The following is a 57,671-nucleotide window of genomic DNA, read 5'->3' as shown; positions in this document are numbered from 1 at the left end:
CCTGGCGATTGCCCCGGTCATTGTCCTGATCGTGCTGGCCTTCAACTGGGCCCAGCCTAGCCTCCCCGAGGCCATCATCAGTCTCGCCGTCATGGTTCTGTTCTTCGCCGCGTCGAATGTGGCCCGCCGGCTGGGCAAGAGGAAGGAGCGGCAGCTGTTCGCGACGACGGGCGGGCGGCCGGAAAACCGCGAACTCAGCCATCTGGACAAGACGCTGGACGATAGGACCAAGGATCGTTACCGCAAATTCCTTGCCCAGCAGCTCGAGCAGCCGGCGCCGACGCGCGATATGGAGGTCGAGGACCCTGACGAAGCGGCCGCGTTCTACGTGCAATGCTACAACTGGCTGCGCGAAAACACGCGCGACACCGAGAAATTCCGGATCCTTTTCAACGAGAACATCGCCTACGGCTATTACCGCAATCTCCTGGCGCTGAAGCCCTACGGGATCATGCTCAATCTGTTGACCATCGCGGCCGCAGCCGCGATCATCTACTACAAGCCCGATTTCGCCGAGCTGACCCACGGCAAGCTCGTCGCGCTCGGCATCCTCGCAGCTGTCCATGCAGGCTACCTGATCTTCGGCGTCACCCGGCGCGCCGTGCTTGACGCTTCCAAGGCATATGCTCGCCAACTCACGCTCAGCTGCGAAGCTTTGATCGTACAGATGAAATCGGCCTGAGCTTCCAGGCTCCCCTGAGAGGCGCGCGAGTGTTGCAAAGCTGTACAGGTTCTGGTTTTTGAGCCAAGCTGGTGCGGATATGAAAGCCTGGCCGTGACAGACCGCGAAATTCACCTCTACCTCGACGACAGCGGCAGCCGCGAGCCAGACCGAGAGCCCAAAGAGAAGCGCCGGGACGAAATGGATTATTTCGCCCTCGGCGGCATCCTCATCAACGAAGAGGACGTCGACGAGCTCTATGCCCGCCACAAGGCCTTCTGCCAGAAGCACGGCATCACCTACCCGCTCCACTCCTGGGCGATCCGGGGCGGCCGTGGCGACTTCGGCTGGCTGAAGAAGCCGGAGTCAGCTTTTGAATTCCTGGGAGACTTGCAGGGAATGCTGCTTGGGCTGCCCGTGATCGGCATCGCCGCAGTCATCGACCGACCGGGCTATGTTGCCCGCTACCGCGACCGGTACCGGGACCAGCTCTGGTTCATGTGCAAGACCGCCTACTGCATCCTGATCGAGCGCGCCGCCAAATATGCCCGCAGCCAGGACCGCAAGCTGCGCGTGTTCTTCGAGCGCGCCGGCAAAGCCGAGGACCGCGACTTGATAGCCTACACGCGGATCCTGAAGACGCAGGGGATGCCGTTCGACGGTGCCAACTCCGCCAGCTACGGGTCGTTAACCGCCGAGGAGTTCAGGGACATCGTGCGCGGGGAGCCGCGCGGCAGAACCAAAGCTACACCGATGTTGCAGATCGCCGATCTCTACCTCTATCCGATGGCCAAGGGCGGCTATGACCCGTCCTACCGGCCCTACAGGGCCCTGATGGACCACAAGCGTCTCATCGACGCGCACCTGCCGCCCGAGGACCTGGCATCCTGCGGCATCAAATACAGCTGCTTTGAACGGATAAAAAACAAAGACCCGGACTAGCCGGGCCTTCGTTTTGAAAAGTTCGGCTGGCGCCTGGCGCCAACCCCGGAGCGATGCTCACGTGCAAAGTATGGGTATTGACGCTCTCTTTGTCAACACCCCGGGTGAACCTCTGGTCGGGGGGTCCCTATCTTATCGCTTGCGTATAGCACGGTTCGTCTGATCGACACTTCATATTATCAAGTCCTCTTCTTTGGGTGCAGCGCGGTTCCCCGGCCCCTGAATCCAGCGACATAGGCCGGGCGAACCTTGAAACACCCTCCCCCTGAATGCAGAACCGTCCCCAATGCCCTTGCGTCATCACGGGAAACCACCATATCTAGGCGCAGTTCATCACAGGGAGCCTCAGATGGCCCAGCCAGAAACCGCCAAGGCAGACGTCGACAAGCTACGCACCAACGAGAAGAAGTGGACCAAGGCACTCATGGCCACGGGCTGGAGCGCTTTCCCCAACATCATCATCGAGAAGCAGCAGGCTCTCGGCCTCGATGCGCTGGACATGAACATCATCATCCACCTGGTCCAGTACTGGTGGCTGCCCGACAACCTCCCCCACCCCTCGGTCGAGACGATCGCCAAGGCAATCGGGGTGACGCCCCGCACCATTCAGAAACGCATCGCCGCCCTCGAGGCCCTTAAACTTCTTGGCCGGGAAGAACGACGCAACACGCCCAATGGCAGCATGACAAACCGCTATCACTTCGACGGGCTGATCGAAGCCGCCAGGCCGTTTGCGCTGGAAAAGGCCGCCGAGATCAAGAAGGCGGCCGCGGAAAGGTCAGACCGGTTGAAGCGCAAGAAGCCGCAACTGGTTGTCGACAACGATGCATAGGCAGATCGTGGCGTAGCTCAGAGGATAGAGCGCCTCGCTTTCGACCTGGGTGGTGCGTGACACCGCTATCTAGGGGCGAGGAGGTCGCAGGTTCAAGTCCTGCCGTCACGCCCATGGTCCACCGGGAGCCGTCCCATGCAGGGAGAATCTCAATCGAACGGCGTCATATCGGTCGGAGGCACTTCGACTTGAGACCCCAGAACACCAAAAGCAACTGGACTGCATGATGATCCCAGAATCGGAAGGAGCCACCCCGTTCGGTATTTTCCTGCTCGCCGACTCCTTTTTGCAAGCCGCGAAGACCGTTGATGCCGGTCGCCGCGGTCTGACGTCGGGACCGACCAGGTTGCTTTGCTACCATGCGTGCGAACTCTTCCTGAAATGCTACCTCCGCAGCGCGGGCCGAGACATTGAGGCTTTGCGGGCCTTAGGGCACAATCTGCACGAGATGGTTGTGGCCGCTCAAGGTTCAGGCCTGGTCCTACCGGCCAGGACTGTCAGCCAAGCCAAAACTCTGGCCGACAAGAACGATTATGTGCGTGTGCGCTACATGGTGGTTGAAAAGCCCGGAGACATCCGACCGGAAGTTCTGCTGGCGATGACTGAAAGCATCCGCGAGAGCGTCAGGCTGGCGCTCGGCATGGATCAGTTCGGCAACCCGCACCCTTAAGCGCGCCGTCAGGCCCTACTTTTTTCGGTGTCTCGGCCACGACGACGCCCGATCGGTCCATGCGAAGGAAGTACGGCGCAAGGGAATACGCCGATTGGCGCCTCCGGGTTGATGAATTCCAGGCCGAACTGCACTGCCGTGGCGTGCCGTTCCGGCCGATCGCCTGGTAACCCGGCGTTTGTCCGCCTCCGTGGCAATCTCTGCTACAGTTCTCCCATGTCCCTGTTCTCCCATCTCGATCCGTATCTGCTCAACCCAGCCAACGATCCACTGGTGTTCGACGCCACGCTGGCAGGCTACGGGAGCTACACGACGGAACATTTCGTCTTGCGCCTCAGTCCCCGCGCCCATGAGCTTGTCGACGCGCTCACCCAGCGCGACACCCAGGGTCATGACGTAGCCGAACTGTACCAAGCCTACTCGACCTATCTGCACGAAACCGTGCATTGGTGGCAGCACATGGGGTCCACTGCGGGACTAATCCTCAGCTTGGCGTACCCGGCGCAAATCTATGGTAGCATGACGTTTCTTCAGACCTTTGCGCGGGGTGCCGGCGTCGTCAAACCTGTAAAGGCTTGGGCGCACAAGGCGATGCTCAACGGGACACACTCTGATCCGGTGCTCGCCGCCGCCAATATTGCCGTCAACAACGCGCTCGACATCAAGTTCTACAAGCAACTTGCCTGGTCGCCGAAGTCGATCCTTTCGCTGGAGCAAACGTCCTATTTTCAGAGCGTCGGGCACAGCTACCTCAAAACCTATGGTGAGGTCGTCCACGCGATCAACGGGTCCTGTGACTTCGCGGAAGGGCAATTTCCCGACCCCAGTCGCTGGGATGCACAATTCCTCAAACTTCAACTCAGCCGGATTGAAGGCTTCCATCGCGGTGCGCGCCCACCTTACGCCGACATTGGCATCCAGCAGATATTCGAAGGCCAGGCGCGCTTTTGCCAAATTCAGTATTTGGCATCGTCAGGCGGTCCCGAGCTGCTTCAGACTTACCGCGAGCAAGGCCACTTTGCGCCCGTCTATGTCGACGCGTTTGAACTGTTCCTGGTGCTTACCTGGACAGAATGGCCCGAACGGTATGACAGCCCGATCGTCGGCCTGTTTCTGCTGATCTGCGACCTGGCAATCAACCCGACGAGGGGGTTTCCGCTCGACATCGAGTTCTTCGAGGACTTTATCCGCGACGTTGATCCTGGCGCGCGCTTCACAAGACTCTGCCTGGCCGCAGCCGAAACCCCCGAGCTCGCCCAGGCGGTGCAAAGTTTCTCCGCTCAGGAGTATGAGCACGTCGCGGCGCAACTGAGCGAGCGATGCGGATACGATGATCCGCGGACGGGACTTGCTGCCGTGGTCGGGCTGCTCGGCGACAAGGGCCCTGTCGCTGCCCTGATGGAGGAGCATCGTACGTTCAACTATGCCGGTGTGAACATGCCTGTCCGGGTCCTGGTCTCGCACTTCATCGCTTTTTGCCGAGACAAGCAGCGCAGTCCCGAATTTTTCTGTTGGCCGGGCATCTGGATGGCGGGAGACAACTTCAACCCTGAAGCCGGGTCGCTGTTCGCCACCCATCTGTCCCTCTTCCAGGACAGAGGTGACACCGAGCAGATCTTTCCTCGCGCCGTGCGCGGCCGGAGCCCCGAAAACATCAAGAAGCTGGTCAACACGTTCTTTGGCGGAATGCTCGTGTTCGATCTCGCCCTGCAATGGGTCCTCGAGCCGGGACCTTTCCGCTACGATTTCAAATGGCTTACCGGGAAATCCGAAAATGCTGCACTGATCGCCTTGGCGAAGCGACAGTTCGCACAGTACTACGGCCCGGATCCTGACACCTGCACTCTCATAGACTCGCCAGTTCCCTGAGGGTCCCGACGAGCGCTAGACACATGCCGGAGGTGCAGGCACCGGCCGGCATGACAGCCGTGGGGGGTGTGTGACACCCCCGTCCTGAGCCAAGCAACGACATGCGAGATGGTGATGCTTGCCTTTCATCGTGTTTTACGTACAATGTCCGTACGACATGGATTCTGTACGGCCTGATTGGAGGTAGAAATGGTGAAAACCGAGCGATTCGAACTCAGGCTCGATGAAAGCACGATTGACCGGATCGATGCTTGGCGGGGAGAGCAGCGTGACCTCCCTTCGCGGGCAGAGGCAATCCGCACCTTGGTGTATACGGGGCTTGAGGCTGGTCGGCGCAAGGCCTTCCGGCCGACCAGCTCTGAAAAACTGATCATGTGGATGCTAGCCGAAGTCCTGCGCCAGCATAATGGCTACGAGGACATGAAGTCAGTCGAGTTGATTCAGAGCGCCATCTACGGAGGCCATTTCTGGGGCCTGGAATGGGAAATGTCGGGCATCTTTCACGATGAGGTCGACGACCCCGAGGCGCTCGATTTCGTGGTCGACACGATGGCGATGTGGCGAGCCATCGAATGGGGATATGAGAAGCTCAGTCCCGAAGACAGGCAGCACGTCGAGGACCAGGTGAAGTACTGGGGGAAAAACCCCAAGTTTGACGGCTTCGACGGGAACGAAGAGGGACGCTACATGTCGATGGCCAAATTCATGGTCGAAAAGCTCGGGCGCTTTGAGGAGTTCAGGGACAGATCCCTGAACGCTCACGCCAACACGGTGTCGACTTATCGCGAGATGCTGCAGAAATATGCCGAGATCGAGGCCCGCCGCGGTTCGCCGGCATACAGGCGTGCCGGCCAGTTGCTCAACGCCAACGAGCTCATCGAGCTCCTCAAGCTCCGGTAGCGAATGGTGCAGAGTCGCTGGCCACGATAAGCCCGGGTCGGCGTGGAATCGTCAGTTTGCGGACCGTTCCAAAACTGCCTTTAGATTATTCAAAATGGCGCGCCGCATCTCCTCGGCGCCTAGGCCCACAACGTCGCCAAGCATGCGAACGGCCTCGTCCACGCCGCCCGGCGCGACGGGGGAACCATCTACCTCCACGAAGGGACCATCCGTCTCCGTGAGCAGCCGGTCGAGCGGCAAGGTCCCGAGGAGAGCCACTGACCGCTCGGACCTGAACATGGCCTGGTTGACGGAAAAATAGCACCCGAGAGCCGCAGCCCGCCGCGCGTCTGCGACCGATCCGCTGAACCAGTGCAGCACCACCTTGCCACTGCCCTTGGGAAGCAACTCCTCGATGTGGTCGAGAACCTTCGACGCCGTGCGGACGCTATGCACGGAGAGGATCTTGTCCCCCGCCATCTGGCAGGAGGTTAGAATACGCCTGAAGACGTCGACTTGACGATCGATCGAGCGGTAGTGTGCGGGGCTCGCATCGAGACCGACTTCGCCGACATACCTCGTCTCGGGCAACAGCGCCTCGAACAGGGGCAGTTCGGTCCAGCGCTGCTCGGCAAGATGCGGGTGAATGCCGAGCCCAATGCGCACAAACTCGGCGCCCTTTGCAAGGTTCATGTTCTGCCTGAACGCCTTCGGCGTCGTCGTCACCGCGAGCGTCGCCACCTTAGCCTCTTCGCAGGCTCTTATAGACGCGGCCGGATCTGGATACAGATCCAGGTGACAGTGGAAATCGACGAGGCGTGGTGCAGACATGCTCAGCTAGGCTTCGCCCTGACGGGTTCGAGGAAATGGGCCACTTCCTGCATCCCTCGCACGAAGACGTCAACATAGTCGTCAATCTCGGACGGCTCGTCGGTCAGCGGACCGGGGATGCGCGCGAGGGCCTTTGCGGCCCGCGGATTCCGCCGTAACCGCTCGGCCATCAGCTGAAACGACCTCACATGTTCGCCCTCGGCCTCGAGCGTATCGAGACGACGGGCCGCCAAATCCTTCACCACATAGGGTGTCGTATCCGACTCGTTCGCGTCCAGGCCGGCTGCCAGGGATGCTCTGCGGATCAGACAGGGGACGCACGTTCCGCAGTGCTGCGGTGGCAGGCCTCTGTAGCGGGCTTTCGCAGGCGAGGAACACGACATCGAGGAGGGAATGGCCCGTCGCAACAGCGCCGGATCCTCGCAATCCCTGACCATCTGACCCTTGGTCACGTGGCGGTAGGGGTTTTCCAGACGCCGGGCGATGCCAAGCCCCCGCATCAACTCGTTGAAGCGCGCCATGTAGAATGGGTGTGTGGTGCGGGTGCTGAGCGAACCGAGGCGGAGCGGGTCGAGGGGTACGTTGAGGCCGATCAGGCCGTTCTCGGGCACGCGGACCGGGGCGTCAGACGTCAGCCCCGAAGCCGCCAAAATGGCCAACGCGAAAAACAGGAAGGATCTCCCCCTCTGGCTGTTTTCCACCTCGCCAGTGTCGACATGGTTGCGGTCGAAGCCGAGGCGCGCCCGCAGGGACAACGGCTCGTTTGTTTTGTAATTCTTGCGCAGCAAGTCCAGCAGCAACGTCTGCGCCTTGCTCGTCTCCGAATCCCAGTAATGGCTCACCAGAAGCGGCTTCCCGCCCCCGGCCAGGAAATCCAACGCCCCGACGAGACTGTCCAGACCGCCAGAGAACAGACACACTTCGTCCGGCTCGGCGAGGCCCAGCGACGGCCGCGCCGTTGCGATCGTCGCAAAGGGTGCGGGCCGTGCCCTGAACACGATACGCCAATGGTCGCCCGTCAAGAACCTGAGAGTGCGGGCGAGCAACGCTCCCTGCACTGCCCACAAGTCAGGCTCACGCACCGGCACCACTAGGTCCAGCTCCCGGGTCCAGCCGTCCTGTGCATTCGCGGAGCGCGAGACGCGGGTGTCGGCCGCGTTGACCATGGCGGCGACGATGACGAGGTCGATCGCGGTTTCCGTCGGTCGGAGACCGAGGTCGGCCAACGTCTGCAGCGCGTTGCCGATGCCGTAATCGAGCCGCTTGTTCGCGGCCACGAACTGGACCGTCACCGGCGTCGCGTCCGGCTGGACGACCGGCACGGCCCCGTTATCCGCCGCACCCAGGCGGCCGACAAACACGAAACGTCTCATGCGCTATCCCCCAGGATGCGGATCAGTTCGAAGGACTGCTCGTAGATGGCCTGGACGAAGGCCTCGACGCCCGTGTAGGGAACTGACGCCAGCGTGCCGCCCGCAGCCGCGAAGCGATCGCGGACTGTGCCCTGGATGAAGTCGTGCAGCGTCCTCTGAATGATCTCGACCACGGCAACGTCGGTCGGGAGCCGTATGGACCTGCCCCCGATCTCGTTGAACAGCTTGGTCTCGATCGAGCGTGCGAGCGCACCGGTGAACACGGCGTCCAGCACGTCGGGCGTGGCGCCATCGAAAGGCAGATCTCCCGCCGCGCCGAGCTCGCCCACGGTCTCGAGCATCGCGTTCCTCGCAATGGCCTCATCAATCGTCCCGCCGTCAGGGCACAGGAGGTCCGTGAGGGCGAGGAAGACGTCGGCTATCGGGGCGCCGACGAGGCTCTGCAGGTTGAAGACCCGCAGAGCCGCAGCCGGGCCGTTCTGCGCCACCTGACCCAACAGCTGTCCCAGGCCAGTCATCACCCTGCGGGACGGCGCCATGGCACGGGCAGCGTTGCGTGCACCGCCCATGGCTCTGACGTACTTGCCGGCGGCGCGCCTCAGGTCCCTGCCGCCACCCCCACGCGAGCGGGCCGCACGGGAGAAATCCGAGCGAGCGGAGCCGAGTGGCTTGCCCGCCGCCGGTGACGCCAGCGGGGCCAGCGGCTGTGGCACGGGAACCGGGTTCGGCGGTGCGCCCGACGGGGCAGGAACCGGAGTTGCTCCGGGCTGCCCCGGCGGGGCGGGCACGGGAAGCGGTGTCGGAAGGGGCGGGCCCGACGGGGTCGACGCGGCGACGTCGTCCACCCAGGTTGGGAGCAGCGCCCGGGGGGAACTGGGCTTGGTGCCGGAGGTTCCCATGTTACTTTCTCTTCGACTTCGGGTTCAGCTGCAGCGACGCGACGACGCTCAGTGGCTTGTTCGAGGTCTGCGTTGCCCACTCTCCCACGAGCTCGGCGAACTCTTGCGCCTGCGGACCCTCAACCGCCACACCCCAGCCGCTAGCCACCCACCCGCCGATCTTGCTCACCGGCAGTCGTCCGAGGAATGCAACCAGCGGTTCGCGCAGTTCCGGCCGGTCTCCGCAGAGGCGCGCCAGACCCTCGGCCGCCGGCGGCCGTTTGCCGAGATCTTCGTTCTGATCAATCTTCGTCACAAGGCCCTGGAACACCCGGTTGGCATCTTCGGGTGTGAGCGCAGCCACCTCGGCCTTCGTCACCTGCGTGATGCCGAGAGTCGACGTCGCCAGCCGCTCGATCATGGCTTCCACGGGGCCGCTGGCGACACCGATGCCGGCGGACGTCCTGCGGTCGCGGCTGACAAACACGTAGGGCCGCAGGTCGATGCCGTTCAGCGGCGGGGTGATCGCCGCCCAGCGCTTGACCCACTCGATGTTGGGCCAGTCGGCCATGGGATCATCATCGGCGTCCTTGCCACCCTTCGAGGTCACCTTCCGCTCGAGGATCGAGATGGTCTTGGAGCCGTCAGCGGACGCGTCGCGGGCGATCGCGTTGAACAGTTCCGGGGCGAATCGCTCCGCCAACATCAGCTTGGCCAAGACGGATTGCTTGATATCGTCCTGGAAGCCGCGCTCGCTGGCGATCTCGACGCGCAGGGCCATGGTGTTGACGAAGCGTTTGATCTGCCGGGGATTGCCGTGGGCGCCCTCGGTCAGGATCGGCGTAATCTCCGCCGCAAGCTGCAGGGCGGCATCCAGATCGGAGGGTATGGACCCCAGCCTCGCCTTGATTTTGTCTCGGTCGAAGCCGGTGCCCAGCCAGGGCCGCTGCAAGGCCTTGCGCGCCACCTCGAGCAGGCTCTTGAACTCCACCGAACTGTCGCTGACGCCGGAGGCCAGATAGAGCAGCAAGGTGAGATAGACCAAGGTTTCCGACGCGCCAAGTGCCGGCATGCGGAACGGAACCTGGATCAGTTTTTCCAAGTAGTTGCGCGCGTAGCTTGTAGGCCCCGCCGCCGCCGGGAGATCGGGAAAGTGGTTGCGCACGGCATATTCAATCATGCCCTCGTCAGCGGCGATGACGAACGCCGCGTTCGGCACGAACAAGAACAGGCGGATAGCCTCCAGCGTGGCGATCGCCGTCTGCGGGAGGCATCGGTCGAGGTCGTCGATCAAGACGATCAGCCGGTCGACCTTGGCGCGCTCCAGCAGCTCCTCGAAGTCTTCGCGAAAAGCGTGCATCCGTTGCGGCGTCGTCTCGGAAGGTGCGGCCTCCTTAAAATGCTCCGCCGCACCGTCCATGACCTTGTTGAACACGTCGCCGGTCAGGTAGGCCTTGGGATCGCTAATCACCTTGCTCGCGATCGAACCAATCCCCTGGATCAAGTCCGGACCGGGGATCCCGGTCGCCATGGTGAACGCCAGGCTGCCTGCGGTGCGGGCGGCCTTCATCCAGTTGACGGCCTTCAGGACGTCCCAGGCCTTGTCCGCCACCTTGGCGATCCCGGACCTCTCCTTGAGGAGGGCTGCGACGATCGTCTCGATCAGCACCGCCTTCGCGTCGTCGTATCCCTCAAACAGCCAGCCGTTGAACCGGACACACAGGGTGTCTGTCTGTCGCTTGAATGCCGACTCGATCATCAGCAGCGTGCTGGATTTGCCCGCTCCCCAGTCGCCGTGCAACCCGATCGTCAACGGTTCCTTCGACTTCTGCCTGATCAGCTTGACGACCGTTTTAGCGACCGTCTCGTAATACAGGTAGTCGATGGCGGTTTCATTATCCGCGATAATCACGAAATCCCCTCCCCCAAACCCTGGGTATCCTTGCCGTTAAAACAGAGTTCAGAATTGCAGTCTGTCTCTCGCAATAATCCCCCAAAGCACTGAGAGACATGCGCAACCCGCTATTTCGGTCGGCTCAGCAATTAGAAGCGCCGTCTCATGATTTGTCTAGGATTTTTCTTGGGATGATTTGCTTATCCGGGGTCCGTCCGGCGGCTTGAATAGCACTCTCGATGGATACAACTTCACACCAGGCAGCGCGCCTGCGAGTGACCCATCATTCACCGCCACCGGCGTTTTTGGCTCTCCAGAACGGCTCGCGCCGATCAGCGGAGCAAAACCCCATCGATGTGGATGTTCCGTACAATCTTGACCCAGCCGGGGTTCATGCGAACACCGCTGCCGAGATGCGAACGTAGGAAATCCGCCACCTCATCCAAACTGGAGAGGTGGGCTGGATGCACGTTAGATCCAAAGTGATGGCAGGCAAAGTAGCCATCAGAGCCGGGCTCGGCCCACGCGGTTGGCAAACCGCCAATGACACGTTCAATACGAGCTACAGGCATATTTCCCCCACCATTTTTCTAGGCAACGCCCCACGCCCGACAGCGTCTTGTTGAGGACGCCGCGAACTGCGGCCACCGGCCAGGCCGCGTATTATTCATCAGTGCCGACGCTAAGCATGCTCTTCCTCGTCGTTGTATAATCCTGGCATGATATCACCTGCGAGTAGCTTCTCCTTCGAGAGCAGTCCAGCGTCCTCGAGGGCTTCGAAATCCGGCAGGTCGCGCAGCGTGTCGAGCCCGAACTCCAGCAAGAATTCTTTTGTCGTCACATAGGTGTAGGGCGCGCCCGGCGTTGGGCTGCGCGGACCGGAAGCGATCAGGCCGGCACCGCGCAGATGACCAATAAAATCGCGGCTGATCTCCTTGCCGAAGAAAGACGACAGTTCGGCGCGGGTGATCGGCTGAAAGTAGCCGATGCACATCAGCACCAGAACCTCAGACTGCGTAAGGTCGGCGGTCTTCCCACTTCCACCTACAGCAGCGCGGATGGCGTCTGCATAGGCAGGCCGGGTCAAATGTTTCCAGCCGCCGGCGACCGAAACTAGATCGTAAGGGCGGCCGCGCAGCTCCTCGCGGATGTCGTCGATGAGAAGATCAATGCTGCAGCTTTTCCCGACGATGCGGGCGAGCATTTCGCGGTCGACCGGCTCGCCAGCGGCGAAGATCGTTGCTTCGACTCGGTGCATCCATTCGCGCCAACGCGCTTCCGGCGGCAGATGATCCAGTTCCCGGTCAAACAGCTGGTCAGCTGATCGACGGTCATCTGGCTGGCTCCCTCCTCGCCTACGTGCACTCTCCGCCATTGTCTTCACAGCCCGTAGATGCGGAAGGTGGCGCGGCCGGACAATTCACGCACGGCACCGAGCTCGACCAGCCGGTCGAACAGGCGGCGCAGGCCGCGATCGCTCATGCCGGCGATTTGTTCCGAGGCGATGATCGCGTCGTCAGAGAGCAGCTTTTCCACGACGACGTCCGCCGCCTTGGCCCTGAGTTTCGGGGCCACGGCAAGCAGCCGGTCCGCGCGGCGCTCGAGCTCAGCGGACAGATCAATCGCACGCAACGCAGCGCGCGCCTGCGCGGCAAGCAGATCTTTCGCACGCTCGGGATCTGTCTCAGTGCCTGTCGCCACCGAGCTGGCTGCCGATCCACGCGAGCGACCGCTTGTTCCCAAGGCCGCTTCGGCGCCCAACAGCGGCACGGCCTGCGTCCAACCCAGCCGTTGCGCCAGCAGGGCGTCCGCGAGCCAACATCCGAAGGCTCGTGCGAAGCCATACCTTTCGGCGGCCGTGAACGCGCTGGTCAGCATGCCGACCATTCCGATGCTCGCGGAAAGCTGTCGAAGATCATCTGCCAGTTCGCCGACTGCGTCGTCGTCGCGGCGGAGACCAAGGTCATCCAGCACCGCGCCGATGCTCGCCTCGGTCAGCAGTTTCTCGGCAGGCGTGCCAGCCAGCCGGCGCCAGGCAAGCAGCATCGATCCGGCGGGACCGACGGACAAAAAATCGCTCGGCCGCGTGAGCAGCACCGCATCGCGCAATGCTGCCTCATCTTCGACGCGGTCCGCCTGCTTTGCCGTTACCGCGGCCGCCGAAAGTGCCAGCCGCTGCCGCCAGGCGCCGGCCCACCGCTCCTGCCGCCGAACCACCGCATCGAGTGCGCCGATGGTGGCGCCTGCGATGAGCGCCACCTCCTCAACATTTTTTCCAGCAAGGCTTTGCGCATCGGGAACCGCCCGACGCAACCAAGCAGGCACGGCGGCTTTCGGCGCAGCGACGCTTGCTTCACCAGTCAGCGTACCGTGGTAGCGCAGGGACAATTTGGGTCGAAGAATCATCCGCGACATGATGAGTCCTGGCGGCGCTTTTAGCAACCCAATTTGCACATAACCGCCGCGCCTGTCGCGGACATTAAACGAATGATAATGTTGCATTATCAGCCGTTTAACCCTACACTTTTCATTGCAACAAGTTAGACGGCTAAGATCGCTGCGGGCAACACCCAGACGACGGTTCGGTGTAGCCACTCACGTCAAATCCGGACAGTTCCGTCTTCTCGTCGCGACTATCGCGGTCCCCGGATGATCACGGCGACCTGCTTCCGAGACACCTTTCGAAGAGGCCGAACTCGGATCACCAACTCTACTCCGCGTCATTAAACCCTCCGTCAACTGTGCAGCGGCCAGAAGCCGCCCCAGGCAAACCGTCACAGCGCCCGCCCAAGAACCTGAATCATACCGGCCGGCGGACTTGCACGGGGTCGGCCAATTTTGCACGCGGCCAGTGGAGCAGGCGATGAAAGAGCACATGAATAGGCATGCCGCCAATATTTTGGCATTGCTTTAATCGATTATAGTTGTGAAGAGCTATTTTCAGCCCGTTTACTTGCGGCTCAAGTCACGCATAAATGAATGTAGCACCGATTCGGTGGCTTATCCCCTGTCTTTCGCGTACCCGCGGTCGTGGCGCCGAGCGGACGATTGAAGACCGCCGGTCTCACTAGCAGTGGGCACAAGGGCTTGGGGGCGGGTTGGCAAGCCACAGGAGTAGGACAACAATGACTAAGGATTCGGGTAAGGGCGATAATCACGGCGGCGGGCCAGGCAAGATCGCGATCACGGTGGTGGTGAACGGCCAGCCCACGCAAGTCGAAGCCAATCCTAGCCAGCCGCTTCACGTCATTCGTACCAAAGCCCTTGAGAACACGCAGAACGTCGCCCAACCGGCCGAGAATTGGGAATTCAAGGACGAGGCCGGCAACTTGCTCGACGTCGAGAAAAAAGTTGGCGATTTCGGTTTCGCGAACATTGTGACCCTATTCCTCAGCCTGAAGGCGGGCGTCGCAGGTGCCTGAAATCCAAACTGTGGACCCTGCGGTCTCGCGAGCGAAGTTCGATCGGCAGCTCGGCTGGTTCCAAACACAGGCAGGTCTTTACCGGGCTCAGGGTTGTTTCCTGATCGAGGCGAGCTTTCCTACGGCCTTCTTCATCTTCGCACCGCCCAAGATAAAGCCACAGATTCTCGGTGCAGCCGTCGAGATCGACTTTTCCAATTACGACCTCCGACCTCCGTCGGTGGTCTTCGTCGACCCCTTTACGCGCCGGCCGATTGCCCGGAAGGATTTACTACTAAGGATGCTCAGACGACCGCATCTACCCGGAACCCCACCGGATATGATTTCGGTCCTCATGCAACAGAACGCTCTGTCGATATCCGACTTCATCCAGGCCAACAGTGCGGAACACACGCCATTCCTGTGCATGGCAGGCGTCCGGGAATACCACGACAATCCAGCCCATTCAGGTGATTCATGGCTTCTGCACCGGGGTTCTGGCGAAGGCTGTTTGGCCTTTATCCTGGACAAGATCATCAAGTACGGGACCGGCCCCGTGGAGCAGCTTCAGTATCAGTTCCAAATCTCTGTGGGAGCCATGGTGATACCCCTACCCGCCATCCCGGAATGAGCGCTTTGACGGATGTAACGACCGTGACTCTCCCGCGCGGCTGCATCTCGACCACGCATGCGCATCTGCGTACAGTTGGTCGCGAGGGTAATGAGGGGATGGCGCTCTGGGTCGGCATTCAGCAAGACCGGCACTTTGCCGTAACAGAGACCGTTATCCCGGCGCAGCATCACGTTCGGACGAGCGATGGCGTTTGCGTGATCGTTCCGGCCGAAGAACTGCACCGGCTCAATGTCTGGCTCTACAAGAGCGGCCTGAAACTCTTGGCCCAGATTCACAGTCATCCGGGCCGCGCCTACCATTCGACGACCGACGACGCTTATGCGGTTGCTACCACGGTTGGGTGTCTGTCCCTGGTAGTGCCGAATTTCGCCAGCGAGCCTTTCGATTTTGCTCGGGTCGCCGCCTATCGGCTTGACGGAAAGGCCAACTGGAATGCGCTCCCTTCCGCGGCACTGTCGCGAATGATCACGATAGCGAGTTGAACGATGGCATTCGCTAACTTCATCGACCGCGCCGCCACGGCGGCATCTCAGGTCCTGGCCGATTTTCATCTGGAGGACTTCAAAGCAGCTCTTGAAAAGCAGGTCGTGGCCGTCGCCTTCGACGATCAGGCCGCTTCCTGCGCCGAAGGCCAGGCGACACTAGATCTTGCGGTGAGGTTGCTCGCCAGGCTCTATCCAGTTCTAACGATACTCCCGCTGGACAGCGCGGCAAGCTCTCAAGCCCAAGCGCTGGAGCGCTTGGCAAAGTCGATCAATCCAAAAGTCGGCATCCGGCGTTCCGGCAAGTCTGCCACCGTCTGCCTAGTCGCAGGGGTAACGCGCCCATCGCTCCGGTGCCCGACCTTTTTCATGGGATCGCACGGATGGGCGGCAAAGCTGTCGCGTACGGACCCGGTGGGCTCTGGCCCAAGTTTGCTGCCCTATGGAGCTGGCGCCGCCAGTTGCTTCGGCGCCGCCAACGTCTTTCGAACCATCTTCGCCGCGCAGCTGACCGGCGCCGAGTTGGACGAAGACATCGACCTCTCGTTATACAGCTACGACAAGACCAAAGCCGGCGAGGCAGGCCTGATCGACTTAGCTGTCGACCTTGGCGAAACGCATCTCGTTGGGCTCGGCGCGATAGGCCATGGCTCGCTTTGGGCCCTAGCGAGGCAACCCGGTCTTTCGGGTCGCCTGCATGTAATCGATCACGAAGCGATCGAACTCTCAAACCTGCAGCGCTACGCATTGGCCGGCCAGGCGGAGATAGGCATGTCCAAGGCGGTCCTTGCAACCACCGCCCTTCGATCGACCGCGCTAGATGTCGAGGCGCACCCGCTGACGTGGGCAGAACATGTTGCGCGCCGGAGCGATTGGGTCTTCGACCAAGTGGGTGTGGCGCTTGACACCGCCGCCGACCGTCTCACTGTCCAAGGTGCACTGCCCCGATGGATCGCGAATGCTTGGACGCAAGAACACGATCTCGGTATCTCGCGGCATGGTTTCGATGACGGCCAGGCTTGCCTTTGTTGCATGTACCTGCCCTCCGGAAAATCCAAGGACGAGCACCAGCTGATTGCCGAGGAACTCGGAATACCGGAAGCACACGAGGAGGTGAAAATGCTCCTGCAGACCAATGCCGGAGTTCCCAACGACTTTGTAGCTCGGGTGGCTACAGCAATGGATGTGCCGTTTGAACCGCTAGCCCCGTTTGTTGGCCAGCCCCTGCGCTCCTTTTATCAGCAGGCTATCTGCGGCGGTCTGGTGTTCCAGCTCAGTGATGGAAGTCGCCTCGTTCGAACCGTGGTTCCGATGGCCTTTCAGTCAGCGCTTGCCGGGATAATGCTTGCCGCGGAGCTGGTCAAACATAGTGCGGGTTTTCCCAGGAGCTCGACGACGAGCACTCGGGTGAATCTTCTGCGCCCCCTTGGCTCTCACTTGCACGATCCGAAGGCCAAAGATTCCAGCGGCCGCTGCATCTGTAGCGACGACGATTTCATTGCCGCTTACAGGCGCAAATACGGCAAGAGCGTTGAACAGCTAAGCGATCTCTCCGCCGCCTAAGCAGATGCGGATGTTTCCGATCCTAGGGGCCGGCAGGCGCCGGTCTCAGCGGCGGCGCTCTCGTCGTCGGGATATAGCCCGCCCCCGTTTTGGGCGGCCCCAAGGGACATTCGACCGTATCTTAAAGGTGAAGGGACAACAGACCAATGCGAAAACTTGTCGCCGGCAAGCTGCACGGCATCCATGTCACCGAAGCGTACCTCAATTACCATGGATCGATAACGCTGGACCCGGACCACTGCGAAGCAGCCGGAATCCTGCCGATGGAGTTCGTGGAGATATGGAACAAGAGTTCCGGTGCGCGGATTTCGACCTATGTCATTCTTGGCGAGCGCGGCTCACGGTGCTGCATCTCAACGGAGCGGCGGCTCGCACTTGCCAGCCAGACGACCAGAGCGTTGTCTGCAACTCCGTCTACCTGGACGAATCGCAGATCACCTCGCTGACGCCGCGGATCGTCTCGACCAGGACAACCGCATACGCGACCGCTTGAGCTACTCGGTCGATCTTGACACGCACGGCCAGTACAGTTTTTCCATCGTTGACGAGGCGAATGGGGCTTTGGCCATTCCGCGCTGGTGTCCGGGGCGTGATTTTGGCCCACGCATGCGCGAACTCCCGCGCGGTTTGATTAACCGCCGGCCGTCACCGCCGGCCCAAGGCGCCCGAACCTGCTTGACAAGATAGCGCAGGCCCGTTCAACCTAGGGCATTCACCAGGGGAGTCCCGGCAAGGGGCTGAGATACTGCTGGCTTTCGCGGCGCAGTGACCCGTTGAACCTGATCCAGTTCATTCTGGCGTAGGGACGGTGCAAGCGGCCGATGCCATCAACGCGCTGACTCGTGATCTGATGCCGATCTGCCGGCTCAACCTGGTCGAGCTGGCTCGATTGACCGGATCGGCACCGATCGCGGACGAAGAAGGGGCTTGTCGTCAGGCCCAAGAGCTATCGAGGACGGTGAGGGCCGCCGTACTCGTCAAGGGCGGCCATGCACAAGGAACGCGTTGCGTCGACGTGCTTGGGCAGCCGAACCAACCTGCAGTTCGGTTCGAGGCGCCCCGCTGGCCGCGTGAGATGCGCGGAACGGGTTGCATGATGGCCAGCGCAGTCGCGGCCTCACTTGCTCTTGGAGCGTCGCTGGAAGCGAGCGTGCGCCAAGCCAAGCAACATGTTTTCGATGCGCTTGCCGGATCGAAGGACTTCGGGGCCGAAAAGCTGATCGTGCCGAACATATCCAACGCTCCGATCAAGTCTGGGAGGCGATCCTGGTCTAGTCCCAGACATGACGCCCTATCCGAGCGGTGACTTGCGAAAAGCTCCCCTATTCCCTGCGTCGTAAGAGTGCTGGTCTGTAGGTCCACAGCTGTGCAGGCGGAACGTTGCGAACGACGAAATCATGGTGAGACACTTTATCGGTCCGGCGTTTTGATCACTGGTGACAAAGGACCGTTAGGTGATTTGCATCACGGGTCTTCCAGCAAGGATGCGGGCCAGCAAATCCTCGAGCAAGGCTCTGCGCTGCTCCATCTGAAAGCTCAGTATTGCCTATGACACAGTCGAACTGCTCCCGCCCTGCTCCGCCAAGACCCCACTCAGCGCGAACGCATCGCCCAATCGAAAATTCACGCCCGGAAAACCTCGCGACAGGCGCCGATAGAACCTTGGAATATTCGACCGACACCAGCTGCTGCGGGGATGTCACATTCGAGTTCGGGCGCTTTCGCCGTTCGAGCACCAGGCTGGGAAGACCATGACGCAGAGGTGCCGCCGGCGCTCCGCTCTTCCTTGGTCAGAACTGGCCCTGCAGGAGAAGAAGGTGATGCGGCTGTGATTGAGCGGAAGGACATTGCTCTGCCTTCATACATGAGATGGGAAAGCGCTATTCGGCCTTGTTTACCGGCAACGGACTTCGATAAAAACGCAGTGGCTCTTGTTTATGATTGGATCGGTCAACGGCACAGCTGCTGAATTCTGGGAGGCGATTTGTGTGGCTCTCAACGCCTCACAGAATCAGTTGCTCGATCGAAGTGCTCGTCTACCTGATCGAAACGGGTGCCAAGGCCCTCGAAAGGCTGGCCTCGCCGCGGCCGTAAGTCGCCGGATTGTAATTGACGAGCGTGTCGGTCCTAGCTGTGTCCAGCAACTGATTAGTAATCTGTGTCGGTGTTGCTGACGTGAACTTGCTGCCAAGGATGGCGGCATAGCCTGCAACCACGGGTGCCGCATAAGACGTGCCGTATAGGCCAGTGTTGTCACCCTCGACACCCACGGTCAGGAACTGGTTCCGCACCTCGGCGTTTGAGCCGGGATAATTCGAGTATCGGGCCAGCCGCGTCTTGTTCCCGGGAGTGCCATTGTGGTCGAGCGCACCCACGAAGATTGCCGATGGCGCCCCGATCAGCCCGAGGGTTAGCTCATCGAAATCCCCTTCATGCGGCCTACCTACCTCGTTGCTGCGGTTGTCGGCACTCTTTGCGACGATGGCAGTGCCCGCCCAGGCGGCATCGACGATCGCCTGCTCGCGCGGATGCTGGCTCAGTGGCTCTATAGTGCGGTAGCTCGCATTGATGATATTGAGGCCGTCCTGCAGCCCGATCGAAGGCCCCTCGAGATAGTCATACTTGAATATGTTTGCGCCAGGGGCGACCATGCCGGCAATTTCAGCGACCCAATCTCCATGTCGCTGCCTCTGCGTACCGCGACCGAGGTCTGCATCAAATGGCTGTTCCTTGAAATCATCTATGACATTTATCGATACGCCGGAACCGATAAAGCCTGATGTCCATGCTTCCCCAATATCTGGGCTCATCCAGCAGAATGTGCCGTCGGCATTTTGTGGACAGCCCGAGCTACTGCTTTCCGCGGCTGGAGTACCGGTCGTTCCTTTGCGGCTGATACCGGCATCGAGATCACCCGCGAAACCGGGTGCAGCCAACAGGCACGCTATAAGACCGACTACGAAACCTGCCGGGAACAATTGTGTTTTGCGCATAATCAACTTCCTGTCTGATTGTTCTTCATCAACGAAATTTACGGCCTTGCCTTTCACCATCGCTAAAATTCACCCCTGAACCGAAGGTCGAGTTTCCATCGGCTTGGCTCGAGGTTTGTCATGTATTTCAACGTGTCCGAGGGCCGCAGTTGCGAGGCGGCCAGACGGCAATTCACTGTATGGAAGCCGCCGAGGGCGCCATAGTCAGCCGTGCAAGGTCGTTCCGTCAGGTTCCCGCCCAAAATCGAACTGACGGTGAGAGAAAGCGTCGTGGACGGCGTCGGTCGCTTTTGCAGAATAAAGCCGAGTTTTACACCTGGGTCGATTCGGACCTTTTCGGCGCGTTGGCCGGTGCTCGCGCCCCACAGAAGACCGAAATCATCCGACAGCTGCGTCAACATTTCAAATCGCATGTCGATCCATTTGCTGTGGTACCACTTGTCGAAAGACACTTTGGTACCACCCGACAGCTCGTATCCGCCTTGTCCCAGATGGTTGGCGGCCGCGGTTAGCTCCGAACCCTGGTAAATGCCGACAAGGCTGGTCTCCTGTCCGTTCGCTGTCATAGCGCTGACGAGGAATGCCATCACGAACAGGACGTAGCTCGCCAACCGTATGCACATCTGCAGCGCCCATTGTTGGACCCGCCAGCAAATCATGTAATCGACACGCGGTCTGCAGTCCCTCGCCGCATCTTCAAACCGCACGGCGACTCTAGCCGCAGACGCAGGGCCGCCAGCGGGCAACGTATTCATTCGCAACAAATCTGTGATCCCCCGTCCTTCAATTTTGTCGAGCCATCTCTTCGCTCTTCCCTGGCAAGCTGCTCCCGCCCTATCGACGAAATTCAGCAAAATTCGTGCCAATCTATATGACGGTGTAAGGGGAATGGATTATACATTTGTTTTCAGCAGCTTAGCCAAAAACGTCCAAGATGCCGGCCAACCAAGGCTGTGTCGTCAAACCGACAAAGCCGACACAATTGTCGGATGTCGCCGAACACGCGGAGTGTGAACCTACCCGCATGGGCGCAGCAAAGCTCCCTTCGCGCTCCGGCCATCGGAGAGCCCTCGAGCCGGCCTTCAGATTACTTCGACGCAATTCTCTTCAGCTGGGCATCGCGCCGCCCAACTTGCAGTATTGAACGCGAGTACGTCTGAAAAAACGAGGTGCATTGGCTACTGCCGGCGCACCTCGTGCGAAGTGCCCGCATGCCGATCTGTTCAACAGTCGGGGTCGCGCCTAGCTCGAGCGGCAGGTGCTTCCCGAGTGCCTGTCGCCGCCACATCCGATCGCCTTGTAGCCGCGTAACAATTATGCTGCAAGGAGTGTGAAAGAGCAATATTTTCAGAATGACAGGCGCGAATCGAAAGATGCTCCTCTCCGCGATCTTGAATTGGTGAGCGATCAGAGGTCAGCAAATCGGAGTCAGCGGACCTGCGATTTTCCCACGCAACATGCAATGCGATCGAGAGGGGTTATATGGATCCAACTCGAGTAACGACAGCAATGGCCTTTTGAGATAGGTTTGGGACACCGTGGTATTGCGCGAACAGAGTGTGTCGAGGAACCGAACCAATCCACAGAAATATTTTGTTGGTATTTTTGTTGGCCAGCCCGGCTATAGCGTAGGCCTAACAATTTGGAAACAGAGCGAGTTTTCCGTCGCTTGGATTCCGCCTCTGGCACCACTCCTTTCCCCAGTCAAATCATAGATTTGCGAGATACTTGGCTGCAGCAACAGCCGGTCATGTCGCGCCATGTTGCGACTATCGGCAGGTCCACGCGACATGGATGCGACATGAAAGGGGGCGGAATGGCGGATGAGGGCGTTGCGCCTATAGTCTTGATTGCTGCAGGGGTTTGCGCCTGGTTCTACTTCGGAGATCCGCCGCGGACTGCCGCCGGCTGCTTCGAATGCGCCGGAGCAGACTAAACCGAGCTTCACTGGAATGCTCCGAAGATGAGCGCAGCAGCGGAACGATAGGCCATCGTGCGCAGAGGAAACGCTTGAACATAACAGGGGCTTCGCCCCCGCACCCCCACTGATAGAGGAACTGCGACACCCCATTTCGCACGACATCAGGGAACCATGTCGGCCCCCATGTGTTAGAAAATCCATGGACACTATGAAACCCCGGGGCCACGGGATAGCGGCCGATATTTTGACATCCGAAGTTGCCAATGCCAGGCAGCGCATCCACCGGACCGAGCTCGCGCTTCAACGCACTGAAGAAATGCTGGCCGAGAATCTCGCGCTGCGCAGCAGGATGCGAATTGCGGTCGAGGCCGCAGACCGCTTCGTAAAAATCGATCCCCCCAGCTTTGAAGGACGTAGCGCGGGTTGACTGCGCCGGCGTTTCATTCGTCGCGACCTTGGGTCCAGTGGCGCCACCACTCTCGCTCCAGAACTGTTCCAGCCACATCGCCGTCTGGGCTCCATGTTCGCGAACAGGCGGAACCAACGGCGACCACAAGCGGTTTACCAACCGAAGGGACCGCATTGGATTCGGAATCATGGAACTGTTGGATATGGAACTGGCGAAAGCCCGACAGCAGCTTAACCGGGCGGAGCGCTCCCTTGAGCGTGCGAACGAGATGCTGGATGAAGACTGCGGTGTCGGTATCAATATCGCGCTGTGCAGCAGAATACGGGCCGCGCAACGGCGCGTCATCGAGGCGAGATCGCGGCTGACGAAGATCGATCCCGGCAGCACGGACACAGTTCGCACGGGTCACGCAGCGGTCCCTCCAGGCTGACTGCCACGATAGAACTGCCTGATCATCTCGACTTGGACGGCCGACCAGAACGCGCCGAGCTGCTCGTCCTGCTCATATTCAGGGATCCCAAGACGGGTCAGATGACTGAGCAGCGCCAACGTGACCTGGTCGCGATAGCTTTCAGCATGTCGATCAGTTGTCTTCGCCAGCATCTTGCCGGCCACATCGCGGACTTTGCCAACCCGGTTCACAACGCAACCCGCTATGACAAGCTCGCGAGTCAACTTCCTCGCTATGGTCCAACTTGCCTTAATCCGACTGTGGCTGCGCGCCTATGAGTTACGACCTAATATCGGACCATTCCTGCATCAACGTTGATCGTCTGGCCCGTCATCCAGCGCGCATCGTCCGAGGCAAGAAATGACACAACGTCCGCAATATGCTCGGGCTGTCCCTTGCCTTTTACGGCTTGCAGCATCTCGACGAAACCGAACGCCTCGTTGTGCGGGCTTACCTTGACGCCGTCGCTCTCGATCAGACCAGGCGTCACCGCATTGGCGGTGATGCCATATTTGCCAAGTTCGGTGGCCAGCGCCCTGGTGAAGCCGATGACGCCGCCCTTGGCCGCGACATAGGCCGCCATGTTCGGCGTGCCGGCAAAGAAGGTGTTCGATGCGATGCTGATCACCCGTCCGGCCTTGCCCGCCGCCCGCATCTGGTCAGTGCCTGCGCGGCTGACGATGAAGGTGCCGGTCAGGTTGACGTCGATAATCTGGCGCCAATGGTCGAGATCGACATCGTCCCAGGCGATGAAGGGCACAATGCTTGCGTTGTTCACGAGAATGTCGATGCCCCCGGTCAGGGCCTGGATTTCGGCGAACAGTGCCTTCACCGATGACGGGTCGGAAATGTCGGCGGCGATCGCCCTCGCCTTTCCGCCTATAGTCGCGGCCGCGCTCTTGGCGCCTTCGGCATTGATGTCGCTGAGGATGACGGTTGCCCCGTCGGCGGCAAGCCGCGCTGCGATGGCCTTGCCGATACCCTGCGCGGCGCCCGTAACCAGCGCCGTCTTTCCTGCGAGCCGCTCAGTCATAAAAATGCTCCCTCGTTCCGTGATCTGGTGGTGTCTGTTCAGGCGTCGGCGTCGATAACGGCCACCGCCGCATCGATGCCTTTGCCGATCGCTAGTTTTTGGCCCAAGGCATTCATCGCGCCGCCAAGTGCCGTCAGCGCCGCGATCGCATAGATTGGCTGGGCGGTTGGACCCATGTGGCCGATGCGTGTCAGCTTTCCCAATGTTTCGCCGCGCCCAGACGAAAAAACCACGCCATAGCGGGCACGCGCGGCTTGGCGAAGCGCCTTTTCGTCGATGCCCTTGGGCGTGCGCACGGCGGTCGTGGTCGGCGACGCGATGCTGTCGCTGGCGGGCCAGATCGACAGGCCCATCGCGGCGACTCCCGCGCGCATCGCCTTGGCGGTGAGCGCATGGCGCGCCCACACCGCCTCCGGTCCCTCGTTGAGATAGAGGTCGAGCGCGACATCGAGACCGTTGATCTCCGAGACCGACGGCGTGAATGGAAACGGCGCGTCCCTGGACCACGCATGCTCCCAGTCAACGATGCTGAGCATCGACGCGCGTGGCGCTGCCTCGTTGGCTTTCATCTTGGCCCAGCCCCGCTCACTGATACCCATCATCGTGAGACCGGGCGGCGCGCCCAGGCATTTGTTTGGGCCGGAGACGTAGATGTCGGCACTGCAATCCTGCGGATGCGTCTTCATGCCGCCAAAGGACGAGACGGCATCGACGATGAGATAGCCGCCATGCGCAGACACCAGCGCACCGATCTCGTCGATCGGATTGATGGTGCCGGACGGCGTGTCGTGGTGACAGACGGACACGACGGTGATTTCGGGATGCGCTTCCAGCATTGCCTTAACCGCCTGCGGGTCGATCGCCTCATTGTAGGGCACCTCGATCTCGATGAGATGTGGCGAATAGCGCTTTGCCCAATAGCCAAACCCCTTGCCGTAGACTCCGGACGCCAGGTTGAGCACAACATCGTCGGGAGCGATAAGCGAGGCTGCGGCAGCTTCGAGGCCCAGCACCGGCTCGCCATGCAAGATGACCGGTTTGTTCGACAGGCGCATCGCCTTCTGCGCCTTGTCGACCACCTTCTCGTAGAAAAGCTGGAACGCGGGGTCGTAATCGTAGAGCACCGTGCGACCGAGGCCGCGCAGCACTTCGGCATAGGCGTTCACCGGCCCCGCGGTCAAAGTGATGACCGGATCGGCGTGTTCGAGATAGCGCATCATGTTGTCTCCCGATTGACGGCGATCAGCCGTAGAATTGCGTGCCTGTCCTGTAGGTCATGAAATTCTCCATGTCGTGCGAGTACATCAGCTCGGCGCCATGGTCCTCGGCCAACTTCTTCACCTTGCGCATCGAATTGACGCCTGCCACGGGGTCGATGTGAAAGGCCGCCTGGCACAGGGTCTCGAGACTTTTCTGCGTATAGGCCGCATCGATCGTGAACATTATCGGCTTGCGCTTGGGAAACTCGACCAGCAGGCTGTAGTGGCCGATCGAATGACCCGGCGTCGAGATCAGCCGGACGCCCTTGGCAAGGTCGACGTCGCCATCGACGCCTTCGAAGGTCGAATTCGCCCGCGTCGTTCCCGGAAGCAATTGTGCCGTCGCGCCACGGGCTTCGGCGGCCTCCGCCGAAAAGCTCAGATCGGAGTAGCCGAGATGCTCGAAAGGTTCGGGATTGCAGGCTTGCGGTACCTCGGTCCGGTGGCAGATCTTCTTGGCATGCGGAAAATACTTGTTGCCGCCGCAATGGTCGAAGTGGAAATGCGAGTTGACGACGACGTCGATGTCCTTCGGCTCAAGCCCAAGCAGCGCTAGCGCGCCGGGAATGGTCTGGTGCTTTTCCTGGATCGGCTTTTCGAACGGCAGCACTTTCATCACGTGGTCGTAGTCGTAGCCGGTGTCGATCAGAAACCGACCCTCGGCATGTTCGATCAGGATCGAATAGACGGGGAAGCGCACTTCGCCGCCAGGACCCCGGTTCCAGAACACATGATATCCATCGAGGACGAGCGAGCCGCCGTCGAGCAGGTAGACCTTGGTATCCGACATTCTTTCCTCCTATTTGGCGCGGGTCCCGTCCGCGCATGAAATCGTGCTCAGCGCGCACCGCGCTCGTATGGAATGCCAAGCGCCGCCGGCAGGCTGGCGCGCCGGCCAAACAGCACCAGCATGATCATCACGGCCAGGAACGGCAGCATCTGGATGATGTCGGTCGGTATGTTGATTCCGGCGACCTGCATGGCCGTCGTCAGCGACAGGCACACGCCGAACAGCAACGCGCCGAACAGCACCCAGATCGGGCGACCGCGCGCCAGCATGGCCAGCACGATGCCGAGAAAGCCCGCGCCATTGGTGATGAAAGGAATGAACAGCCCGGCCCCGACATCAGCGAGATAGGCGCCGCCGAGCCCGGCCAGCGCTCCGGTGGTCAACACGGCGACAGTACGGGTTCGCACGACGTCGATGCCGGCGACATCGAGCGCGGCCGGCTTGTCGCCCGCCGCCTGCAGGTTGAGCCCCAACTGCGTGCGTCGGTAGACATAAGCCATGCCAAAAACCAGCGCGACCGCGAGATACACGATCAGATGATGTTGGAAGAATGCTGGCCCGATCACCGGGATCTTCGAAAGCAGTGGAATGACGGTTGCATCCGCCGCCGGCAGGCGCGGATAGCTGCGTGAAAACTGGAAGTGGTGGAGCAGTGCCGTCAGACCTTCCAGCCCCAGGGTCAAGGCGATGCCGATGACGATCTGGTTCAGCCCGATGCGCACGCAAAGCAGTGCCATGACAAGCGCTACCGCGCCTCCGCCGGCGGCACCGGTGAGAAAGCCCAGCCACAGCGAGCCCGAATAGAAGGCGCCGACGAAGCCGAGATAGGCGCCGGCCAGCATCATCCCTTCTATGCCGATATTGAGCACACCCGCCTTCTCGGAGATCTGCTCGCCAAGCCCGGCAAGCAGCAGCGGGATCGCCGCGGTGACGGCGCCGAACAGCAGCGCGCTGAGGAAGACTTCGCTGAAGAGTCCGGTCATGCTTAGGCCCTCCGCGACTGGCTATATCGATGATCGAAGTATTCGGCGAGTGCGAGCACGATCAGCACGATGGAAACCAGCACCAGCGTGAAATGATTGGGCACGCCAAGCCGGCGCGCCGCGCTCTCGCCGCCTATCGACAGCACCGAAAGCAGGAACACGAAGCCGATCGCGGCAAAGCCGTTCATGCGGGCGAGAAACACGGCAGGGATGACGGCGAGCCCGTAGGCGGGATTCCAGTCGGCACGGACGTTGCCCTGGACCCCAATGATATCGACAGCGCCGGCAAGCCCGGCCAGCCCAGCAGAAATGGCGAAGACAGCAACGGTCAGGCCGGGGACGTTGAGCCCCGAATGGACCGCCGCGCGCGGATTGGCGCCGACGATCCTCAACTTCAGCCCGAACGCCGTACGGGTCATCACCAGATGCACGATGATGATCGCCGCCAGCCCAAGCAGCAGGCCACTGGTGATGGTCGTCTCGAACAGGCGCGGCAGCCGGTCCTCCACGGGCAGCGTGCGGGTCTGCGGCACGGTCGTGTTCGAATCGCGAAACACCAGCTTGACCAGAACATTGGCAAGCGAGGTGCCAAGGAACGTCATCATCAGAGTGGTGATGATCTCGTTGACGCCCTGGTAGGCGCGCAGCAGAGCCGGCACCAGCGACCAGATCATCGCCACCGCCATGGCTATGAGGAAAGAGCAGGTCAGCGCCAGCCAGCCCGGCATGATCTGAACGAACACGGGAGCGCAGGCGGCCGCCGTCACCGCGCCGAGCAGGAATTGGCCGTCGCCGCCCAGGTTCCACATGCCGGCGCGAAAGGCCACGATCAGGCCGGCGGCAAGGAACAGGAGCGGCGCCATGCGCGTCAGCGTCTGCTGGATGCCGAGCGGTGAGAATAGTCCTTTCTCCAGCACAAAGCCATAATAGGCGAGCGGGTTGACGCCGACTGCAAGCAGGATACAGCCGGCTATCACCAGAGCGATAAGGATCGGACCGAGCGTCATCAGCAGCCGATGCAGCATGTCGCGACGCGTGGCCGCCCCGCTGGTCGCTTCGAGCGCGGTAACATTGACCTGGGGTGCGGTATCGATGCTCATGCGGCAAGTCCGATCATCAGGCGACCAACCTTGGTGCGCGCCTCGTCGGCATTCTCGACGATGCCTACCAACGCCCCATTGGCAATGACGCCGATGCGGTCGCACATGCCAAGCAGTTCCTCGAGGTCGGTGGAGATCAAGAGCACTGCAAGGCCGCGTGCCGCCGTATCGCGGATACGCTGGCGCGACGCCAGCGTGTTGGCGAGGTCGAGCCCGTAGGTGGGCTTGTTGAAGATCACCACCTTGGCGCCTTCAGCGAGCTCTCGTGCCAGAAGCACCTTCTGGATGTTGCCACCGGACAGCCGCGCCACGGGCGTTTTGAGGCTGGGCGTGCGCACATCATAGTCGCGCACGAGCTGGCCGGCGCGCTTGTCGATCTCAGCGCGCTGCTCGACGCCCTTGCGCCAGAACGGGGCCTCGCCGACCTGCTTGAGAAAGAAGTTGATCGAGACAGGGAAGGTGCCGACAGTGCCCTCGCCCAGCCGGTCGTCGGTCAAGTAGCGAAGGCCACGCCGGCGGCGTTCGCCAACGCTCAAGGTCTCGATGGCAGCGCCCTCCAGCCGCACATAGCCGCCGGTCACCGCGCGCTGGCCGGCTATTGCTTCCGCCAGCTGCTTCTGGCCGTTGCCGTCGATGCCGGCTATGCCTAGGATCTCGCCTGGGCGAATGTCGAACGAGATCGACGACAGGCCAGGTGCGTTGTCCGTCGGCGCGACCGCCAAATCGGTAACCTGAAGCAGCGCAGGCGCTTCGGCTCGGACCGTTCGGATCGGACGCTCGACGGCTTCCGGATCATTCTTCTGCTTGCCGAACATCAATTCCACGATCTCCGAGATGATCTCCTGTTCGCCCAGCGCGCGAAACCGCTCTGGCGGGATCTCCCCGACCTTGCGACCGAGCTTGAGCACCGAGATGCGGTCGCCGAAAGCCGCCGCCTCCTTGAGCTTGTGGGTGATGAAGACGATCGCCAGCCCTTGCTCGACAAGTCGGCGCATCAGCGCGCCCAGCTCGTCGATGCCTTTTGGCGTCAGCATCGAGGTGGATTCGTCAAGGATCAGCAAGCGGCTATTGCGCACCACGGCGCGCAGGATTTCGACCTGCTGCTGCTCGCCCAGCGAAAGCTCCGACACCTTGGCATGCAGTTTGACCGTGATGCCCAGACTGCGGGTGATCTCGGCCACGCGCGCCTCAAGCTCCTCGGTCCTGGGGCGCTGCCACCATGGTCCGCCAAGCAGAAGGTTTTCCGCCACCGTCAGCGTCGGTACCAGCATCATGTGCTGGAACACCGTGCCGATGCCCAGCGCCAGCGCATGACCCGGCGAGGTGATCGGCGTCGGCTGGCCGTCGACCAGTATGCGTCCCTCGTCCGGCTGCTGCAGTCCAGACAGCATGCCTATCAAGGTGGATTTCCCCGCGCCGTTCTCGCCGAGAAGTACATGCACCTCCCCGGGACTGATCGACAGGTCGATGCTGTCATTGGCGACAATGCCGGGAAAGCGTTTGGTCACGCCTTCGAGCGCGACGATGTCGCGATTGTCGAGGGACGATGAGGAAACACTGCTCATGAAAGCCCAGTCCTGAGAAACGGGAAACTTCCGGAGGGGCGATCGCTCGCCCCTCCGGCAGATGACCTGTGCTCGCCTTACTGGGCGACGCTTGTCATCAGCGCCCTGACGGCGGTCGCGTCATAGATCGGGTCGACCTTGATCTTGCCGGAAATGACGTCTTCGCGCAGGGCCTGGATATCCTTCCAGACATCATCCGGGATCGCAGCGGTCTTCAGCAGCTTGACCGAGTCGTCCTTGAGGCCGATCGTGTAGTTCTTGGTGCCGAACGTGTCGGCCTTCAGGTCGGCGATCATCGCCGCATAGACGGGTTCGATGTTCCACACCACCGAGGACAGCAGGAAGCCTTTGTCGATCGGCGTCTTGTCGCCGATGACATCGATGAAATAGACCTTGCCGCCGTCAGCCGCCTTGGTTGTCTCAACCGCCTGCAGCATGCCGAAGCTCGAACCGTTGCCTTGGCCGAAGATGATGTCGGCGCCCGACGCGATCACGCTTTCGGTAACGCGCTTGCCCCCGGCCGCATCGCTGTAGGCGGCCGGACCGATCACCGCATAAGTGATCTTGACGTCCGGGTTTTCCGCCTTCACGCCTTGCGCGAACGCCGCCGACTGCGAATTCCACGAAGGCGGTTCGCCCGACACGACGATGCCGACCGACTTGGAGCGCGACGTCTTGGCGGCGAGACGGCCGGCGAGATATGCGCCCTCGTGACCACTCAGCGTGTAGTCGGCGACGAGACCCTTCTCCAGGCCGGTCGGCGTATCGACGATCGCCACCGGAACCTTCAACTCCTTGGCGATCTCAGGCGCCGAGGTGTTGTAACCGCTGGCGTGGGCGATCAGCAGGCTGGCGCCGTCGGACGCCAGTTCCCGCAACGTGGGACGAACGTCGCCATAGCCGAGGCCCTGGGCCACGACCACTTCGACGCCGGCGGCCTTGCCGGCCGCGTTGGCGGCATCGATGCCCTGCTGGTTCCAACCGTAGTCGGTGCCTTCTTCAGGCGTCAGGATAGCGATCGATTTGACTTCGCCAGCAAGCGCGCCGCCCATCAAGGCGCCACTCAATATAACGGCACTTACACTGCTTTTCAGAAGCTTAAACATGTTACCCTCTCTGTTTGATTGACCAACCAATATTCTTATTGTTATTGCGCATAAGCGAGATAGACTGCCTGATAAATTCACCCTATGGAGCTCAGGCAAAGTGAAGATCCGTTATCTCCTTCCGGCGGCGCTGGCGTTCACGTCCTTCGCCAACGCCGTCGAGTTGCACGATGTCATCGTCCGCACCGGCACCGAAGGGCTCGACATGGTGCCGTTAAGTATTTCGAATGCGGGCAATGATGGGTTGTCTTGCAATGCCGACTTGGCCCACTGGTATTCGGCCGGGATCGCGACGGTCGAGCCGGGCACGAGCGCTCGCATCGAACTCTGGTTCGACGCCAAGACCGGCACCTTTACCATTCTCAACGACAAACGCGAGAACCTGCCGGTCGAGCGGCTATGGTGCGGTCTCTCAGGCCGGGCGTACGCGACCCGCGTGCAGATCACGCTCGACCGCACCGACGCGACCAACGGCATGCGCAACGTGTCCTGCAGCATGGCCGAGGACAGGCTGGTGTGCAGGTAGCCGCGCATTGATCCGTCCGACCGGGGCACCGCGCCTATTCCTTCGCCAGGAATTTATCGGTGAAGACGTCGTCCGCGGACAGAGGCGATTTGAGCACGCCCTGAACGGTAAGGGTCTTCAGCGTTTCCTCCCACTGCGCCTTCGTCATCCAGCCAAGGCCGTGTTCCTTGGTGTCCGGGCTGGTGAAGGTCGACGCGATATCGGCGTTGATCTGCGCCAGCAGCACGTCCTTCTTGTCCGCGTAACCGGGTACCGCCTTGGCAGTGATCTCGGCTGCCTCCTCGGGGTGCGCAACGACATAGTCGAACGCCTCCCTGTACGCCTTGACGAAGCGGGCTACGATTTCGGGCTTGTCCTCGATCATCTTCTGCGAGGTGAACAGCCCGGAGCCATAGGCCTTCCAGCCGAAATCGGCGCCCATCATGATGCTGAGCGAGCCTGGACCGCCGGCCTTGGCCTCCAGCTCGGGAACCTCGGCGTCGACATAGCCGACGACGGTCTGGACCCGGCCCAGAAGCAGGTAACTTTCGTAGGGCGGTGAGACGCTGTTCAGCGTCATGTCCTTCTCGGTCAGACCGTTGGCCGCCAGGAAGCCCCTGAAGAAGATGTAGGTTGAGCCGGCCGGATGAATGCCGATTGTAAGACCCTTGAGATCGGCCGGCTTGGTGAGCTTCACCGTCTTGGCGAGCGAGATGATCGCCAGCGGCGAATGCTGGTTGACGGCCGTCAACGCCACCACCGGGACATTCTGCGACCGCGCGACGGCGAGGGTTGGAAGATCGCCGAAACCGAAATCCGCGTTCTCGTTGCCCACCAGCCGCATGGCGTCCGGCGAGCCGGAGCCCTTCCGGATCTCGGCCACCTCGATGTCGTTCTTGGCGAAGAAGCCCTTTTCCTTGCCGACGAAGAACATGGCGTGATTGCCGCGCACCACCCAGTCGAGCTGGACGTTGACGGTGTCTTTCGCCAGCGCCACGCCGGAGAAGCCGACCGCGCCGGCAAAGGCTACAAACGTGGCTGCCTTGATCAGTGAGCGTCTCAGCATTAGATCGATCCTTCCTGACTTTGACTGTCCCAGAAACTAGGACTGGCTGAATTTCGGTGCCCACGGCACCACGATGCGTTCGAGAATTTCGGCGGCGTAGTAAAAGGCGATGCCCAGCACCGAAACGAGGAACAGGGCCGCAAAGACCAGCGCGGTGTCGAGTTGGGTCGAGGCGAACTGGATGACGTAGCCGAGCCCATCCGAGGCGCCGGCGAATTCGCCAACGATGGCACCAATGACGCTGAGCGTCGCAGCGATCTTGGTTCCGGCCATCAGGTTCGGCAGCGAATGCGGTACACGGATCCTGAACAGGATCTGCGTCTGGCTTGCGCCGACCGAATTCATCAGCGACAGCAGCGAGCGATCGACCGACTGCATGCCCGCCAGCATCGACAACGTCACCGGAAAGAAGGCGATGACCAGGATCAGCCCGATCTTGGGCGCGAGCCCGTAGCCGAACCAAAGGATGAAGATCGGCGCCAGTGCCACCTTGGGCACATTCTGGAACAGCACCACCAGCGGATAAAGCGCTCGCCCCAGCCAGTCGAAGCGCACGATGATCAGTGCGATGGCGATGCCGACCACGACGGAGACAAGGAAACCGAACAGGATCTCGCCCGCCGTCACCAATGTCGCTTGCATAAGCGTTCCCCATTGCGCGACCAGTGATCGCGCGATCTCGGACGGGGCGGGAATGATGAAGGCGGATATGGCGAAGATCCGCACCGCAGCCTCCCACACCATGATCGTCGCCAGCAGAAGGATGACCGCCGGAAGCCAACTGGCTGTCGCCGCACTCCAGCCTGAGGCCAGCCGCGACTGCGCGAGATTGGTGATGGGTTGATCGCTCACGACGCGCCTCCCGGTTGATGGCTGGCGCGCAACATCGTCCGCAGCTGAACCGCCAGCCTGACGAACTCCGGATCCTCCGTCACCGACAGATCGCGCGGATAGGGCAGCTCAATGTCGAGGCTCTCGGTGATCCGACCCGGCTTGATCCCCATAACATGGACATGGAGGGACAAATGGATGGCCTCGTCGATGGAGTGGGTGACGAGCACGATGGTCTTGCCGGTGCGCTGCCAGATCTCCAGCAGCGACTGGCCCATCGAATCCCTGGTAATGGCGTCGAGCGCGCCGAATGGCTCGTCCATCAGCAGCACAGCCGGATCGAGCGCCAATGCGCGTGCAATGGCGACGCGCTGGCGCATGCCGCCGGACAATTCATGCGGGCGCTTGTGAGCGCTGTCGCCCAAGCCCACCAGTTCCAGCATCTCTTGGCCGCGCGCCCGCAACTCGGCGCGTGAGAGCGACTTGTCAGCAATGCTGAGCAGCATCGATGCGTTGTCGACGGCATTCTTCCAGGGAAGCAGGTTGGCGTCCTGGAAGACGAGGCCGATCATGCGCTTGCGCGCCGCCTCCACCGGCGAAAGCCCGGCGATCGAAACGCTGCCGCTTGTCGGATTTGCAAGCCCGGCCAGAACCTTGAGCAACGTGCTCTTGCCGCACCCGGAAGGACCGATAAGCGAGACAAACGACCCTTCCGGTACTGAAAGATCGATATTCTGCAGAACCTGCTGCCTGGCCAAGACCACCGAAACGCCCTTGGCCGAGATCAGGTCGTCATGGCGGATACGGGACGGCAGGCCGTCGGCTGCTCGAATGGTTTCAATGCGCATGGCTTGCCGCTCCATTCGCTGCCGTCAGCCGTGGCCGGACCGTTCGATCCGGAAAGGCGCACATGGCTGGGATGGCCGCCGTGGCGACTTCCCCAGCCCTGCTGACCCTGTAAGAACGATGCATCACCGCCTACTCCCGGCCTTCCAGGATGCGCCGCACCGCAACGAGTTTGCGCGCCCGTTCGCTCTGCAGCGCCTTGGTCTGCTCGGGCGTATAGGAGAACATGCCCTCGCCCGACTTGATGCCGAACTTCGACGCTTCCGTCTTTTCCAACACCATCGGCGCGACATCGTCGCGATTGGAAAGATCGGCGTTGAGGAAGGACGAGACGGATTTGTAGATATCCAGGCCCGCCATATCGAGCAGCGCCATAGGCCCGATAACGGCGATTTTGTAGCCAATGCCCCACGAGACGCAGGTGTCGAGATCTTCCGGATCGATGACGCCGCGCTCGACCAGGTCGACCGCCTCACGCAGCAATGCATAGAGCACGCGGTTTTCGACGAAGCCCGGTACGTCCTTCTTCACCACCACCGGCAGCAAACCGATGGAGCGGATCAGGTCGCGGATCGTCGTCACGGTTTGCGGCGCGGTCTTCTCGCCGGCGATCACCTCGATCATCGGGATGATGTGCGGCGGGTTCGACCAGTGCATGCCCACCATCCGCTCGGGATGCGATATATGCTCCTGCAGCTTGGTAATCGGGATACCCGACGTGTCGGACGCGACGATCGTGTCGGATGCTGTCAGCCCGTCGATCGTGCGATAGACATCGGCCTTTACCGAAATGTTTTCAGGAACGTTCTCGATGACCAGGTCGGCGCCGGACACCGCGTCGGCGATGTCGTCCGTGAATCGAACGGTCCCAACGCCGGCCGGCGGAGGCGCGATGTCCAGCGCGTCGAGAACGGTTTCGGCCACGCTCAGCATGGATCGCGCGCGCTCGATCGCTGCTGGGGCAACGTCGTAGGCGACGACCTGCAGACCGCCTCTGGCGAGCCGGGCGGCCATGCCCGGTCCCATCGTACCCAGACCGATGACGGCGATACGTCGGATCATTGCACTGCCCCGCTTTCTTTTGAGCTCGCGATGAGGTCGGCGGCTTTCTCGGCGATCATGATCACTGCCGCATTGATGTTCCCGCAGACCAGGTCGGGCATGACGGAAGCGTCCACCACTCTGAGACCTTGGAGGCCGCGAACGCGCAATTCCGGGTCAACGACCGAGGCTGCATCGACCCCCATCCGGCAGGTCCCGGCCGGATGATGCACGGTGATGGAGGTCCGGCGGATATGCTCGTCGATCTCGTCGTCGCTCTGACAGTTCGGGCCGGGAAAAAACTCCGCCTCGACGAAGGGCTGCATGGAGGGCTGCGCCGCGAGGTCCCTTGCGACCCGGAAGCCGGCCCTGAGGGATTCCCAATCCTTCGGCGAGGCCAGGAAATTCTGGTGGATCAGAGGCGCCGCGGAAGGATCGGCCGACGCCAGTTTCACCGCTCCCCGGCTTTCAGGCTGTGTCGCCACGATCCGCGTTGCGAAGCCGTCGGTAAACGGTGCCTTGAACGGCTTGAGATATGGCCATGCGGCGAGCGGGGCCGCCGTGAAGAGCAGTTGCACATCCGGCAACGGTCGCGCCGGACCGCTCTTCAGGAAGGCGACGACCCCGCCGGGCACATCCGCCGAAAAACCTCGTCCGGTGAGGTATGTCTTGAGGAAATCGAGCCCGATGCGGTCGGCGCGCATGTTGCGCAGGAAGGGGCCTGGAGTCCGGCGCCGGTACATCAGAATGACCGAGACGTGATCCTGCAGGTTCTTGCCGACCCCGGGCAGGTTGACTCGCGTCTGGATGCCGTGCGCAGCAAGCTCCTCCTGGGCGCCTATGCCCGACAGCATCATGAGTTGCGGCGTGTTGATCACACCGCCGGCAAGCAGCACTTCCTTATGGGCGACGATCGTGCGTTCGCCCCCCTTGTGGTTAATTATGACGCCCGTGGCGCGCGTACCCTCCAGCACGACCTTGGTTGCATTCGTTTCTGTCAGGACTGTCAGGTTTGGCCGCTTCAGCACCGGCCGCAGATAGGCTGATGCGGTCGACGAGCGCCGACCTTTTGCAATCGTCATCTGCAGGCGGCCAAAACCCTCCTGAAGCTCGCCATTGTAGTCGTCCGTCTGCTCATAGCCTGCCTGGACGCTGGCCTGCGCAAAGGCGTCGATCAGCGTGTCCTTGTAACGGCAGAACTGGGTGTTGACCGGGCCGCCTCCGCCGCGAAAATGGCTCTCTCCGCCTTCCCAGCTTTCCTGCTTCTTGAAGTAGGGGAGCACCTTGTCGTACGACCAGTCATGGAGCCCGCTGGCGGCCCAGCGGTCATAGTCGCCGCGATTTCCCCTGACATAGGCCATCGCATTGGTCGAGGACGATCCGCCGATAACTTTGCCGCGCGCGCACTCGACCCTGCGCCCGCCGACATTGTCTTCCGGCTCGCAGAAATACATCCAGTCATGGCGTCGCTCGGTCAGGATCTTGCCCCAGCCAAGCGGGATATGGATCATGGGGTCACGGTCCCAACCGCCGGCCTCGATCAGAAGCACCGAGCATTTCGGATCAGCGCTCAGCCGGTTGGCCAGCACGCAACCGGCCGATCCGGCCCCAACGATGACGTAGTCGTAGCTTTCCGCGTGCGGCATAGTAGGCTTCATCGCTTTCACCTGACGCTCCGGCGCCAGAGAACTACTTGGATTGAGGCTGGAAAATCGTGGCACCGACCATGATCCTCCAGGTGATCTTCAAAGACCCGTCGACATTAGGCTAGGCCCGCCTGCCTGAGGCGCATCGACCAGTGGTCCCATCCCCGGTCGATCTGTTTGCCGACGAGTTGTCCCGCCGTCTTCACTTCGCCTGGTGTCAGGTATTTTATCTTGCCTATCTGCAGCCCGGCCGTGAGCGCCTTGGCTTCCTGCTCAAGATAGAAAGCGCGGAACACGACCTCACGGATAGAACTGCCGACGTTTACTACGCCGTGGCGTGCCATGAGGACCACGGTCTGGTCCCCGAGGCTTTCGGCAATATCGGCACAAACGCTGGGGCTGCCACCGAAAAGGTCGGTCTCGTTACCCTGCTTGTCACGGATATCGTACACGGGCACGACCTCGCCCATGAATGCCCCCATATGGGTGACCGGCCGCAGCGGCTGATCGACAAAGCAATATGGCAGGACAGCCGGAGAATGGCTGTGCAACACGCACTGAACGTCCGGCCGGGCCTTGTAGATCTCGCTGTGGATGTAGCGTTCCAGATAAGACGGCCGGTTATCCGAAGTCTCGCCCTCTAGATTAAAGCGCTGGATGTCGTCAGTCGTTATGACGCTCGGCGCAAGCTTTTGCGCCAGGAAGAAGCTGTTCGGATCCTCGGGGTCGCGGGCACTGATATGCCCGAACGTATCCAGGATACCCTCGTACAACAGGATTTTCGTCGCTGTGACCAGCTCCTCGAAAACCTTCTGGCGAACGGAATTGTTATTTGTCACTCTCAATTCTCCCACTTCAGCGGCCCAGACCGATTCTTGTTCTTGTTGTTGATCGCGGCCGCCGAAAATTTCACTTGTTTTCGTAGATGCCGACGATCCGGTTTTGCTCGATGATGTTGCCGGCATATTTCTGGAGGAACTCCTCCCTGGTGGGCGTCCCTTCGACCTCAGTGTCCAGGGCATAGACCCAGAAGTAGTAGTGATGCTCTCCATGACCCGCGGGCGGCTGAGGCCCGTAATATTGCATGCCGCCGGCGCCGTTTGGGCCCACGCGAAACTTTTCCTGCGCGTCCGAGAGGTCGGTGGTCGACGGATCGATGCCGTAGACGACCCAGTGCGTGAAACCGTTGGGCAATGGCGCGTCCGGATCGTGGCAGATGACGGCGAGCTCTTTCGTCCCAGCCGGGACGCCGCTGACCTTTAGTTTGGGCAATACATTGCCCTTGTCGCCGGCATGCTCGTCGCGCAATTTCCCGAGCGGCTGGAAATCCCCAGACGTTATTTTGAGGTCCTTGATGTTCAGGGGCATGGAAACTTCGTCCTTTCAGTAATTTCGATCGACTAGACAGCGGCGGCCTTGAGGTCAGCGACGGTTTTGCCGCCGACGCGCTGATGCACGCGCGGACCCGATGCGACAGCCACGCAGATCAGAAGCTCGTCCGGGCGCGGGCCATCCGGCACGGAAAAGGTGATCGCGTCGTAGTGGGACCGGATGTAGAGCTCGTCCTTGTGGGCGAGCGGGATATCGATGGCGCTGCCGGCCACGGCGACCTTGCTCACCGACGAGATCCAGGCTTTGCCACCACCCACCTGCTGGCGGAGCGGATCGCCGAACACCGTGGTGATGCAAGCGACGACATGTTCCTGTTCGCCGGCGGTGCCGGCAATACCGCCTTTGCCATAGCTTTCGACCTGCCGGTTGCCGAGCAGGGCGACGGCGCGTTCACCGAGCGCATGGCCTATGGCCGCGCTTGGATTCGTCAGATCGGACAGCTCGGCGAGGAACTTTCCGGCAAACGGATTGCGTATGACAACGCCCGCCGCAATCTTGACGAGGCTGTCGCCCGGTTTGCCGCCGTCATGACGGATTTCCTGGACCGAGGAATACCATCCCCTGACCTCATAGTGTTTTTCGACTTCGCTAGAATAGGTCATCCTCGTCTCCTGAAGGGAAGGCGCTTTTGGTATGGCCGAGCCTTTCGGCCCGTGTTGCCCGATGCTACTGCGGCCATGAGTAGACGCGGCGGATTGGGTCGTAGCGGGCAGCTTCCAAAGCCGCCGGCGTGAACATGTTTCCTTTCGAGAGCGAGCGATTCGCGGCGTAATCGGCGGATAAGGCCTGGCAGCGATCGGTGATCGGGCGGATGCGCTTCTCCCACTCGACCAGCGCGTCCTCCACGGGCCCACCCGCCTCCAGGTCTTGGGACAGGCTGAAGGCATTGACCATCGAGCAACCCGCGCCCTGCGCAAGGGCCGGGCACATTGCATGGGCGGCATCGCCTACCAGCGCGACCTTGCCTCTCGTCCAGCTATCCAGCTTGGTCGTCTCGTATTTATCGTACCTGGCGGTCGTGAGCTTCGCCGCTTCGACGAGGCACGGCTCGAGGAACGGAAACATCTCTACCCAGACCTCGAGATCGATCGGAACGTGCGATCCGCGCGGATCGGTCGCCGGAGCCATCATGCCGAGGTAAAGTTCCTTCTTATTGCAGGGCGAATAGAGGATGCGCTGAACCCGAGGGCTGAAGTTCCACATGTCGATGGTGTTATCCCACTCGCCATCGCCGAGTTCTTCCTTCTTGCGGGGCACGATCAGGCGTATGATGCCGTCCGTGGCGCTCCATCGATCCTGCTTGAAGCCGATGGAATCTCTGACCTTGGAGCCCACGCCGTCGGCGCCGACGATCAGGTCGGCTTCCAGAACCTCGCCAGTCCGGAGGGTAAGGCGACCTTCCGGATCGGCGGTGACCGCTTCGGAATTGACGCGCATCTCGACACCTACCGCACGAGCGCGACTGACCAGAGCATCGTGCAGATGGCGCCGGGTCATGATGCGCCAGGGGAGACCGTTGAACGTTTCCTTGGAAATGGACTTGTTGTGCATCCAGGTCTCGTAGGTGGGGGGTGTGTGCGAGCCTTCGAGAACGTCGTCCAGGGCGCCCAGTCCTTCCAGCACGCGAAGGCCATTGTGCCAGAGATAGATGCCGGCGCCGAATGCCCGCAGCTCAGAGCTTTTTTCGTGCAGCCGCACGTCCCATCCGTTTTGCCTCAGAGCAATGGCGGCGGTCAGGCCGGCAAAGCCGCCGCCGGCGACCTCGGCACGACGCGTTCTGCCGGAAGATATATTTACGTTGGCCATTTTCTGATCCTGCTGCATACAAATGACGGCACTTGGCTGTTAGGCGTCTATGAAGTTGGTGATGGCTTTCAGGGTGATCTCGGGAGAGACCTCGTTGACGTAGTGGTCGGCATCCGGAACGACGACGACAGGCAGGTCGGGCCGCAGGCGACTTGTCTTGGCCAGAGCCGCCGCGGAAACCAGCTTGCTTGCCTCACCCCGAACGACGAGAACAGGCTTCGTGACCTCCCGATAGACCGGCGCCAGGTCCGATCGAAGGCCCCTGGCGGTCTGCGCCATAGCCGCGGGAGAGGCCAGTGGCCGCAGCCCGCCTTCGACCGGCTGATAGCCACTTTGGGCCCTGATCTTGATGGCATCGGCGGGAATGTTGGGATAGCGCCCGGCGAGATACGCTTCGATGGCCGCTACATTGTCGAAAAGCTGGTCCCCGGCGTTCACTCGCGCTTCCAGCGCGTCGAACGCTTCAGTCTCGATGTACGGGGTGAAGTCGATCGCGACGACCGACCGCACCAGGTCCGGATATTTCGCTGCGGCCGTGACGGAATTTCTGGCACCGAGCGAATGTCCGACCAGGATGGCACGGCCCCGGTCGAGAATCCGTATCAGGCCGGCAATGTCGTCCGCGTAGTCATCGGCTTCGTAGCCGCTTTCGGGCTTGTCGCTGAGACCGTGTCCCCGCTGGTCAACCGCTATGGTCGTGAACCGATCGGACAGCTTGGCCATCAGCGGCCCGAAGACGGCGGAGTTGGAGGTTATCCCATGGAAGAACAGCATCAATGGGCCGTTGCCCTGCTCGCGCACGTTCAAGGCGATGCGACCAATGTCTAGACGTCGCGAGTCCAAATGATCGGAAGGCCTCTCTGCCGCCATGCTTATGATCCTTGCCGCCACTGCCCGTGCCCTGCAAAAGGATCATAGGAAGCCAACGCCCGTCAAGAGGATTGTCAGACAATCTTCATATTTGACAATCTGACTATCCCGCTGTCAAACTCCCACTGCCGGGCGTATCATGCTCAACAACGACTCGGCGGCCCACGAGAACTGACCCATGCCCGTAGATTTCAATTTTCGAATCTCGCCACGAACCGTGCAGCAGGAGACTGTGGACAAGCTACGGCTGGCCATCTTTTCCGGGCTGTTTCAGCCGGGAAGCCGGCTCATCGAAAGTCAGCTGTGCACGGAACTCGGCATCAGCCGCCCCTCGCTAAGGGAGGCCCTGCGCAGCCTTGAGGCCGAGCGCCTGATCGAGATCGTACCCAACCGCGGACCCTCGATCCCGGCTCTTTCGTGGGAGGTGGCAACCGCCATCTATGAAGTTCGAGAGCTGCTGGAAGTCGAAGCAGCGGGACGATGCGCCGTGAGAATTTCGCCCGAACAATTGCGTGAACTCGAGCGATCCCTGTCCGCGTTCGAACAGGCGGCCTCCAGCAATGACAGCCTGGCGCAGGTGATGACGGCCGCAGATTTCTATTCGATCATACTGGCCAATTGCGGGAATCCGGTCCTGGAGGAAGTCCATCGCGGCCTGGTGGCCAGGATAAGCTTCTTTCGAGGCCGATCCATGTCATTGGAAGGCAGAGCACAGAGCAGCCTGGCGGAGATGAGGGAGATAGTCGAAGCCATCGCGGCGGGCGACGAGGAAGCCGCCCGCAAGGCCTCGAGGCAGCACGTCCTGAAGGCAAAAGCCGCCGCCAAGAGATCCATGGACGGCGCAGTTTGAGTTGTCGAAAGAGGTTGCCGCGTCTGACGACGCGTCCCTTCACGATATTGCGCATCGAGACTATCGGCAGAATGCGGATCCGTGCGCCGGGCCTGAACCACGCCGGATGCCGGCTGTCGAACCAAGCAAGCGCCAGACGGAGTGATGATGACCAGTGCCAATGTTGAGCGGAGACTGGACTGCAATATTGCCATCGTCGGCGGCGGCTCGGCTGGGGCGTTGCTGGCAGCACGGCTGAGCGAGGATCCGGCCCGCCGCGTGCTGCTGATCGAGGCAGGCGCAGAGGCAGCGGATCCCGACATCTGGAACCCTGCCGCGTGGCCGCTGCTTCAGGGCCGCGACTATGATTGGGACTATCGCACTGAGCCGCAAGCCGGGACTGCGGGACGGGTACATCGCTGGGCGCGCGGGCGGTTGGTCGGCGGCTCGAGTTGCTTGCATGCGATGGGATATATGCGCGGTCATCCTTCCGACTACCAGGCCTGGGCCGATACGACTGGTGATCGCCGCTGGAGTTGGGAGGGACTTCTGCCAGTTTTCCAGGCTATCGAAGACCACCCGCTTGGTGGCGACGGCATCCATGGCAAGGAGGGGCCGTTGCCGGTCTATTTGCCGGCGGATGAAGTCAGTCCGGTTGCTCGCGCCTTCATTGAAGCAGGCGCATCGCTGGGTCTGCCTCGGCTTCAGGGCCACAACAACGGGGAGATGATCGGTGTTACCCCCAACTCCTTGAATATTCGTGACGGGCGGCGGGTTACGGTGGCGGACGCATGGCTGACGACAGTTGTTCGAGGCCGGCCAAACCTGACCATCCTTACGCAAGCCCGGGTGCGGCGGCTCAAATTGGACGGCAATCAGGTCTGCAGTCTGGAAATCGTCGGGCGACAGGGTTGGGTCGAAGCCTTCGCGGATCAGGTCGTGCTTTGTGCAGGAACACTGGAAAGTCCGGCTTTGCTGATGCGCTCGGGCATAGGTCCGCACGGTACGCTGGACGCCGCGGGCGTCGGCTGTCTGATCGACATGCCGGGGGTCGGTCGAAACCTGCAGGACCACCTGCTTGGCGCCGGCAACCTTTACGCAGCCCGCAAGCCGGTTCCTCCGTCACGCCTCCAGCATTCCGAGTCGATGGCCTACATGCGAGCGGGCAACTTCGCCGCTAACGGGCAGCCTGAAATAGTCGTCGGTTGCGGCATCGCTCCGATCGTGTCGGAATGCTTCCAGGCACCCGCCGCCGGCACGGCGTACTCGCTGCTGTTCGGGATCACCCATCCGACGAGTCGCGGCAGCATCCGTATAAGCGGGGCAGAGATCGGCGATCGACTGATCATCGACCCCGCGTATTTGCAAACCGGTCGTGACCGAGAACTGTTTCGCCAAGCTCTTGAGGCGGCACGGGCGGTCGGGCATCGAGATGAACTCGCCGATTGGCGAGAGCGGGAACTCCTGCCGGGGACTCTGAACAGTGTAGCCGAGATAGACGGCTTCGTAGCGCAGTCGGTCATCACCCACCATCATCCTTGCGGCACCTGCAGGATGGGCAAGGATTCGGATGCTGTCGTCGATTCGGATTTGCGGTTAAAAGCGCTCGACAATCTCTTTATCGTAGATGCTTCGATCATGCCTAACCTTACAAGCGGTCCAATTCATGCTGCGGTTCTCGCGATCGCCGAGACGTTCGCTCGGACTGTGGCCTACGACATGGTCTAATTCACGGTTCAAGTCTGGGCCGGTTCCACTCATGTGTTGCTCACCAGCATGCCAGTCAGGTTCGTCTGCGCATGACCTCCCCGTCGCACGATCGGACATAGCTACTTGTATGGCTGGACGCTTGCGGTAATCGTCTGGAAACAAAGTTAGATTTCCGTCGTTTAGATTCCGCCTCTGGAACCATTTTTCCCTAGAAATTTCAGCAATTTATGCCATGGCCGCCGACTTGGCTAACCAGTTAGCGAAAATCAGCCTGTCGTAAAACGGCATGTCGCGTAGCATTCCCGCCGCCTTTCAAGCATTACCTGCGCCTGAAATGGCTGGTCTCGTCCGGCGAAACACCTTTGCTCACACCGGGCAGATGACGGATTTGATTTGCTTGGTGTTCCCCCTTCCTTAGGGCAAACTGCCTGCTGGGGCTCGAGGAGGAGAAATGAGAGCACGCGCAGCAACGGTTGGAGATCTGGAAGCTGTTTTCAGCGATCTGTCCAAGCGGATCTCGGACGAGTACGCCGCGGCCGGCAAGGACAGCAAGATCGCGTACGACAATCTGATGATGAACCTGAAGGAAGGCCGTGCTCACGCGCTTGTCAAGGGCGAAGACACCGTGGCGATCATCGCGTGGCACGAGCATAGCGACGCCGCTGATACGCTATTTGCCGCGCAGGAGGATTTCTTCAGTGCCGTGACCGTTCGCTTCTGCAAGCGGCACATTCGCCATATCCAGGCGCTTGCCGGCAACCTCCCCATTCACTCGCGCAGCTGGCTTCGGAGACCGGACGTCGCAAAATGGTTTCGAATAATCGGCTATGTCGAACGAGGCCAGGACAACGGCGCCAACCTGTTCGAACTGCCGCCGGCTCGCTCCGCATAAGAAATCCAGCCGTGCTGCGAAAACCTGACTTTGGGTTCAGCCGGCGCCGCGCTCGCCTCGGCGTGGCGATGGCTAAATCCAGCTGAAAGTTTCAATCATCCATGCGCCGCGCGCCAACCAAAAAGGCCCGCCGCTCCATTTGCGAAGCGGCGAGGCCCCATATTCGGGGACGATTGCCGGGGTGTTGCCCGGCATTGCCTACGGTGCAATTCAGGTGCCAGACATGTTGACCCATAATGGGTCACCGCATTCGGGAAGCGCGAACCATCTTCCGCGATCACACCACTGCCATACCTCGCCATTCCTGCTATGTTTCCTTGCGGCGGACCTGATTTCCGCCTGGCCGGCGCCCATCAGGCAATCTACCCCAACGCCCCCCAAGGTGGCGCCGGCCAATCTTCCCCACCGACATCGTCAGACACGGCCCTTGCGAAGGCGAAGCTTCGCTAGGTCCTATGGTCAACACCAAGCTGACCTCATATCGGGCACACATCTGGATCCGCGACCGGCAGAGGCGCCCTCGGCGCCGCGCTCGCGCCCGAGCACCTTGTGTTTAGGGATGATGCACCGCGAACGCCGCCTGAACGGCACGGTTGACCGTGACCGGCAGGATGGACATGTGGTTTTCGCCGGCATGCAGTTCGAAACTGGCGCTCAGGCCGGGGATCGCGCCGAGGCGCTCCGCCATCTGGCGCGCGAATTCGTCGGTGCGCGTCAGCTTCTTGTGCTCCAGGCGTTGCGCCTCGTCCGCAGCGCCGATCTGGAAAGGCGCCAGCTTTTCCGTCTCGTATTCGCCGGCCGACAGGAGCGCCTGCGCCCTCAAGTCATCCGGCACGGCGGTTTCGAACGCCTGGAGAAAGCGGTCGATGAGGCGATCCTCCCAGTAGATGGCTGGGCTGGCCGCGATCCAGGTCTGGAAGGCGAGAGGGCGAGTGAACAGGGCATAGAGCGCGAACAGCCCGCCAAAGGAGTGGCCGTAAAGCGCCTGCCGGCCGCTGTCGATCCTGGCGCGGCTCGCCACCCACGGCTTCAATTCGTCCTCGATGAAGGCGAGGAATTCTTCCGCCCCGCCGGTCCTGACCTCCCGGCCGCCATCATGGAATGGCGGGTAGGTCTTGCCCGGCGGCGGACCGAGATCCCATGAGCGCCTGAGCGGATCGTAGGCGCCTGCCACGGGATAGCCGATGGTGACGATCACGCCGTGCTCGACATTGGTGCCGAGCGGGTAACCAGCCTGGGCGCGCATGGCGTCGACGGCGGTGCCGATCACGGCGTTGCCGTCGGTCATGTAGAGCACCGGCCAGCCGGCCTGTGGCTCTGGCTTTGCCGGCACATGCAGGAATATCCGATAGGGATCGCCGCCGCGCGTGGGAACAAGATCGTGGACTGTGGTGTCGGCGATCAAAGCGGGTATCGAAATCGGTCGTTCGGACATCGGTGCCTCTTGCATCGGAATCAGCGGCGGCGCAGCAGCCACATCAACACCGGGCCGCCGATCAGCGTGGCGACGAGCCCGGCCGGAACCTGGCGCGGGAAGATGACGGTGCGGCCGATCCAGTCGGCGGCGACCATGATCAAAGCGCCAACCAGCACCGCGCCGGCGGCTTGCGGCAGCGCACGGGCCAGCCCAAGGCGACGGGCGAGATGCGGCGCCATCAGGCCGATGAAGGTCAGCGGCCCGACGATCAGCGTCGACGAGGCCGTGAGCGCGGCGACCATCAGCAGCACAAGAAGCCGGGTTTTTGGCACATCGACGCCAAGCGACTGGACGGTGGAGGACCCGAGCGGCAGCATATCCAGCCAGCGCATTAAAAGCGGGGCGAGCAGCAACAGGCAAAAGGCGATGGTGCCGGTCAGAAGCGCGGCACCCGCATCGACGCCATAGGTCGAGCCGGTGAGCCAGTTGAGGAGTTTCACGGCGCGCGGGTCGCCTGTGGCGGTCAGCACCAGGATCAGCGCGTCGAACAGTGCCGTCAAAGCCACGCCGGCCAGCAGCAGGCGCTCCGGCGTATAGGCGGCGCGCCGGCCGACCGCCAGGGTCACCAGCAGAGCGGCGAAGGCGCCGACGGTTGCCGCCGCGGTCTGGGCCGAGCGGCCCGCATCGGAGAGCGAAAACAGCGCAACCATCATGCCGAGCGCCGCACCGGCGCTGATGCCGAGCACCTCGGGGCTCGCCATCGGATTGCCGGTCAGCCGCTGCATCATCAGCCCGGCAAGCGCCAGCATTGCGCCGGCGGCAAACGCGGCGGACACACGGGGCCACCGCCATGACAGCAAGGGCTGCAGCTGATCGCCGAAGGCGAACGTCCAGCCGTCTGGCCCCGGGCCATAGAACAAGGCCAGCCCGAGCAGCAGAAGCAGGGACAGGCCGATCGCCGTCAGCACGAGGCCGGGCCGGCCTATTCTGGGCAGGTGCTCCGCGGTGAGCGCCGGAACCTCCAGGCCAAGGGCAAGGCGCGGCAGCAGCCACAGCAGCAGCGGCGCGCCGAGAAGGGCTGTGATCGCGCCGGTCGGCAGCAGGTCGCCTTGCGGCCCGGTCGCCATCTGCACCGCCTGGTCGGCGGCCCACAAAAGTGCTGCACCGATGAGCGGCGCCATCACCAGCCGCTGGCTCAGCCGGCGCGCGCCGCCGATGCGGGCAAGGGACGCGGCCGCCAGGCCGACGAAGCCGACCACACCGACGGCGGCGACGACGAAGGCAGTGAGCGCGACGGACGCAGCCAGCCCGGCGAAGCGATACACGCCAAGCGGAAGGCCGAGGCTGCGCGCGCCTTCATCGTCGAGGCCAAACAGGGTCAGCGGCCGCACCATCAGGCCGATCGCCAAAGCCGCGGCACCGATGCGCGGCAACAGCCAAAGCGTCGTCGTCCAATCCTGCTGGCCGAGCGAACCGGCGCCCCAGATGAACAGGCTGGCCAGCCATTCGTGCCGCAGCACGATGAGGGCTGCCCCGATCGCACCGGCATAGAGGCTGACGACAAGCCCCGCAAGCACCACGGAAAGCGGCGACAGGCCCTTGTGCCAGGACAAGGCAAAGACGGCTGCAATCGCGACGAAAGCGCCGGCAAGCGCCACCCATTCGCGGCCGAAGGCAAGCAGGGAGGGTGACAGAAGCGTCGCCAAGGCCAGCGCCAGATAGGCGCCTGCCGAGACGCCGACCGTTTCCGGCGAGGCCAGCGGGTTGCGTAGAACCTGCTGCAGAACGGCTCCGGCAAGCCCAAGGGCGGCACCGCACAAAAGGCTGACCGAAAGCCTGGGCAGGAAGGCATAGTGGACGAGAACCTGCTGCATGTCGTCGAGGTCAGGAGAAGTGAGCGATTGCAGCCAAAGTGCCGAAGGCAGCTGCACAGTGAGATTGGAGACAGTTGCCGCCACCGCTGCCACCGATAGCACCGCACAGAGCAGGATCGCGACCACCGGCTGATTGCCGAACATGCGGCGCGGCCATGTCTGGCCGGCCAGCTTACCACCCTCCGGCAAGGCCGCTGCGTCCTCAGCCACGAGCAGCTTCCCCGGTCATCGCCTTGGCCAGGACGCGGGCAAAACGGTTGGCTGACGGCAGCGCGCCGAACATCAGGACTGCGGGAAGACGCATGATCGAGCGGTTGCGCACGAAGGGCATGGCATTCCAGACCGGGCTTTCGGTTAGCGTGCCGCCGGCACCCTCAGGCAAGGGTTCGAGATAGGCAAGGCGCGCGTCGCTCGCGGTCGCCAGACCGTCGATGCCGACGGTCGAAAACCCCCAATAGTTGGTCTCGCCCGTCCAGGCGTTGCGCAGTCCGATGCGATCGAACACCTCCTGAAACAGGCTTTTCCTGCCATAGACGCGCACATTGCGCGGATCCATGAAGCTGACGACATAGATCGGCCGCGCCGAAAGCGGCGCCAGCTCCTGGCGAACCTCTGAAAAATACGCATCCGTCGCCGCGATCAGCGCCTCGCCTTCGCTTTCCTTGCCGACAAGCCTGGCCAGTTGGCGGGTTGCCTCGACGGCGCGCTGATAGGGCTGTCCCGCTTCGGTATAGAGCCCGATCGTCGTCACCGGCGCGACGCGTTCGAGCAGCGGCTTGATGCCGTCGAGATACGGAATTGCCAGGATGATGTCGGGGGCAAGCTGCTGCAGGAATTCGAGATTGGGCTCCAGCAGCGTGCCGACATCGGCGATCTCCGGCGGCAGCTCCGGTTCGACCACCCAGGTCTCCCAGGCCTCGCGATCGGCGATGGCGATCGGCCTGACACCGAGCATCAGCAAGGTCTCGGTCAGCCCGTCATCCAGCGAAACGATGCGCAGCGGCTTCGCTTCGGCCGTCGAAGGCGCCATGCCAGCGAAGGGCAGCGCGAAAAGTCCGAGCGCGGCGCGCCGGGTCATTCGGTTGCGAGGCCGGATGGCCGTCTGGATGTGACGCTCAGGCACGGTCCTGGTCTCTCTTCAATCGCGGTGCGGGCATTTCCGGAATTTGGCTTCCGGCAGTCGATAGCAGGTTGACTATGAAACATGACTTTAATAGTCAACATTGAAGATGAGTTAAACAGTCAACATTTACGCGCCGTCCGGATCGGATGCGCGCGCTCCGCAGACAGTGAGGGTGATCGAGATGAGGTTGAGCGCATATCGTGCGAAAGGTCGGCGAAACGGCATTCCAAGCCAAGGCACCCTGATCGCTGCGACATGCCTCTCGACCCTGCTCTGCACCCAGGCCTTCGCGCAGGAAGATACGGTCGAGCTCAACCCGATCAATATCGAGGGACAGACCGACAGCCCGATCGGCCCGGATGACGGCTACATCGCCAAGAACACCACCACCGGCTCGAAGACCGACACGCCGCTGAGTGAAATTCCGCAGTCGGTATCGGTCGTCACCCGCAAGCAGCTCGACGACCGACAGCCGGCGCAATTAGAGGATACCCTGTCCTATCTGGCCGGCGTCACCGCCTCGCCTTGGGGCGTCGACAACCGCTTCGACCAGTGCCTGATCCGCGGTTTCGACATCTGCACATACGTGATCTACCGCGACGGGCTGCCGCAGAAGGCGATCGACTTCTCGGGCTTCAAGATCGAGCCCTACGGGCTGGAGCGCGTTGAAGTGCTGAAGGGGCCGTCCTCGGTACTCTATGGCGAGAACGAGGCCGGCGGCATGGTCAATGCCATCAGCAAGCGGCCGACGGATACGCCGATCTATGACGGCTTCCTCAGCTATGGCAGCTTCAACACGGTCGAGGCCGGTCTCGATGTCGGCGGCCCGATCGACGACGCCGGCGTGTGGTCCTACCGCCTGACCGGGCTGGTTCGCAATGGCGAGATCGAGACCGACTATGCCCGCAACGACCGCATCTTCGTCGCGCCGTCGCTCAAATGGCAGCCGGACGCGCAGACCTCGCTCACCATGCTGGCCAACTACCAGTGGGACAGGCTGGCGCCGAACGCCTTTCTTCCGGTGGCCGGCGAACAATATCCGGCGGAGTATGGCAAGCTGCCGCGGAGTTTTTTCACCGGCTCACCGGATTTCGACCGTTTCGACGCCAACCATGGTTCTATCGGCTACCAGTTCAGCCATGAATTCGATGAGAATTGGACGGTGCGGCAGAATTTGCGCTACTCTAGGCAGGACACCGACTACCGGCAGTTGTACTACAACGGCATGGTCGACGATCGCACGATGGCGCGCACTGCCTTCACCGTGGACGAGACCGCGACCATCTTCAGTGTCGACAACCAAGCCGAGTACGACCAGACTTTCGGCGCGGTGCAGAACAAGCTGCTCGTCGGCCTCGACTACAATCGCTTCTCGGTCGACGGGCAAAACCATTACGGGGCTGGTCCGGATTTGGACATCCTGGACCCCGACTATTCCCAGCCGATCGCCATTCCCCCCATCTGGGTCGATCGCACCCAGACGATCGGCCAGATCGGCCTCTACGCACAGAATCAATCCAAGATCGCCGACCACTGGCTGCTGACGCTCGGCGGTCGCCAGTCCTGGATCGACAACACCAATTCGGACCGGCTCGACAGCGCGGGCAGCTATAAGCAGAAGGACCACGCTTTCACCGGCAATGTCGGTATCGGCTATCTCTTCGACAATGGCCTGACACCTTACGCCAGCTACGCCGAATCCTTCACCACCAATATCGGCCAGAGTCAGTCCGGGGCCGCATTCCAGCCTTCGTCGGGAAAGCAGTATGAGGTTGGCGTGAAATACGAGCCGACCTTTTTTCCCGGATTCATCACCGCTTCGCTGTTCGACCTGCGCAAGACCAACATCGTCACCTATGCCGGCGGCCCCTTCCAGATACAGACTGGTGAGGTACGCCATCGTGGCCTGGAGATCGAAGCCAACGCCGACCTAGCATCCGGCCTGAGCATGACCGCTACCTATACCTATCTCGACGCTGAGATTATCAGGGATGATCCCTTGGTAATCGGCAATCGCCCATCGCTGGTACCGGAGCACCAGGCCTCGCTATGGGCCAATTACGAGGTCGGTCACGGCATGCTGGAAGGCTTAAGCGTCGGCGCCGGCGTGCGCTACATCGGCGCAAGCTTCGGCGACAATGCGAACACCGTGAACGTGCCCGGCTATACGCTGGTCGACGCAGCACTCCGCTACAAGAAGAATGGCTGGCAGGCCGCGCTCAATGTCTCCAACCTGTTCGACAAGACCTATTATTCGACCTGCTATCCTGGGTCCGGCTGCATCTACGGCGAAGGCCGCGTCATCAAGGGCAGCCTCAGCATGAAGTTCTGAAGGCATCCAGCTCCAGAGCGGCGGACGAATCGATTTCGTACCGCCGCTCGAGCTTTTTTCTGAACATCGGATTTTCGCAAACCGGCCTCACTTTGGTCCGATGCGCCAGCATCATGTTTCCTCCATGAACGCATTGCATGCTGAAACGTCTCCGGCTGGTGATTCCAGCTGGACAGTTCCTTCTGGAACAGCAGAACGACCCGATATAAATCCGAAAACTGGTGGCAAGCCGCCGCCAGAAAGTGTTGAAGACGATGCCGATCGCATTCCACGCAGCGCGATCCAGTTGCGCTCGGCGAGGCTTGATGATTTGTTGCCGCTTCAAGGAGAATGAATGATGCGCGAGCCAGTCGGTCAAGACGAATATGGGTCGGCCAACCCCTTCGACCCGGACGACCTGTCGACGTTGAACGCGATGGGCCCGGCTGTGGCCAGCAACGATTTCGAGAAATACGCGGTCGCCGTGATCATCGTGTTCGGCGCCCTCATCATCGGCGGCTTGATGGCCGCATCCCTGGCCTTGGGGCACCGTAACGGCTTCCTTTACGCGCTTGGCGGCGCCACCGCGGCGTGGATATCCGGCAATGCGCTCCTGCTCGACCGGCCCCGTATCTACGCCGTGTTTGTCGGCATCGCGGCGGTGATGCTGATTGCGTCCACCATAACGCTGGTCATCTGACGGGTCTGCCGATATTCAGGTGATGCCGGCCTGAGCTGAATCTCAACAGACCCGGGGCGCACGAAATCTAGTATCCGATTGCCTCGCCGGATGCGGCGCGGCTGTCGATGGCGCCATTGTAGCGGGCGCCGCCGCCCTTCTCGATCTCGGCCAGGCTCTTGCCGCCGACCAGAATGCCGGCCGCCTGGCCCCACGTCGTCTCGGTGACATCGAGGTGGTAGCCCATGCCGGCAAGCAGCTTTTCGGTATCGGGCGACAGGCCGAACGGTTCGACATAGACCGTGTCGGGCAGCCACTGATGGTGGATGCGCGGCGCGTCGATCGCCTCCTGGATGTTCATGCCGTGATCGACGACATTGACGATCGCTTCTAGCGTGATGGTGATGATGCGCGAGCCGCCGGGGCTGCCGATGACCATGAACGGCTTGCCGTCTCTGGCGACGATGGTCGGGCTCATCGACGACAGCGGCGTCTTCCTCGGCGCGATCGCATTCGCCTCGCCCTGGACGAGGCCATAGAGATTGGGCACACCTGGTTTCTGGGTGAAATCGTCCATCTCGTTGTTGAGCAGGATGCCGGTGCCGTCGGCGACGACGCCGGCGCCGAACGAGCCGTTCAACGTGTAGGTCACCGCGACGGCATTGCCGTCATTGTCGACGATCGAGTAATGCGTCGTCTCCTGGCTCTCGCCAAAACCCTTCGGCATCAATTCCTGCGACACGCCGGCCCGGAACGGATCGATTTTCTCGCGGATTTCTTTCGCATAATTCTTGTCGAGCAGCTTTTCGACCGGATTGTCAACGAAATCGGGATCGCCAAGCGCCGAGTTGCGGTCGACATAGGCATGGCGCATCGCCTCGACCATGACTTTGACGGTTTCGGCGGAACCTGCACCGAGATAGGACAGCGGGTAGCCTTCCAGCACGTTGAGGATTTCGCAGATAATGACGCCGCCCGAGCTCGGCGGCGGCGAGGAGGTGATCTCATAGCCACGGTAGTTGCAGGTCACCGGCTCGAGCTCGCGAACCGCATAGTTCTCGAAATCCGCCTTGGCCAGAATGCCGCCCTTCTCCGCGCTCGCCTTGACGATGCCGTCGGCGATCGGTCCCTTGTAGAAGGCATCGCGACCGCGCTCTGAAATGGCCGAGAGCGAGGCGGCGAGATCGGCCTGAACAAGGCGCTCACCGATGGCATAAGGCTTGCCGTCCGGCTTCAGGAAGATGGCGGCCGCAGCCGGGTCCTTGGCCAGCCGCTCGGCGCCGCCTTGGAGCGAGGCGACGTCGCCCTGCTCCAGCACGAAGCCGTCCTTGGCATAGCGGATTGCCGGCGCCATCAGGTCCTGCCGCGTCAGCGTGCCGTATTTCTCCCGTGCCGTCTCGAAGCCGGCCACCGAGCCCGGCACGCCGACCGCGAGATAGCCGTTCAGGCTGGCGCCTTTCACCGGCTTGCCGTCCTTGTCGAGATACATGGTTTTCGTCGCGGCGAGCGGCGCCCTCTCGCGGAAATCGAGGAACGTCGAGCGGCCGCCCTTGAAGCGGATGGTCATGAAGCCGCCACCGCCGATATTGCCGGCGTTCGGGTAGACCACAGCCAGTGCGTAGCCAACGGCGACCGCCGCATCGACGGCGTTGCCGCCCTTCTTCAGCACCTCGACACCGACTTCAGACGCAAGATGCTGGGCGGTCACCACCATGCCATGCTCACCCTTCGCCGGCTGCGGCGAAGCGGCGAATGCGGCCAGCGGCGCAAAGGTCAAGGTGAGGGAAAGACTAATTGCGATTAGGGTGCGGCGGTGCATGGCCGTTCTCCGAGGGGCGTTGGATGTACCTAGAAGACCCTGTCGGAGGGGTTGAGTCTACTGACAATGGTAGAAAGATTCCGGAGGCCTTCGCGCGCTTTGCCGGTCCGCTTCGTAAAGCGCCGCGGCGTTGGTGGTAAGCCTATTCTTCACACCCCAGCCATTTTGTTCTTGCTTTGTGCCGGCAGTTATGCTAGTAATTCCGGCACGATACTGATTTGCGCCAGCGACCCGCCTCCGGCGGGTTTTTCGTTTTCAGACCGACCCTGACATCAAACAATTCCACCGCTGCCGCCGGCAACCGCTGGCCGTTCCGCCGCGACCTTGGCCCGATAGCCGGCGGCTCGGTAGGCGGCGACCGGATCAATGGCGCCGCCCGTGTTCAGCCGCGCCATGGCGAGGATCGGCTCGACATCGGTGCGATAGGCGGCTTTCAGCGTCTGTGTCGCCATCAACGCGTCATTGGCGTCCTGATAGCCTTCCAGCGCCTTGCGGTCGACCAGCAGCGCCTGCGCATAGGCGCGCTGCACCTCGACCGCCGACAGCATCAGGCTTTCGATCGGATCGGTGACGTTGTGGCTCTGATCGAGCATGTGGGCCGGATCGAAGCCGTCGGCGCCGGAAAGCTCGGCATCGACCAGCTCGTTGAAGACGAGGAACAGCCGGTAGGGGTCGATGGAGCCGGCGTCGAGATCGTCGTCGCCATATTTGGAATCGTTGAAATGGAAGCCGCCGAGTTTCTTGAACTGGATCAGCCGCGAGACGATCATCTCGATGTTGACGTTGGGCGCATGATGGCCGAGGTCGACCAGGCAGAACGCCTTGTCGCCGAGCTCTTTGGCGATCATGTAGTTGGTGCCCCAATCCTGCACGACCGTCGAATAGAAGGCCGGCTCGTACATCTTGTGCTCGGTGAACAGCCTCCAGTCGTCGGGTAGGCCGGCGTAGATCTCCTTCATCGCGTCGAGATAGCGCTCGAACGCCCTGGCGAAATTGACCTGGCCGGGAAAGTTCGAGCCGTCGCCGATCCACACCGTCAGTGCCTTGGAGCCCAGCGTCTTGCCGATCTCGATGCATTCGAGATTGTGCTCGACCGCCTGCCGGCGCGTTGCGGCATCGGCATGCGACAGCGAGCCGAATTTATAGGAAAGCTCTTGGTCCCTGGCGTCGGAGAAGGTGTTGGAGTTCATGGCGTCGAAGCCGAGGCCAAAGCGGGAGGCCGCCTGTTTCAGCCGGTTCGGATCGGCCTTGTCCCACGGAATATGCAGCGAAACGGTCGGCGTCGCCTGAGTCAGTTGCCGGATGACAGCGCAGTCCTCGATCTTGTCGAAAATGTCGCGCGGCTCACCGGCGCCGGGAAAACGGGCAAAGCGGGTGCCGCCGGTGCCGACACCCCAGGACGGGATGGCGACCGCGAATTTTTCGACCTTGTCGCGGATGGCGTCGATGGTGATGCCGCGCCGGTCGAGCCGTTCGCCGAGCGAGGCGTAATCGCGCTTGAGATCGACCTTGCGCGCGGCATTGCTCTTTTCGACGATGTCAGCCGAAATAATCAATTCAGACAATGCAATTCCTCCCGGTACTCGTTCGGCTGGCGCCGCCCCTCATCCGCCCTTCGGGCACCCTTCTCCCCGTAGAACGGGGAGAAGGAAGGCTCATCGCGTAAAGCTCTGGGCGTTGCCCGCGTCGACATTGACGATGTTGCCGGTCGACTTGGCCGACATGTCGGACGCGAAGAAATAGATCGCCTCGGCGATGTCTTCGGGGAACACCGAACGCTTCAGCATCGAGCGCGAGCGGTAATGCTCCTCGAGGTCGTCAGTCGACATCTTGTAGGCCGCGGCACGCTGTTCCTTCCACTCGCCGGTCCAGATCTTCGAGCCGCGCAGCACGGCGTCAGGATTGACGACATTGACCCTGATCTGGGCTTCCGCCCCCTCCAGCGCCAGGCAGCGCGCCAGATGGATTTCGGCCGCCTTGGCCGTGCAATAGGCGGCGGCGTTGGGGGAGGCTGCAAGCCCGTTCTTGGAGGCGACGAAGACGACGTTGCCGCCGATCTTCTGCGCGCGGAACAGCCGGAACGCTTCCCGCGAAACGAGGAAATAGCCGGTCGACAAGATGTCCATATTCTTGTTCCACAGCGCCAGCGTCGTCTCCTCGATTGGCGCCGAGGTTGCCAGGCCGGCATTCGACACCAGAATATCGATGCCGCCGAACTCGACCGCCGTCTCGGCAAAGCCGGAGATCACCTGATCCTCTGACGTGACGTTGATGATCAGAGGCCGCACGAAATCCTTGCCATAGGCTTTGACCAATTCCTCATTGGCGCTGGCGAGGGCGGTCTCGTCGATATCGGCCAGCACGACGCAGGCGCCTTCGCGCAGCAGCCGGTTGGCGGTAGCGCGGCCAATGCCGCCGGCGCCGCCGGTGACCAGCGCGATCTGGCCGGCAAGCGCCTTCGGCTTCGGCAGCCGCTGCAGCTTTGCCTCTTCGAGCAGCCAGTACTCGATGTCGAAAGCTTCCTGCTCGGGCAGGCCGACATAGGTCGACACCGTCGAGGCGCCGCGCATGACATTGATGGCGTTGACATAGAATTCGCCTGAGATGCGCGCCGTCGCCTTGTCGCCAGCGAAGGTGAACATGCCGACGCCGGGCATCAGATAGACCACGGCGTTGGGATCACGCACGGGTGGCGAATCCGCATGCTTGCACCTGTCATAATAGGCTTGATAGCCAACGCGGTACTCCGCCACGTCGTCGGCGAGACGGGCGATGACGGCATCGACATCGGGATTTTTGGGATCGAACTCGATCACCAGCGGTCGGATCTTGGTGCGCAGGAAATGGTCCGGGCAGGATGTGCCGAGCGCCGCCAGCGGCCGCAAATCCTTCGAATTGACGAATTCGAGCACGGCGGGCGAATCGTCGAAATGACCGAGCTTGTGGCTCTTCTCCGAGATCAGGCCGCGAATCCTCGGCATCAGTTTCGCCGCCACGGCGCGACGCGCCGGTGCATCGAGCGATTTGACCACCTCGCCGCCGAAGATCGGCAAACCTTCGGACCGACGCTCGAACCATTCGATCGCCTGGTTGATCACCGAGATCGTCGTCTCGTAACATTCCTTCGGCGTTTCGCCCCAGGTGAACAGGCCATGACTTGCCAGCACAACACCCTTGGCCTCAGGGTTCTCGAGGCAGAATTTTTCCAGCCACAGGCCGAGTTCGAAGCCCGGACGCTTCCATGGCAGCCAGCCGATCGCGCCGCCGAAGATCTCTTTGGTCAGCGCCTTCGAATCCTTGGCGGCAGCAATGGCGATGATGGCGTCCGGATGCATGTGATCGACATGGGGCTTCGGCACGAAAGCGTGCAGCGGCGTGTCGATCGAGGCGGCGCGTGGGTTAAGACTAAACGTACAATGGGGCAAATAGCCGACCATTTCGTCCTCATGCTCGAGGCCGCGATAAAGGCCCTTCAGCGCCCTGAGCTTATCCATGTAGAGCGTGGCGAAACCGTCCAGCTTGATCGAGGCGCTGTCGCCGCCCGAGCCCTTGACCCACAGCACCTCCACGCTCTCGCCAGTGAGCGGATCCTTTTGCCAGATCTTGGAAGAGGTGTTGCCGCCGCCATAGTTGGTGACGCGCTTGTCGGAGCCGAGAACATTCGAGCGATAGACGAGACGTTCCGGCTCGCTCATTGCCTGGGCTGTCGCCTCGTCCCAAAGATTGGCGAGGCGCGTGCCGGAGCGCTTGTCTAGCATAGGTATCCTCCCGTGACGCGAGACGCGCAAAAACGGCGCCGTCCCTTTGGTCCGAACTTCTACGCAAGCGGCGGGCGTTGTCAATCACAAACGATCAATATCAATCATATTGCGCTGCACAATGAATTTATCTGATCGGAAATGATTGACACTGCGCGTTTTGGGTGCCTAGATGCTGAGGCAGGGAGGAACCATGCACGAAAAAGAGCGCCACAGGATCATTCTGTCTGCCGTCCAGGAAAAGCCTGTGGTGACGGTGCAGGAGATGGTCGACCTGACGGACTCGTCCGAGGCGACGATCCGGCGTGACATCGCCGCATTGCATGTGCAAAAGCGCCTGCGCCGCGTGCGTGGCGGCGCCGAGGCGATCACCCCACCGCAGTTCATCGGCCTTGCCGGCCGGCCCTTTTCGGTCAACGAGACGATCAACGCTTCGCAGAAGCGGGCGATCGCGCGGGAAGCGGTGGAACTCTGCAAGGACGGCGAGCCGATCATCATCAATGGCGGCACCACCACCTTCCAGATGGTGCATTTCCTGACCGGCCGCCGCATGCCGATCTTTACCAATTCGTTCCCGATCGCCGAGCACCTGCTCAAGCATTCCAAGAACACGGTGATGCTGTCGGGCGGCACCATCTACCGCGAGCAGAACATCATCCTGTCGCCCTTCGACAATGACGTGACGCGCAATTTCTATGCCCGCCGCATGTTCATGGGCGCGCAAGGGCTCGGGCCGT

The 57,671-nt window shown here is 61.6% G+C and carries 53 protein-coding genes, 1 tRNA gene, 1 pseudogene and 1 riboswitch (2 of these 56 running past the window's edge); of the genes and pseudogenes, 22 read left to right on the top strand and 33 right to left on the bottom strand.

Annotated features, from left to right (window positions below; all coding sequences use genetic code 11):
• The 7 genes from AC0L26_RS22145 to AC0L26_RS22115 all read left to right on the top strand — a co-directional run.
• Window positions 1-682, top strand: the 3' portion of a protein-coding gene (locus AC0L26_RS22145) for a hypothetical protein (RefSeq protein ID WP_473634494.1). It extends 53 nt beyond the left edge of the window; the window shows 682 of its 735 coding nt (coding positions 54-735); the start codon falls outside the window, past its left edge; it ends in the stop codon at window positions 680-682.
• A gap of 93 nt (window positions 683-775) precedes the next feature.
• Entirely contained in the window at window positions 776-1,603 is an 828-nt protein-coding gene (locus tag AC0L26_RS22140; RefSeq protein WP_473634493.1) for a DUF3800 domain-containing protein, read from the top strand.
• Between the two features lie 349 nt (window positions 1,604-1,952).
• The gene (locus tag AC0L26_RS22135; protein ID WP_473634492.1) at window positions 1,953-2,435 is read left to right on the top strand and encodes a helix-turn-helix domain-containing protein; all 483 of its coding nucleotides are present in this window, start codon (window positions 1,953-1,955) and stop codon (window positions 2,433-2,435) included.
• A gap of 6 nt (window positions 2,436-2,441) precedes the next feature.
• A tRNA-OTHER gene (locus AC0L26_RS22130) sits at window positions 2,442-2,549 on the top strand.
• Between the two features lie 109 nt (window positions 2,550-2,658).
• Complete coding sequence (locus tag AC0L26_RS22125; RefSeq protein WP_473634491.1) at window positions 2,659-3,105, top strand: HEPN domain-containing protein; 447 nt, start codon at window positions 2,659-2,661, stop codon at window positions 3,103-3,105.
• Between the two features lie 216 nt (window positions 3,106-3,321).
• Complete coding sequence (locus AC0L26_RS22120; RefSeq protein ID WP_473634490.1) at window positions 3,322-4,974, top strand: hypothetical protein; 1,653 nt, start codon at window positions 3,322-3,324, stop codon at window positions 4,972-4,974.
• A 189-nt stretch (window positions 4,975-5,163) separates the two neighbouring features.
• Entirely contained in the window at window positions 5,164-5,874 is a 711-nt protein-coding gene (locus tag AC0L26_RS22115) for a YfbU family protein (RefSeq protein ID WP_473634489.1), read from the top strand.
• A gap of 51 nt (window positions 5,875-5,925) precedes the next feature.
• Here AC0L26_RS22115 and qatD read toward each other — a convergent pair whose 3' ends face one another.
• From qatD to AC0L26_RS22085, 6 genes are all read right to left on the bottom strand, one after another.
• Window positions 5,926-6,684: a Qat anti-phage system TatD family nuclease QatD gene (gene qatD, locus AC0L26_RS22110; protein ID WP_473634488.1), complete on the bottom strand. Its 759-nt coding sequence runs from the start codon at window positions 6,682-6,684 to the stop codon at window positions 5,926-5,928.
• A 2-nt stretch (window positions 6,685-6,686) separates the two neighbouring features.
• Window positions 6,687-8,057 (bottom strand): Qat anti-phage system QueC-like protein QatC, encoded by a 1,371-nt coding sequence (gene qatC / locus AC0L26_RS22105; RefSeq protein WP_473634487.1) that lies wholly within the window; start codon window positions 8,055-8,057, stop codon window positions 6,687-6,689.
• Complete coding sequence (gene qatB, locus AC0L26_RS22100; protein WP_473634486.1) at window positions 8,054-8,626, bottom strand: Qat anti-phage system associated protein QatB; 573 nt, start codon at window positions 8,624-8,626, stop codon at window positions 8,054-8,056. The genes qatC and qatB overlap by 4 nt, the downstream gene beginning before the upstream one ends.
• A gap of 331 nt (window positions 8,627-8,957) precedes the next feature.
• On the bottom strand, window positions 8,958-10,847 hold the full coding sequence (gene qatA / locus AC0L26_RS22095) for a Qat anti-phage system ATPase QatA (RefSeq protein WP_473634485.1): 1,890 nt from the start codon (window positions 10,845-10,847) through the stop codon (window positions 8,958-8,960).
• Window positions 10,848-11,511: 664 nt separating this feature from the next.
• The gene (gene scpB / locus AC0L26_RS22090) at window positions 11,512-12,204 is read right to left on the bottom strand and encodes an SMC-Scp complex subunit ScpB (protein WP_473634484.1); all 693 of its coding nucleotides are present in this window, start codon (window positions 12,202-12,204) and stop codon (window positions 11,512-11,514) included.
• A gap of 5 nt (window positions 12,205-12,209) precedes the next feature.
• Complete coding sequence (locus AC0L26_RS22085; protein ID WP_473634531.1) at window positions 12,210-13,235, bottom strand: DUF1403 family protein; 1,026 nt, start codon at window positions 13,233-13,235, stop codon at window positions 12,210-12,212.
• A 719-nt stretch (window positions 13,236-13,954) separates the two neighbouring features.
• Here AC0L26_RS22085 and AC0L26_RS22080 point away from each other — a divergent pair.
• The 6 genes and pseudogenes from AC0L26_RS22080 (at window position 13,955) to AC0L26_RS22055 (ending at window position 18,215) form a co-directional block, all read left to right on the top strand.
• Window positions 13,955-14,251 (top strand): DUF2604 domain-containing protein, encoded by a 297-nt coding sequence (locus tag AC0L26_RS22080; protein ID WP_473634483.1) that lies wholly within the window; start codon window positions 13,955-13,957, stop codon window positions 14,249-14,251.
• Complete coding sequence (locus AC0L26_RS22075; protein ID WP_473634482.1) at window positions 14,244-14,861, top strand: putative metal-binding protein; 618 nt, start codon at window positions 14,244-14,246, stop codon at window positions 14,859-14,861. Before AC0L26_RS22080 ends, AC0L26_RS22075 begins: the two co-directional genes overlap by 8 nt.
• A complete protein-coding gene (locus tag AC0L26_RS22070) occupies window positions 14,858-15,346 on the top strand; it encodes a Mov34/MPN/PAD-1 family protein (RefSeq protein ID WP_473634481.1) in 489 nt (162 codons plus the stop codon). The genes AC0L26_RS22075 and AC0L26_RS22070 overlap by 4 nt, the downstream gene beginning before the upstream one ends.
• A 3-nt stretch (window positions 15,347-15,349) precedes the next feature.
• Window positions 15,350-16,909 carry an E2 ligase fold family C protein gene (locus tag AC0L26_RS22065; protein WP_473634480.1) on the top strand — a complete coding sequence of 520 codons (1,560 nt, stop codon included), beginning with the start codon at window positions 15,350-15,352 and terminating at the stop codon, window positions 16,907-16,909.
• Window positions 16,910-17,055: 146 nt separating this feature from the next.
• Window positions 17,056-17,497: pseudogene (gene panD / locus AC0L26_RS22060) on the top strand (aspartate 1-decarboxylase); the annotation flags it as partial.
• A gap of 119 nt (window positions 17,498-17,616) precedes the next feature.
• A riboswitch (TPP riboswitch) is annotated at window positions 17,617-17,733 on the top strand.
• Window positions 17,718-18,215 (top strand): bifunctional hydroxymethylpyrimidine kinase/phosphomethylpyrimidine kinase, encoded by a 498-nt coding sequence (locus AC0L26_RS22055; protein WP_473634479.1) that lies wholly within the window; start codon window positions 17,718-17,720, stop codon window positions 18,213-18,215. (Overlaps the previous riboswitch by 16 nt.)
• 730 nt (window positions 18,216-18,945) lie before the next feature.
• Here AC0L26_RS22055 and AC0L26_RS22050 read toward each other — a convergent pair.
• Window positions 18,946-19,962: a S8/S53 family peptidase gene (locus AC0L26_RS22050; RefSeq protein WP_473634478.1), complete on the bottom strand. Its 1,017-nt coding sequence runs from the start codon at window positions 19,960-19,962 to the stop codon at window positions 18,946-18,948.
• A 2-nt stretch (window positions 19,963-19,964) separates the two neighbouring features.
• Window positions 19,965-20,513 (bottom strand): hypothetical protein, encoded by a 549-nt coding sequence (locus tag AC0L26_RS22045; RefSeq protein ID WP_473634477.1) that lies wholly within the window; start codon window positions 20,511-20,513, stop codon window positions 19,965-19,967.
• 1,509 nt (window positions 20,514-22,022) lie between these two features.
• Between AC0L26_RS22045 and AC0L26_RS22040 the strand changes: the two genes are divergently transcribed.
• On the top strand, window positions 22,023-22,250 hold the full coding sequence (locus AC0L26_RS22040; protein WP_473634476.1) for a hypothetical protein: 228 nt from the start codon (window positions 22,023-22,025) through the stop codon (window positions 22,248-22,250).
• A gap of 13 nt (window positions 22,251-22,263) precedes the next feature.
• Here the strand turns inward: AC0L26_RS22040 and AC0L26_RS22035 are convergent, their stop codons facing one another.
• The 9 genes from AC0L26_RS22035 to AC0L26_RS21995 all read right to left on the bottom strand — a co-directional run bounded on the left by AC0L26_RS22035 (window position 22,264) and on the right by AC0L26_RS21995 (window position 30,519).
• Window positions 22,264-22,641, bottom strand: a complete 378-nt coding sequence (locus tag AC0L26_RS22035) for a hypothetical protein (RefSeq protein WP_473634475.1) — start codon at window positions 22,639-22,641, stop codon at window positions 22,264-22,266.
• Window positions 22,638-22,874, bottom strand: coding sequence for a DUF6074 family protein (locus AC0L26_RS22030; RefSeq protein WP_473634474.1), 237 nt, complete (start codon window positions 22,872-22,874; stop codon window positions 22,638-22,640). Before AC0L26_RS22030 ends, AC0L26_RS22035 begins: the two co-directional genes overlap by 4 nt.
• Window positions 22,875-22,969: 95 nt before the next feature.
• The gene (gene pldH / locus AC0L26_RS22025; protein WP_354488857.1) at window positions 22,970-23,716 is read right to left on the bottom strand and encodes a pyridoxal 4-dehydrogenase, SDR-type; all 747 of its coding nucleotides are present in this window, start codon (window positions 23,714-23,716) and stop codon (window positions 22,970-22,972) included.
• Window positions 23,717-23,754: 38 nt separating this feature from the next.
• Window positions 23,755-24,933, bottom strand: coding sequence for a pyridoxamine--pyruvate transaminase (gene ppaT, locus AC0L26_RS22020; protein WP_473634530.1), 1,179 nt, complete (start codon window positions 24,931-24,933; stop codon window positions 23,755-23,757).
• A gap of 25 nt (window positions 24,934-24,958) precedes the next feature.
• Window positions 24,959-25,765, bottom strand: coding sequence for a 4-pyridoxolactonase (gene pldA, locus AC0L26_RS22015; RefSeq protein WP_473634473.1), 807 nt, complete (start codon window positions 25,763-25,765; stop codon window positions 24,959-24,961).
• A 47-nt stretch (window positions 25,766-25,812) separates the two neighbouring features.
• Entirely contained in the window at window positions 25,813-26,748 is a 936-nt protein-coding gene (locus AC0L26_RS22010) for a putative B6 ABC transporter permease subunit 1 (protein ID WP_352936991.1), read from the bottom strand.
• A 2-nt stretch (window positions 26,749-26,750) separates the two neighbouring features.
• Window positions 26,751-27,848, bottom strand: coding sequence for a putative B6 ABC transporter permease subunit 2 (locus tag AC0L26_RS22005; protein WP_473634472.1), 1,098 nt, complete (start codon window positions 27,846-27,848; stop codon window positions 26,751-26,753).
• The gene (locus tag AC0L26_RS22000) at window positions 27,845-29,413 is read right to left on the bottom strand and encodes a putative B6 ABC transporter ATP-binding protein (protein WP_473634471.1); all 1,569 of its coding nucleotides are present in this window, start codon (window positions 29,411-29,413) and stop codon (window positions 27,845-27,847) included. Before AC0L26_RS22000 ends, AC0L26_RS22005 begins: the two co-directional genes overlap by 4 nt.
• A gap of 77 nt (window positions 29,414-29,490) precedes the next feature.
• On the bottom strand, window positions 29,491-30,519 hold the full coding sequence (locus tag AC0L26_RS21995) for a putative B6 ABC transporter substrate-binding protein (RefSeq protein WP_473634470.1): 1,029 nt from the start codon (window positions 30,517-30,519) through the stop codon (window positions 29,491-29,493).
• A gap of 100 nt (window positions 30,520-30,619) precedes the next feature.
• On the opposite strand from AC0L26_RS21995, the gene AC0L26_RS21990 reads away from it, so the two are divergent.
• Window positions 30,620-31,045 carry a hypothetical protein gene (locus AC0L26_RS21990; protein ID WP_473634469.1) on the top strand — a complete coding sequence of 142 codons (426 nt, stop codon included), beginning with the start codon at window positions 30,620-30,622 and terminating at the stop codon, window positions 31,043-31,045.
• Window positions 31,046-31,079: 34 nt separating this feature from the next.
• Here the strand turns inward: AC0L26_RS21990 and AC0L26_RS21985 are convergent, their stop codons facing one another.
• The 10 genes from AC0L26_RS21985 to AC0L26_RS21940 all read right to left on the bottom strand — a co-directional run bounded on the left by AC0L26_RS21985 (window position 31,080) and on the right by AC0L26_RS21940 (window position 40,528).
• Window positions 31,080-32,090 carry an ABC transporter substrate-binding protein gene (locus tag AC0L26_RS21985; protein ID WP_473634468.1) on the bottom strand — a complete coding sequence of 337 codons (1,011 nt, stop codon included), beginning with the start codon at window positions 32,088-32,090 and terminating at the stop codon, window positions 31,080-31,082.
• A gap of 36 nt (window positions 32,091-32,126) precedes the next feature.
• A complete protein-coding gene (locus AC0L26_RS21980; protein WP_473634467.1) occupies window positions 32,127-32,942 on the bottom strand; it encodes an ABC transporter permease in 816 nt (271 codons plus the stop codon).
• Window positions 32,939-33,769, bottom strand: coding sequence for an ABC transporter ATP-binding protein (locus AC0L26_RS21975; RefSeq protein WP_473634466.1), 831 nt, complete (start codon window positions 33,767-33,769; stop codon window positions 32,939-32,941). The genes AC0L26_RS21980 and AC0L26_RS21975 overlap by 4 nt, the downstream gene beginning before the upstream one ends.
• 130 nt (window positions 33,770-33,899) lie before the next feature.
• Complete coding sequence (fhmpcd1, locus tag AC0L26_RS21970) at window positions 33,900-34,829, bottom strand: 5-formyl-3-hydroxy-2-methylpyridine 4-carboxylate 5-dehydrogenase (protein ID WP_473634465.1); 930 nt, start codon at window positions 34,827-34,829, stop codon at window positions 33,900-33,902.
• Window positions 34,826-36,454 (bottom strand): GMC family oxidoreductase, encoded by a 1,629-nt coding sequence (locus AC0L26_RS21965; RefSeq protein ID WP_473634529.1) that lies wholly within the window; start codon window positions 36,452-36,454, stop codon window positions 34,826-34,828. Before AC0L26_RS21965 ends, fhmpcd1 begins: the two co-directional genes overlap by 4 nt.
• Before the next feature lie 116 nt (window positions 36,455-36,570).
• A complete protein-coding gene (locus AC0L26_RS21960) occupies window positions 36,571-37,419 on the bottom strand; it encodes a class II aldolase/adducin family protein (protein ID WP_473634464.1) in 849 nt (282 codons plus the stop codon).
• Window positions 37,364-37,822, bottom strand: a complete 459-nt coding sequence (locus AC0L26_RS21955) for a YbhB/YbcL family Raf kinase inhibitor-like protein (protein ID WP_473634463.1) — start codon at window positions 37,820-37,822, stop codon at window positions 37,364-37,366. The genes AC0L26_RS21960 and AC0L26_RS21955 overlap by 56 nt, the downstream gene beginning before the upstream one ends.
• A 32-nt stretch (window positions 37,823-37,854) precedes the next feature.
• Window positions 37,855-38,448: an amino acid synthesis family protein gene (locus AC0L26_RS21950; RefSeq protein ID WP_473634462.1), complete on the bottom strand. Its 594-nt coding sequence runs from the start codon at window positions 38,446-38,448 to the stop codon at window positions 37,855-37,857.
• Between the two features lie 64 nt (window positions 38,449-38,512).
• The gene (locus tag AC0L26_RS21945) at window positions 38,513-39,652 is read right to left on the bottom strand and encodes an FAD-dependent oxidoreductase (RefSeq protein ID WP_473634461.1); all 1,140 of its coding nucleotides are present in this window, start codon (window positions 39,650-39,652) and stop codon (window positions 38,513-38,515) included.
• 39 nt (window positions 39,653-39,691) lie between these two features.
• Entirely contained in the window at window positions 39,692-40,528 is an 837-nt protein-coding gene (locus AC0L26_RS21940; protein ID WP_473634528.1) for an alpha/beta fold hydrolase, read from the bottom strand.
• 172 nt (window positions 40,529-40,700) lie between these two features.
• Here AC0L26_RS21940 and AC0L26_RS21935 point away from each other — a divergent pair, with 172 nt between their 5' ends.
• The 3 genes from AC0L26_RS21935 (at window position 40,701) to AC0L26_RS21925 (ending at window position 43,953) form a co-directional block, all read left to right on the top strand.
• A complete protein-coding gene (locus AC0L26_RS21935) occupies window positions 40,701-41,372 on the top strand; it encodes a GntR family transcriptional regulator (RefSeq protein ID WP_473634460.1) in 672 nt (223 codons plus the stop codon).
• A gap of 147 nt (window positions 41,373-41,519) precedes the next feature.
• A complete protein-coding gene (locus AC0L26_RS21930) occupies window positions 41,520-43,079 on the top strand; it encodes a GMC family oxidoreductase (RefSeq protein WP_473634459.1) in 1,560 nt (519 codons plus the stop codon).
• A gap of 433 nt (window positions 43,080-43,512) precedes the next feature.
• Complete coding sequence (locus AC0L26_RS21925) at window positions 43,513-43,953, top strand: hypothetical protein (RefSeq protein WP_473634458.1); 441 nt, start codon at window positions 43,513-43,515, stop codon at window positions 43,951-43,953.
• Between the two features lie 553 nt (window positions 43,954-44,506).
• Here the strand turns inward: AC0L26_RS21925 and AC0L26_RS21920 are convergent.
• From AC0L26_RS21920 to AC0L26_RS21910, 3 genes are read right to left on the bottom strand one after another with little or no spacing between them, the layout of a single operon-like run.
• Window positions 44,507-45,388, bottom strand: a complete 882-nt coding sequence (locus AC0L26_RS21920) for an alpha/beta hydrolase (RefSeq protein WP_473634457.1) — start codon at window positions 45,386-45,388, stop codon at window positions 44,507-44,509.
• 20 nt (window positions 45,389-45,408) lie between these two features.
• Window positions 45,409-47,454, bottom strand: a complete 2,046-nt coding sequence (fhuB, locus tag AC0L26_RS21915) for a Fe(3+)-hydroxamate ABC transporter permease FhuB (protein WP_473634456.1) — start codon at window positions 47,452-47,454, stop codon at window positions 45,409-45,411.
• Window positions 47,447-48,322, bottom strand: a complete 876-nt coding sequence (locus tag AC0L26_RS21910; protein ID WP_473634527.1) for an ABC transporter substrate-binding protein — start codon at window positions 48,320-48,322, stop codon at window positions 47,447-47,449. Before AC0L26_RS21910 ends, fhuB begins: the two co-directional genes overlap by 8 nt.
• Window positions 48,323-48,554: 232 nt before the next feature.
• On the opposite strand from AC0L26_RS21910, the gene AC0L26_RS21905 reads away from it, so the two are divergent.
• From AC0L26_RS21905 to AC0L26_RS21895, 3 genes are all read left to right on the top strand, one after another.
• Complete coding sequence (locus AC0L26_RS21905; protein ID WP_473634455.1) at window positions 48,555-50,699, top strand: TonB-dependent siderophore receptor; 2,145 nt, start codon at window positions 48,555-48,557, stop codon at window positions 50,697-50,699.
• A 124-nt stretch (window positions 50,700-50,823) separates the two neighbouring features.
• Window positions 50,824-51,033: a hypothetical protein gene (locus AC0L26_RS21900; protein WP_473634454.1), complete on the top strand. Its 210-nt coding sequence runs from the start codon at window positions 50,824-50,826 to the stop codon at window positions 51,031-51,033.
• Window positions 51,034-51,378, top strand: coding sequence for a hypothetical protein (locus tag AC0L26_RS21895; RefSeq protein ID WP_435528693.1), 345 nt, complete (start codon window positions 51,034-51,036; stop codon window positions 51,376-51,378).
• Between the two features lie 67 nt (window positions 51,379-51,445).
• Here the strand turns inward: AC0L26_RS21895 and ggt are convergent, their stop codons facing one another.
• From ggt to AC0L26_RS21880, 3 genes are all read right to left on the bottom strand, one after another.
• A complete protein-coding gene (gene ggt, locus AC0L26_RS21890) occupies window positions 51,446-53,176 on the bottom strand; it encodes a gamma-glutamyltransferase (RefSeq protein WP_473634453.1) in 1,731 nt (576 codons plus the stop codon).
• Between the two features lie 272 nt (window positions 53,177-53,448).
• A complete protein-coding gene (gene rhaI / locus AC0L26_RS21885; RefSeq protein WP_473634452.1) occupies window positions 53,449-54,741 on the bottom strand; it encodes an L-rhamnose catabolism isomerase in 1,293 nt (430 codons plus the stop codon).
• A gap of 90 nt (window positions 54,742-54,831) precedes the next feature.
• Window positions 54,832-56,934: a bifunctional rhamnulose-1-phosphate aldolase/short-chain dehydrogenase gene (locus AC0L26_RS21880; protein ID WP_473634451.1), complete on the bottom strand. Its 2,103-nt coding sequence runs from the start codon at window positions 56,932-56,934 to the stop codon at window positions 54,832-54,834.
• Between the two features lie 193 nt (window positions 56,935-57,127).
• On the opposite strand from AC0L26_RS21880, the gene AC0L26_RS21875 reads away from it, so the two are divergent.
• Window positions 57,128-57,671, top strand: the 5' portion of a protein-coding gene (locus tag AC0L26_RS21875; RefSeq protein ID WP_473634450.1) for a DeoR/GlpR family DNA-binding transcription regulator. It continues 266 nt past the right edge of the window; the window shows 544 of its 810 coding nt (coding positions 1-544); it begins with the start codon at window positions 57,128-57,130; its stop codon lies off the right edge, out of view.

The organism is Mesorhizobium sp. WSM4823 (assembly GCF_055811195.1).
This window is presented reverse-complemented; position numbering and strand designations above follow the sequence as displayed.

Bases quoted from the DNA above. Each gene is read 5' to 3' on its own strand.
- AC0L26_RS22010 (WP_352936991.1), bottom strand. From the start codon at position 26,748: ATGACCGGACTCTTCAGCGAAGTCTTCCTCAGCGCGCTGCTGTTCGGC.
- AC0L26_RS21985 (WP_473634468.1), bottom strand. From the start codon at position 32,090: ATGCTGAGACGCTCACTGATCAAGGCAGCCACGTTTGTAGCCTTTGCC.
- AC0L26_RS21975 (WP_473634466.1), bottom strand. From the start codon at position 33,769: ATGCGCATTGAAACCATTCGAGCAGCCGACGGCCTGCCGTCCCGTATC.
- AC0L26_RS22070 (WP_473634481.1), top strand. From the start codon at position 14,858: ATGAGCGCTTTGACGGATGTAACGACCGTGACTCTCCCGCGCGGCTGC.
- AC0L26_RS21880 (WP_473634451.1), bottom strand. From the start codon at position 56,934: ATGCTAGACAAGCGCTCCGGCACGCGCCTCGCCAATCTTTGGGACGAG.
- AC0L26_RS21895 (WP_435528693.1), top strand. From the start codon at position 51,034: ATGATGCGCGAGCCAGTCGGTCAAGACGAATATGGGTCGGCCAACCCC.
- AC0L26_RS22040 (WP_473634476.1), top strand. From the start codon at position 22,023: ATGGACACTATGAAACCCCGGGGCCACGGGATAGCGGCCGATATTTTG.
- AC0L26_RS21945 (WP_473634461.1), bottom strand. From the start codon at position 39,652: ATGGCCAACGTAAATATATCTTCCGGCAGAACGCGTCGTGCCGAGGTC.
- qatD (WP_473634488.1), bottom strand. From the start codon at position 6,684: ATGTCTGCACCACGCCTCGTCGATTTCCACTGTCACCTGGATCTGTAT.
- pldH (WP_354488857.1), bottom strand. From the start codon at position 23,716: ATGACTGAGCGGCTCGCAGGAAAGACGGCGCTGGTTACGGGCGCCGCG.
- AC0L26_RS22125 (WP_473634491.1), top strand. From the start codon at position 2,659: ATGATGATCCCAGAATCGGAAGGAGCCACCCCGTTCGGTATTTTCCTG.
- AC0L26_RS21930 (WP_473634459.1), top strand. From the start codon at position 41,520: ATGACCAGTGCCAATGTTGAGCGGAGACTGGACTGCAATATTGCCATC.
- AC0L26_RS21925 (WP_473634458.1), top strand. From the start codon at position 43,513: ATGAGAGCACGCGCAGCAACGGTTGGAGATCTGGAAGCTGTTTTCAGC.
- fhmpcd1 (WP_473634465.1), bottom strand. From the start codon at position 34,829: ATGATCCGACGTATCGCCGTCATCGGTCTGGGTACGATGGGACCGGGC.
- AC0L26_RS22135 (WP_473634492.1), top strand. From the start codon at position 1,953: ATGGCCCAGCCAGAAACCGCCAAGGCAGACGTCGACAAGCTACGCACC.
- AC0L26_RS21950 (WP_473634462.1), bottom strand. From the start codon at position 38,448: ATGACCTATTCTAGCGAAGTCGAAAAACACTATGAGGTCAGGGGATGG.
- AC0L26_RS22005 (WP_473634472.1), bottom strand. From the start codon at position 27,848: ATGAGCATCGATACCGCACCCCAGGTCAATGTTACCGCGCTCGAAGCG.
- AC0L26_RS21955 (WP_473634463.1), bottom strand. From the start codon at position 37,822: ATGCCCCTGAACATCAAGGACCTCAAAATAACGTCTGGGGATTTCCAG.
- AC0L26_RS21920 (WP_473634457.1), bottom strand. From the start codon at position 45,388: ATGTCCGAACGACCGATTTCGATACCCGCTTTGATCGCCGACACCACA.
- scpB (WP_473634484.1), bottom strand. From the start codon at position 12,204: ATGGCGGAGAGTGCACGTAGGCGAGGAGGGAGCCAGCCAGATGACCGT.
- AC0L26_RS21935 (WP_473634460.1), top strand. From the start codon at position 40,701: ATGCCCGTAGATTTCAATTTTCGAATCTCGCCACGAACCGTGCAGCAG.
- ggt (WP_473634453.1), bottom strand. From the start codon at position 53,176: ATGCACCGCCGCACCCTAATCGCAATTAGTCTTTCCCTCACCTTGACC.
- AC0L26_RS21965 (WP_473634529.1), bottom strand. From the start codon at position 36,454: ATGCCGCACGCGGAAAGCTACGACTACGTCATCGTTGGGGCCGGATCG.
- AC0L26_RS22000 (WP_473634471.1), bottom strand. From the start codon at position 29,413: ATGAGCAGTGTTTCCTCATCGTCCCTCGACAATCGCGACATCGTCGCG.
- AC0L26_RS22065 (WP_473634480.1), top strand. From the start codon at position 15,350: ATGGCATTCGCTAACTTCATCGACCGCGCCGCCACGGCGGCATCTCAG.
- qatB (WP_473634486.1), bottom strand. From the start codon at position 8,626: ATGGGCGGTGCACGCAACGCTGCCCGTGCCATGGCGCCGTCCCGCAGG.
- AC0L26_RS22085 (WP_473634531.1), bottom strand. From the start codon at position 13,235: ATGATTCTTCGACCCAAATTGTCCCTGCGCTACCACGGTACGCTGACT.
- AC0L26_RS22050 (WP_473634478.1), bottom strand. From the start codon at position 19,962: ATGGTGAAAGGCAAGGCCGTAAATTTCGTTGATGAAGAACAATCAGAC.
- ppaT (WP_473634530.1), bottom strand. From the start codon at position 24,933: ATGCGCTATCTCGAACACGCCGATCCGGTCATCACTTTGACCGCGGGG.
- AC0L26_RS22115 (WP_473634489.1), top strand. From the start codon at position 5,164: ATGGTGAAAACCGAGCGATTCGAACTCAGGCTCGATGAAAGCACGATT.
- AC0L26_RS22120 (WP_473634490.1), top strand. From the start codon at position 3,322: ATGTCCCTGTTCTCCCATCTCGATCCGTATCTGCTCAACCCAGCCAAC.
- AC0L26_RS22080 (WP_473634483.1), top strand. From the start codon at position 13,955: ATGACTAAGGATTCGGGTAAGGGCGATAATCACGGCGGCGGGCCAGGC.
- AC0L26_RS21995 (WP_473634470.1), bottom strand. From the start codon at position 30,519: ATGTTTAAGCTTCTGAAAAGCAGTGTAAGTGCCGTTATATTGAGTGGC.
- AC0L26_RS21900 (WP_473634454.1), top strand. From the start codon at position 50,824: ATGAACGCATTGCATGCTGAAACGTCTCCGGCTGGTGATTCCAGCTGG.
- AC0L26_RS21960 (WP_473634464.1), bottom strand. From the start codon at position 37,419: ATGCCGGCAACATCATCGAGCAAAACCGGATCGTCGGCATCTACGAAA.
- AC0L26_RS21910 (WP_473634527.1), bottom strand. From the start codon at position 48,322: ATGACCCGGCGCGCCGCGCTCGGACTTTTCGCGCTGCCCTTCGCTGGC.
- pldA (WP_473634473.1), bottom strand. From the start codon at position 25,765: ATGTCGGATACCAAGGTCTACCTGCTCGACGGCGGCTCGCTCGTCCTC.
- qatC (WP_473634487.1), bottom strand. From the start codon at position 8,057: ATGAGACGTTTCGTGTTTGTCGGCCGCCTGGGTGCGGCGGATAACGGG.